Source organism: Streptomyces sp. NPDC002403 (assembly GCF_053593015.1).
This window is the reverse complement of sequence record NZ_JBSFBQ010000032.1, coordinates 1-56,304: the sequence shown is the minus strand read 5'-3', so window position 1 is coordinate 56,304 and position 56,304 is coordinate 1. Positions and strand designations below refer to the sequence as shown.

General features: G+C 71.9%; 53 protein-coding genes (1 of these 53 only partly in view). 33 read left to right on the top strand and 20 right to left on the bottom strand.

The genetic code is table 11. The annotated features are described in order from the left end of the window. Positions 1-964: the 5' portion of an ABC transporter ATP-binding protein gene (locus ACWCPY_RS28730; protein WP_451269750.1), read on the bottom strand. The gene continues 224 nt to the left of window position 1, outside the view; the window shows 964 of its 1,188 coding nt (coding positions 1-964); the start codon lies at positions 962-964; its stop codon lies beyond the left edge, outside the window. Positions 965-1,093: 129 nt separating this feature from the next. Here ACWCPY_RS28730 and ACWCPY_RS28725 point away from each other — a divergent pair, with 129 nt between their 5' ends. The 4 genes from ACWCPY_RS28725 (at position 1,094) to ACWCPY_RS28710 (ending at position 4,691) form a co-directional block, all read left to right on the top strand. Beyond that, a complete protein-coding gene (locus ACWCPY_RS28725) occupies positions 1,094-1,804 on the top strand; it encodes an ABC transporter permease (RefSeq protein ID WP_451269748.1) in 711 nt (236 codons plus the stop codon). 3 nt (positions 1,805-1,807) lie between these two features. Beyond that, positions 1,808-2,482 (top strand): ABC transporter permease, encoded by a 675-nt coding sequence (locus ACWCPY_RS28720; protein WP_451269746.1) that lies wholly within the window; start codon positions 1,808-1,810, stop codon positions 2,480-2,482. A 111-nt stretch (positions 2,483-2,593) separates the two neighbouring features. Further along, positions 2,594-3,580 (top strand): ABC transporter substrate-binding protein, encoded by a 987-nt coding sequence (locus ACWCPY_RS28715; RefSeq protein ID WP_451269744.1) that lies wholly within the window; start codon positions 2,594-2,596, stop codon positions 3,578-3,580. 94 nt (positions 3,581-3,674) lie between these two features. Beyond that, positions 3,675-4,691, top strand: coding sequence for a hypothetical protein (locus ACWCPY_RS28710; protein ID WP_451269742.1), 1,017 nt, complete (start codon positions 3,675-3,677; stop codon positions 4,689-4,691). A gap of 51 nt (positions 4,692-4,742) precedes the next feature. Here ACWCPY_RS28710 and ACWCPY_RS28705 read toward each other — a convergent pair whose 3' ends face one another. Together ACWCPY_RS28705 and ACWCPY_RS28700 are read right to left on the bottom strand one after the other, a co-directional pair. Beyond that, positions 4,743-5,885 (bottom strand): NADH-quinone oxidoreductase subunit D, encoded by a 1,143-nt coding sequence (locus tag ACWCPY_RS28705; protein ID WP_451269740.1) that lies wholly within the window; start codon positions 5,883-5,885, stop codon positions 4,743-4,745. A gap of 52 nt (positions 5,886-5,937) precedes the next feature. Continuing rightward, positions 5,938-6,912 carry an SAM-dependent methyltransferase gene (locus ACWCPY_RS28700; RefSeq protein ID WP_451269738.1) on the bottom strand — a complete coding sequence of 325 codons (975 nt, stop codon included), beginning with the start codon at positions 6,910-6,912 and terminating at the stop codon, positions 5,938-5,940. Positions 6,913-7,008: 96 nt separating this feature from the next. Here ACWCPY_RS28700 and ACWCPY_RS28695 point away from each other — a divergent pair, with 96 nt between their 5' ends. After that, the gene (locus ACWCPY_RS28695) at positions 7,009-8,211 is read left to right on the top strand and encodes a sensor histidine kinase (protein WP_451269736.1); all 1,203 of its coding nucleotides are present in this window, start codon (positions 7,009-7,011) and stop codon (positions 8,209-8,211) included. 43 nt (positions 8,212-8,254) lie between these two features. Continuing rightward, positions 8,255-8,932 (top strand): response regulator, encoded by a 678-nt coding sequence (locus ACWCPY_RS28690; protein WP_451269734.1) that lies wholly within the window; start codon positions 8,255-8,257, stop codon positions 8,930-8,932. Positions 8,933-8,986: 54 nt separating this feature from the next. Here ACWCPY_RS28690 and ACWCPY_RS28685 read toward each other — a convergent pair whose 3' ends face one another. Beyond that, a complete protein-coding gene (locus ACWCPY_RS28685; RefSeq protein WP_451269813.1) occupies positions 8,987-10,087 on the bottom strand; it encodes a DUF5937 family protein in 1,101 nt (366 codons plus the stop codon). Positions 10,088-10,192: 105 nt separating this feature from the next. Here ACWCPY_RS28685 and ACWCPY_RS28680 point away from each other — a divergent pair, with 105 nt between their 5' ends. Then, positions 10,193-10,501, top strand: a complete 309-nt coding sequence (locus ACWCPY_RS28680) for a hypothetical protein (protein WP_451269732.1) — start codon at positions 10,193-10,195, stop codon at positions 10,499-10,501. Here ACWCPY_RS28680 and ACWCPY_RS28675 read toward each other — a convergent pair. Beyond that, entirely contained in the window at positions 10,498-11,700 is a 1,203-nt protein-coding gene (locus tag ACWCPY_RS28675; RefSeq protein WP_451269730.1) for a threonine aldolase family protein, read from the bottom strand. The genes ACWCPY_RS28680 and ACWCPY_RS28675 overlap by 4 nt on opposite strands. A 189-nt stretch (positions 11,701-11,889) precedes the next feature. On the opposite strand from ACWCPY_RS28675, the gene ACWCPY_RS28670 reads away from it, so the two are divergent. From ACWCPY_RS28670 to ACWCPY_RS28625, 10 genes are all read left to right on the top strand, one after another. Further along, on the top strand, positions 11,890-12,828 hold the full coding sequence (locus tag ACWCPY_RS28670; protein WP_451269728.1) for a Rossmann-like and DUF2520 domain-containing protein: 939 nt from the start codon (positions 11,890-11,892) through the stop codon (positions 12,826-12,828). Continuing rightward, positions 12,825-13,871, top strand: a complete 1,047-nt coding sequence (gene panC / locus ACWCPY_RS28665; protein WP_451269726.1) for a pantoate--beta-alanine ligase — start codon at positions 12,825-12,827, stop codon at positions 13,869-13,871. Before ACWCPY_RS28670 ends, panC begins: the two co-directional genes overlap by 4 nt. Next, positions 13,868-15,610, top strand: coding sequence for an L-aspartate oxidase (locus ACWCPY_RS28660; protein WP_451269724.1), 1,743 nt, complete (start codon positions 13,868-13,870; stop codon positions 15,608-15,610). The genes panC and ACWCPY_RS28660 overlap by 4 nt, the downstream gene beginning before the upstream one ends. 2 nt (positions 15,611-15,612) lie before the next feature. Then, complete coding sequence (gene nadC / locus ACWCPY_RS28655) at positions 15,613-16,656, top strand: carboxylating nicotinate-nucleotide diphosphorylase (protein WP_451269722.1); 1,044 nt, start codon at positions 15,613-15,615, stop codon at positions 16,654-16,656. Further along, complete coding sequence (locus tag ACWCPY_RS28650; protein WP_329820410.1) at positions 16,656-17,453, top strand: type III pantothenate kinase; 798 nt, start codon at positions 16,656-16,658, stop codon at positions 17,451-17,453. The genes nadC and ACWCPY_RS28650 overlap by 1 nt, the downstream gene beginning before the upstream one ends. A 139-nt stretch (positions 17,454-17,592) precedes the next feature. Next, the gene (locus ACWCPY_RS28645) at positions 17,593-18,177 is read left to right on the top strand and encodes a hypothetical protein (protein WP_451269811.1); all 585 of its coding nucleotides are present in this window, start codon (positions 17,593-17,595) and stop codon (positions 18,175-18,177) included. A 136-nt stretch (positions 18,178-18,313) separates the two neighbouring features. Next, positions 18,314-18,493, top strand: coding sequence for a hypothetical protein (locus tag ACWCPY_RS28640; RefSeq protein ID WP_093547418.1), 180 nt, complete (start codon positions 18,314-18,316; stop codon positions 18,491-18,493). A gap of 124 nt (positions 18,494-18,617) precedes the next feature. Further along, a complete protein-coding gene (locus ACWCPY_RS28635; RefSeq protein ID WP_451269720.1) occupies positions 18,618-19,106 on the top strand; it encodes a BlaI/MecI/CopY family transcriptional regulator in 489 nt (162 codons plus the stop codon). 9 nt (positions 19,107-19,115) lie between these two features. Next, positions 19,116-19,673, top strand: coding sequence for an amino-acid N-acetyltransferase (locus tag ACWCPY_RS28630; protein WP_451269718.1), 558 nt, complete (start codon positions 19,116-19,118; stop codon positions 19,671-19,673). 157 nt (positions 19,674-19,830) lie between these two features. Beyond that, positions 19,831-20,166, top strand: a complete 336-nt coding sequence (locus ACWCPY_RS28625) for a histone-like nucleoid-structuring protein Lsr2 (RefSeq protein WP_072487060.1) — start codon at positions 19,831-19,833, stop codon at positions 20,164-20,166. On the opposite strand, the gene ACWCPY_RS28620 is transcribed toward ACWCPY_RS28625, so the two are convergent. After that, entirely contained in the window at positions 20,145-20,750 is a 606-nt protein-coding gene (locus tag ACWCPY_RS28620) for an SCO3374 family protein (protein WP_451269715.1), read from the bottom strand. The genes ACWCPY_RS28625 and ACWCPY_RS28620 overlap by 22 nt on opposite strands. Before the next feature lie 428 nt (positions 20,751-21,178). On the opposite strand from ACWCPY_RS28620, the gene ACWCPY_RS28615 reads away from it, so the two are divergent. Then, positions 21,179-23,707 carry an ATP-dependent Clp protease ATP-binding subunit gene (locus ACWCPY_RS28615; RefSeq protein WP_072487058.1) on the top strand — a complete coding sequence of 843 codons (2,529 nt, stop codon included), beginning with the start codon at positions 21,179-21,181 and terminating at the stop codon, positions 23,705-23,707. A 96-nt stretch (positions 23,708-23,803) separates the two neighbouring features. On the opposite strand, the gene ACWCPY_RS28610 is transcribed toward ACWCPY_RS28615, so the two are convergent. Together ACWCPY_RS28610 and ACWCPY_RS28605 are read right to left on the bottom strand one after the other, a co-directional pair. Continuing rightward, positions 23,804-26,998, bottom strand: a complete 3,195-nt coding sequence (locus ACWCPY_RS28610; RefSeq protein ID WP_451269712.1) for an NACHT domain-containing protein — start codon at positions 26,996-26,998, stop codon at positions 23,804-23,806. Next, positions 26,995-27,357 carry a trypco2 family protein gene (locus ACWCPY_RS28605; protein WP_451269710.1) on the bottom strand — a complete coding sequence of 121 codons (363 nt, stop codon included), beginning with the start codon at positions 27,355-27,357 and terminating at the stop codon, positions 26,995-26,997. The genes ACWCPY_RS28610 and ACWCPY_RS28605 overlap by 4 nt, the downstream gene beginning before the upstream one ends. Positions 27,358-27,814: 457 nt before the next feature. On the opposite strand from ACWCPY_RS28605, the gene ACWCPY_RS28600 reads away from it, so the two are divergent. Then, complete coding sequence (locus ACWCPY_RS28600) at positions 27,815-28,525, top strand: M23 family metallopeptidase (protein ID WP_451269708.1); 711 nt, start codon at positions 27,815-27,817, stop codon at positions 28,523-28,525. Positions 28,526-28,559: 34 nt separating this feature from the next. Here the strand turns inward: ACWCPY_RS28600 and ACWCPY_RS28595 are convergent, their stop codons facing one another. Beyond that, complete coding sequence (locus tag ACWCPY_RS28595; RefSeq protein ID WP_451269706.1) at positions 28,560-29,144, bottom strand: TetR/AcrR family transcriptional regulator; 585 nt, start codon at positions 29,142-29,144, stop codon at positions 28,560-28,562. 137 nt (positions 29,145-29,281) lie between these two features. Here ACWCPY_RS28595 and ACWCPY_RS28590 point away from each other — a divergent pair, with 137 nt between their 5' ends. After that, entirely contained in the window at positions 29,282-30,853 is a 1,572-nt protein-coding gene (locus ACWCPY_RS28590) for an MDR family MFS transporter (protein WP_451269704.1), read from the top strand. A 116-nt stretch (positions 30,854-30,969) separates the two neighbouring features. On the opposite strand, the gene cseC is transcribed toward ACWCPY_RS28590, so the two are convergent. From cseC to ACWCPY_RS28560, 6 genes are all read right to left on the bottom strand, one after another. Then, the gene (gene cseC / locus ACWCPY_RS28585) at positions 30,970-32,352 is read right to left on the bottom strand and encodes a two-component system sensor histidine kinase CseC (RefSeq protein ID WP_451269702.1); all 1,383 of its coding nucleotides are present in this window, start codon (positions 32,350-32,352) and stop codon (positions 30,970-30,972) included. Continuing rightward, entirely contained in the window at positions 32,349-33,053 is a 705-nt protein-coding gene (gene cseB, locus ACWCPY_RS28580; protein ID WP_451269700.1) for a two-component system response regulator CseB, read from the bottom strand. Before cseB ends, cseC begins: the two co-directional genes overlap by 4 nt. A 10-nt stretch (positions 33,054-33,063) precedes the next feature. After that, positions 33,064-33,801: a hypothetical protein gene (locus ACWCPY_RS28575; protein WP_451269698.1), complete on the bottom strand. Its 738-nt coding sequence runs from the start codon at positions 33,799-33,801 to the stop codon at positions 33,064-33,066. Further along, positions 33,789-34,403 carry a SigE family RNA polymerase sigma factor gene (locus ACWCPY_RS28570; protein WP_451269696.1) on the bottom strand — a complete coding sequence of 205 codons (615 nt, stop codon included), beginning with the start codon at positions 34,401-34,403 and terminating at the stop codon, positions 33,789-33,791. The genes ACWCPY_RS28575 and ACWCPY_RS28570 overlap by 13 nt, the downstream gene beginning before the upstream one ends. A 176-nt stretch (positions 34,404-34,579) precedes the next feature. After that, positions 34,580-35,482, bottom strand: a complete 903-nt coding sequence (locus ACWCPY_RS28565) for an A/G-specific adenine glycosylase (protein ID WP_451269694.1) — start codon at positions 35,480-35,482, stop codon at positions 34,580-34,582. Between the two features lie 155 nt (positions 35,483-35,637). Then, on the bottom strand, positions 35,638-36,285 hold the full coding sequence (locus ACWCPY_RS28560) for a phosphatase PAP2 family protein (protein ID WP_451269692.1): 648 nt from the start codon (positions 36,283-36,285) through the stop codon (positions 35,638-35,640). Between the two features lie 172 nt (positions 36,286-36,457). On the opposite strand from ACWCPY_RS28560, the gene ACWCPY_RS28555 reads away from it, so the two are divergent. After that, positions 36,458-37,264, top strand: coding sequence for a hypothetical protein (locus ACWCPY_RS28555; RefSeq protein WP_451269690.1), 807 nt, complete (start codon positions 36,458-36,460; stop codon positions 37,262-37,264). A gap of 99 nt (positions 37,265-37,363) precedes the next feature. Here ACWCPY_RS28555 and disA read toward each other — a convergent pair whose 3' ends face one another. Together disA and radA are read right to left on the bottom strand one after the other, a co-directional pair. Next, entirely contained in the window at positions 37,364-38,488 is a 1,125-nt protein-coding gene (gene disA, locus ACWCPY_RS28550; RefSeq protein ID WP_329820424.1) for a DNA integrity scanning diadenylate cyclase DisA, read from the bottom strand. An 80-nt stretch (positions 38,489-38,568) separates the two neighbouring features. Further along, entirely contained in the window at positions 38,569-39,981 is a 1,413-nt protein-coding gene (gene radA / locus ACWCPY_RS28545) for a DNA repair protein RadA (RefSeq protein WP_362451007.1), read from the bottom strand. Between the two features lie 241 nt (positions 39,982-40,222). Between radA and ACWCPY_RS28540 the strand changes: the two genes are divergently transcribed. Beyond that, positions 40,223-42,082: a BACON domain-containing protein gene (locus tag ACWCPY_RS28540; RefSeq protein ID WP_451269688.1), complete on the top strand. Its 1,860-nt coding sequence runs from the start codon at positions 40,223-40,225 to the stop codon at positions 42,080-42,082. A 31-nt stretch (positions 42,083-42,113) separates the two neighbouring features. On the opposite strand, the gene ACWCPY_RS28535 is transcribed toward ACWCPY_RS28540, so the two are convergent. After that, on the bottom strand, positions 42,114-42,965 hold the full coding sequence (locus ACWCPY_RS28535) for a hypothetical protein (RefSeq protein WP_451269686.1): 852 nt from the start codon (positions 42,963-42,965) through the stop codon (positions 42,114-42,116). 40 nt (positions 42,966-43,005) lie between these two features. On the opposite strand from ACWCPY_RS28535, the gene ACWCPY_RS28530 reads away from it, so the two are divergent. The 4 genes from ACWCPY_RS28530 to ilvD all read left to right on the top strand — a co-directional run bounded on the left by ACWCPY_RS28530 (position 43,006) and on the right by ilvD (position 47,549). Then, entirely contained in the window at positions 43,006-43,953 is a 948-nt protein-coding gene (locus ACWCPY_RS28530; protein ID WP_451269684.1) for a Ppx/GppA phosphatase family protein, read from the top strand. Between the two features lie 119 nt (positions 43,954-44,072). Next, positions 44,073-44,888: a sugar phosphate isomerase/epimerase family protein gene (locus ACWCPY_RS28525; protein ID WP_451269809.1), complete on the top strand. Its 816-nt coding sequence runs from the start codon at positions 44,073-44,075 to the stop codon at positions 44,886-44,888. Next, positions 44,885-45,574 carry a TetR/AcrR family transcriptional regulator gene (locus ACWCPY_RS28520; RefSeq protein ID WP_451269682.1) on the top strand — a complete coding sequence of 230 codons (690 nt, stop codon included), beginning with the start codon at positions 44,885-44,887 and terminating at the stop codon, positions 45,572-45,574. The genes ACWCPY_RS28525 and ACWCPY_RS28520 overlap by 4 nt, the downstream gene beginning before the upstream one ends. A 124-nt stretch (positions 45,575-45,698) precedes the next feature. Next, entirely contained in the window at positions 45,699-47,549 is a 1,851-nt protein-coding gene (gene ilvD / locus ACWCPY_RS28515) for a dihydroxy-acid dehydratase (RefSeq protein ID WP_451269680.1), read from the top strand. Between the two features lie 97 nt (positions 47,550-47,646). Here the strand turns inward: ilvD and ACWCPY_RS28510 are convergent, their stop codons facing one another. Continuing rightward, the gene (locus ACWCPY_RS28510) at positions 47,647-49,833 is read right to left on the bottom strand and encodes a protein kinase domain-containing protein (RefSeq protein ID WP_451269807.1); all 2,187 of its coding nucleotides are present in this window, start codon (positions 49,831-49,833) and stop codon (positions 47,647-47,649) included. A 132-nt stretch (positions 49,834-49,965) separates the two neighbouring features. Between ACWCPY_RS28510 and ACWCPY_RS28505 the strand changes: the two genes are divergently transcribed. From ACWCPY_RS28505 to proC, 6 genes are all read left to right on the top strand, one after another. After that, positions 49,966-50,307 carry an SH3 domain-containing protein gene (locus tag ACWCPY_RS28505; protein WP_451269678.1) on the top strand — a complete coding sequence of 114 codons (342 nt, stop codon included), beginning with the start codon at positions 49,966-49,968 and terminating at the stop codon, positions 50,305-50,307. Positions 50,308-50,386: 79 nt separating this feature from the next. Then, on the top strand, positions 50,387-50,926 hold the full coding sequence (locus tag ACWCPY_RS28500; protein ID WP_451269676.1) for a hypothetical protein: 540 nt from the start codon (positions 50,387-50,389) through the stop codon (positions 50,924-50,926). 95 nt (positions 50,927-51,021) lie between these two features. Then, on the top strand, positions 51,022-51,816 hold the full coding sequence (locus ACWCPY_RS28495) for a class I SAM-dependent methyltransferase (protein WP_451269674.1): 795 nt from the start codon (positions 51,022-51,024) through the stop codon (positions 51,814-51,816). 32 nt (positions 51,817-51,848) lie between these two features. Next, the gene (locus tag ACWCPY_RS28490; RefSeq protein WP_451269672.1) at positions 51,849-52,616 is read left to right on the top strand and encodes an ABC transporter ATP-binding protein; all 768 of its coding nucleotides are present in this window, start codon (positions 51,849-51,851) and stop codon (positions 52,614-52,616) included. Next, complete coding sequence (locus ACWCPY_RS28485) at positions 52,613-53,383, top strand: ABC transporter permease (protein ID WP_451269670.1); 771 nt, start codon at positions 52,613-52,615, stop codon at positions 53,381-53,383. The genes ACWCPY_RS28490 and ACWCPY_RS28485 overlap by 4 nt, the downstream gene beginning before the upstream one ends. 74 nt (positions 53,384-53,457) lie before the next feature. Next, the gene (proC, locus tag ACWCPY_RS28480; protein ID WP_451269668.1) at positions 53,458-54,267 is read left to right on the top strand and encodes a pyrroline-5-carboxylate reductase; all 810 of its coding nucleotides are present in this window, start codon (positions 53,458-53,460) and stop codon (positions 54,265-54,267) included. 1 nt (position 54,268) lies between these two features. Here proC and ACWCPY_RS28475 read toward each other — a convergent pair whose 3' ends face one another. Further along, entirely contained in the window at positions 54,269-54,853 is a 585-nt protein-coding gene (locus ACWCPY_RS28475) for a cysteine hydrolase family protein (RefSeq protein WP_451269666.1), read from the bottom strand. Between the two features lie 74 nt (positions 54,854-54,927). On the opposite strand from ACWCPY_RS28475, the gene ACWCPY_RS28470 reads away from it, so the two are divergent. Next, on the top strand, positions 54,928-55,917 hold the full coding sequence (locus ACWCPY_RS28470; protein WP_451269665.1) for a GlxA family transcriptional regulator: 990 nt from the start codon (positions 54,928-54,930) through the stop codon (positions 55,915-55,917). The last annotated feature ends 387 nt before the right edge of the window (positions 55,918-56,304 follow it).

Sequence of the window (56,304 nt, the reverse complement as noted above, 5' to 3'; positions counted from 1 at the left end):
CGGGCAGCCACGCCTCCATCCTGCGGGCGTGCGCGCGCACCGTGTCCCCGGCCCCGGCCCCGGTGGCGTCGGCGGGGATCCAGCCGTGCAGATTGTCCCGGCCGTCCAGGACGACGGCCCAGCGCGCGCCCTCGGCCCGCAGCCGTTCGGTCGCCCGTACCAGGGAGTCGTCGAGGTGGACGACCGGCGGCTGGTCGAGGTCGCCCTCCTCGATGGGGGTCACGGAGAGCCGCTTGAGGCCCCGGTCGGCGCCGACGAAGTCCGCGACATAGGGGGTGGCGGGCGCGCCGAGCACGGTGGCGGGGGAGTCGAACTGCTCGATGGTGCCCTGTCCGTAGACGGCGATCCGGTCGCCGAGCCGGACCGCTTCCTCGATGTCGTGCGTGACGAACAGGACGGTTTTACGGACCTGTTCCTGAAGTTTCAGGAATTCGTTCTGCAGCCGTTCCCGTACGACCGGGTCGACCGCGCCGAAAGGCTCGTCCATCAGCAGCACCGGCGGGTCCGCGGCCAGCGCCCTTGCCACGCCGACGCGTTGGCGCTGACCGCCGGAGAGCTGTTCCGGATAGCGGTCGCCATAAACGGAAGGGTCAAGTCCGACAAGGTCCAGGAGTTCGGCGGCGCGTTCCCGGCCCTTTCCCCGTTTCCAGCCCAGGAGATGGGGGACGGTCGCGGTGTTCTCCAGGATCGTGCGGTGCGGGAAGAGTCCCACCTGCTGGATCACATAACCGATACGGCGGCGCAGCCGGACGGGGTCGATGGCGGATATGTCGTCCCCGTCGACGAATATCCGGCCCTCGGTCGGTTCGATCAGCCGGTTCACCATCTTCATGGTGGTCGTCTTGCCGCACCCCGACGGTCCGACGAGCGTGACCAGTTCACCCTCGGCGACCTCGAAGGAAAGGCCGTCGACGGCGGTGGTGCCGTCCGCGTACCGCTTGGTGACGTGCTCGAATCGGATCATGGTTCCCCATTGTGGCGCGTGTTCTGTGAAGGACATGTTGCTGAAATACAACGGCTCCGGCGATTGTCAGTGGTCGAGGATAGGGTCACCAGACATACGTACGAAGCGGTGCACGGGAGGTGGGGACGGATGGCCGCGGGACAGAACTGCCTGGTGACGAACGACTGGATCTGCGGGGAGTATCTCCGTTCCCGCAGCCAGGAGTTGACCGATGCGACGGTCCAGCACATCTGGATCACCGCGGTCTCGGTGGTGATCGGGCTCCTGGTGGCTTTTCCGCTGGCACTGCTCGCGCGCCGCAGCCGCCGATTCGCCGGACCGGTGCTCGGTCTGACGACGGTGCTCTACACCGTGCCCTCGCTCGCCATGTTCTCGCTGCTGCTGCCGCTGTTCGGGCTCTCCGCCGCGCTGGTGGTCACCGGCCTGGTGCTGTATTCGCTGACCATTCTGGTGCGGAACATCCTGGCGGGCCTGGAAGCGGTGCCCCAGGAGGCGAAGGAGGCCGCGAAGGGGATGGGGTACGGACCGGCCCGGCTGCTGTGGGAGGTCGAGCTGCCTCTGGCCATGCCCGCGTTGATGGCCGGGGTGCGGATCGCCACGGTGTCGACGATCGCGCTGACGACGGTCGGGTCGATCATCGGCAGGGGCGGCCTCGGCAATCTCATAGGGGACGCGCTCCCCAGTTTCTTCAAGGCCCAGGTGCTCACCGCCTCGGTCCTGTGCGTACTGCTCGCGGTCGTCGCGGATCTGCTGCTGCTCGGTGTGCAGCGGCTGTTGACCCCCTGGACCCGCATACGCGCCGCGCACGCGGACGCGGACACCGTGGCAAAGGCGGTCTGACCCATGGGAGTTCTCGGCGAGGCATGGACCTGGCTCACCACCGGCGCCAACTGGTCGGGGGAGAGCGGGGCGGCCCACCGGCTCGCGGAGCACCTGTACGTCAGCGGCGTCGCGCTCGCCCTGGCGTGCGCGGTGGCGCTGCCGGTCGCGCTGTGCCTGGGGCACATCGGGAAGGGGGGCGCGCTGGCCGTCAACCTCTCCAATGTGGGGCGGGCGGTGCCGGTCTTCGCGGTGCTGGCCCTTTTCATGGTCTCGCCGCTGCGCAACGCCGGATACGTGCCGACGGTCATCGCGCTGGTGCTGTTCGCCGTGCCGCCGCTGCTGACCAACGCCTACGTCGGGATGACGGAGGTCGACCGGTCGGTGAGGGAGGCGGCGCGGGGCATGGGGATGTCCGGGCGGCAGCTCTTCCTCCGGGTCGAACTCCCGCTGGCCTACCCGATGATCATGACCGGGCTGCGCTCCGCCGCGGTCCAGGTGGTCGCCACGGCGACGATCGCCGCGATGGTCGGCCAGGGCGGCCTCGGCCGGATCATCACCGCCGGCTTCAACACGTACAACACACCGCAGGTGGTCGCGGGGGCGGTGCTGGTCGCCGTGCTCGCGCTGCTGGTGGAGGCGGTGCTGGTGGGCCTGGACCGGCTGCTGTCACCGCTGCGCCGCCGCCGGACGGCATGACGGCGGTGTGAGCGCCGCATGGAGCCCGGTCCGCGATTCCCCGATCGCATCACGTACAGACCTGTTGCTGTGAACTCGTACGGCCCCCGCGGCCGTGGACGGAGAACGACAATGAGCAAGACCTCGCGCATAGCCGGCGCGGTCATCGGCATGGTCGCGCTGGCCGGCTCGCTCGCCGCCTGCGGCGGCGACAGCCTGGAGAAGGACAAGGCGGGCCCGGCATCCTCCGGCGGTGCCGCCGGCTCCGGCAAGAAGGGCTCGCTGGTCGTCGGCGCGGCTTCCTTCACCGAGTCCAAGGTGCTCGCGGAGCTGTACGCGCAGATCCTGGGCGACGCCGGATACAGCACCTCGGTCACCACGGTGGCGAACCGGGAACTGTACGAGCCGTCCCTGGAGAAGGGCGAGATCGATGTCGTCCCCGAATACGCGGCGACGATCGCCGAATTCCTCAATGCCAAGGTGAACGGCTCGAAGAAGGCCGAGAAGGCGCCGGTCGCCTCCGGCGACACGGCGGCCACGGTCGCCGCGCTGGAGAAGCTCGCCACCCCACGCGGACTGAAGGTGCTCCCGGCCGGTGCGGCCGTCGACCAGAACGCCTTCGCGGTCACCAAGGAATTCGCCGGGAAGAACAAGCTCAAGACCCTTTCGGACCTCGGCAGGTCGAAGGCCGCGGTGAAGATCGCGGCGGGTGACGAGTGCGAGGTGCGGCCCTTCTGCGCACCCGGTCTGAAGAAGACGTACGGCATCAATGTCACCGGTATAGACCCCAAGGGAGTCGGTACGCCGCAGTCCAAGCAGGCGGTCAAGGACGGCAAGGACCAGTTGGTCCTCACCACCACCACGGACGCGGTGCTGGACAGCTACGGCCTGGTGTTCCTGGAGGACGACAAGAAGCTCCAGAACGCCGACAACGTACTGCCGGTCCTCAATGCGAAGGACGCCGGTTCCCAGGACATTGCCGACGCACTCGGCAAGCTCACCAAGGCGCTCACCACCGAGGACCTCGCGGAACTGAACCGCAAGGTCGACGCCGAGCGCGCAAAGCCCGCCGATGTGGCCAGGGACTATCTGCGCTCGAAGGGCCTGGTCGAGAAGTAGGAATCGGGGCGGAAAGGGGCCGTCAGGTAACCGGCAGGGAACAGATTGGCGGGCGGCCCCCCAAGTGCCCCGTACACACGGTAAATTTCAGGCCATGCCACGTGGACGTCATCGCCATTCGCCACCTCTGCACAGAATCCTTCCGTCGTCGGCAGTCGTCGGAGTCTCGGTTCTCTGTGCCTCGGGCGCCTGGCTGCTCGCCGAGCCCCTGGTCCTGCGCGGTCTGGTGACCGCCTCGGCGGCCGCCGCCGTGACCGGCGCGTATCTGATGCGCAGCTGGGACCGGGAGGCCGGCCGCCGGGTCGCGGAGCTGACACGGGCCCGCGCCGGTGACGAGTGGCGGGCCGAGGAGCGGATCGCCGAGCTGGAGGCCGACCTGGAGGAGTCGCGGGAGCTGCGCACCCGGCTGGAGACGAAGCTCCGCCGCAAGCGCGTGGAGCTCGCCAACCTCCGAGGGGAGCACGCCGCACTGCTGCGCCGGTACGCCACCGCCGAGACCGAGCGGGCCAGCGCGCTGGAGGGCCGCAGACAGCTCGCCATCGAGGCCGCCGCCGCGCCCCGGGAGCTGCCCGCCGCGCGCAGCACGCCGACACCGGCCGCCTATCTGCGGGCCGCCCAGGCGCTGGAGGACCTCTCGCGCAACGGGGCGCTCCAGGAGGCGCGCCGCACCGCCGAGCAGGCCAGGAAGCGCGATCTGGAGGAGCGGTCCCGGGAGGCGGACGAGCGGCAGGGCAGGCACGCCGCCGACGAGGACCGGACCGGCGCGCAGCATCTGCGCCCGCCGGCCGCCCTCCCCGCGCCCCGCCGGTCCGCCGAGCTGCCCCCGGCGCGCACCGCACCGGCCGCCACCGCCGTCGCCCCGTACGCGGCCTCCCGCCGCCATCCGGTGCCGCAGGGCAGCTTCGACTTCTTCGGTACGCAGAAGGCCGCGCGCGCCGCGATCGAGTCCGTGCAGGACGAGGACCTCGCCGACGTGGTGGGCGAGGAGGCGCTGGCCGCGCACCGTACGGGCACGGCCCCGGAGCGCGTCGTGGGCGAGGTCATCGACCTGACCGCGCACGACGAGACCGAGCAGCTGGACGTGGTGGAGCTGCGCAGCGCGATCTCGTAAAAGCAGCGCGATCTCGTAGAACAGGCGGCCGCCCCGGCTCCGGGGCGGCCGCTACTTGTCGATGTCGCCGACGACGAAGAAGAGCGAGCCCAGGATCGCCACCATGTCGGCGACCAGTGTGCCCGGCAGCAGTTCGGTGAGCGCCTGGATGTTGTTGTACGAGGCGGAGCGGAGCTTCAGCCGGTACGGGGTCTTCTCGCCCTTGGACACCAGGTAGTAGCCGTTGACGCCGAGCGGGTTCTCGGTCCAGGCGTAGGTGTGGCCCTCGGGGGCCTTCAGCACCTTGGGCAGCCGCTGGTTGATCGGGCCGGGGGCCAGGGCGGCCATCCGGTCCAGGCAGGCGTCCGCGAGGTCCAGGGCGTTGTGCGTCTGCTCCAGCAGGCACTCGAAGCGGGCCAGGCAGTCGCCCTCGGTGCGGGTGACCACCTTCAGGGTGTCCTGGAGCTCCCCGTACGCGAGATACGGCTCGTCGCGCCGCAGGTCGAAATCGACCCCCGAGGCGCGGGCGATCGGTCCTGAGACCCCGTAGCCGTGCACCGTCCCGGCGGACAGCACGCCGACACCGCGTGTCCGGCCCCGGAAGATCTCGTTGCCGAGCACCAGGTCGTCGTAGACGTCCATCCGGGACCGGACCGAGGCGACGGCGTCCCGGGCGCGGCCGAGCCATCCGGCCGGGAGGTCCTCCTTGAGGCCGCCGACGCGGTTGAACATGTAGTGCATCCGGCCGCCGGAGACCTCCTCCATCACCGTCTGGAGCTCCTCGCGCTCGCGGAAGGCGTAGAACACCGGGGTGATCCCGCCGAGTTCGAGCGGGTACGAGCCGAGGAACATCAGATGGTTGAGGACCCGGTTCAGCTCGGCGAGCAGGGTGCGGGTCCAGACCGCGCGCTCCGGGACCTCCATGCCGAGCATGCGCTCCACGGCCATCACGACGCCCAGCTCGTTGGAGAACGCCGAGAGCCAGTCGTGGCGGTTGGCGAGCATCACGATCTGCCGGTAGTCGCGGGCCTCGAACAGCTTCTCGGCACCCCGGTGCATGTAGCCGATGACCGGCTCGGCGTGCTGGATGCGCTCGCCGTCCAGGACGATGCGCAGTCGGAGCACGCCGTGGGTGGAGGGGTGCTGCGGGCCGATGTTGAGCACCATGTCGGTGCTCTCCGCCGCGCCGCCGATGCCGACCGTCGTCTCCGTCATGCGGCCAGTATCGCGCGGCCGGGCCGGGGCTCCGAGCCCAGGGCGCCCGTTCTCAGCCCCTGCGCTGCATCAGCCAGCCGAAATCGCCGAGACCGCCCCGGGCCGTCAGCTCCGCCGCCTCGCCCGCCGAGGCGAGCGCCCGTACGTAACCGGCCGGGTCGGCCGACGCCAGCGCCAGGGGTGGGCGTTCGCCGCCGACGCCGAGGCGGCGCAGCGCCTCGCGCTGGCTCAGGAGCTCGGGCGGCGCACCGCCACCGGACCCGGCCGCCGCACACGCGTCCAGCGCCACGTGCGAGGTGAGGTCGCAGCTGCCGTCCGGCACCGGCCGGACCTCGCGGCCGGCCCGGAAGCCGGTCAGGGTGCCGAAGGGGGGCCGTGCCTCGCGCGCATGGGCGTAGTCCACCGCCACCGCGAGCCCCTCGGCCAGCGTGGCCACCGCCCGCGCCCAGGCCTCGTCGCGGGGGCGGCCGATCTCCGCACGGCTGCCCGGTCCGGCCGACGGCCACCAGCGGCGCAGCCACTCGGCGTCCGCCCCGGCCACCGGCTCGCCGAGCCGTTCCGTACCGTCCCCGGGCCGGACCAGGACGTAGCGGGCGACACCGTCCGCGTCGGTCTCGGCGATCTCGGTCGGGACGTTGTCCAGCCACTCGTTGGCGAACAGCAGGCCGCGGGTCCCCTGCGGCGGTTCGGCGCACCACTCGATCCGGGGATCCAGCCCGGGCGGACGTCCGGCCAGCTCCACGGCGTACGCCCGTACGGCCGGACCGCCGGCGGACGGCAGCGCCGCCAGCACCCCCGTCAGCAGCTCGCCCCGCCCGGCGCCCAGGTCGACCAGGTCGACCGAGCCGGTGCCCAGCTCCCGTGCCGTCCCGACCAGCAGCCGGGCGACGGCGGAGGCGAACAGCGGGGAGGCGTGGACAGAGGTACGGAAGTGGCCCGCCGGCCCTTCGGGGCTCCGGTAGAACCCCCCGTCCCCGTACAAAGCGGTCTCCGCCGCCTCCTGCCACCCACGCCACTCGTCCATCACGTGCCCAAGTCTCCACCTTGGGGAGTACGGTCTCCGGAGCCGGATCGGCCCTTCGGCTGACCCGGGCGCCCCTCGCCTGTCCCTACGCTGGGTCACGTGCAGCGCCTCTACGACTTCCTCCGCAGACACCCGACGGGCGTCGACACCTTCTGGGCCGTCGTCCTCCTCGGGCTCTCCGGCCTGTCCACGGTGGGTATGGGGGGAAGCACGAGGGAGCGCATCGCCTCCGTCCCGATCATCCTCGGCCTCTGCGCGGTGGTCGCCCTGCGCCGGCGCGCGCCGGAGAAGATGCTGCTGCTCGCCATCGCGATGGGGGTGGCGCAGCTGGTCACCGGGGTGGGGCCCGGTGTCATGAACTTCGCGATGCTGGTGATCGTCTTCACCGTGGCCACCGTCGGGGAGCGCTGGGCGTCCCGGCTCGCGCTGGTCTGCAGCCTGGGCGCGGCGTCGCTGTCCAAGCTGCGCTGGCCGGGCGAGGGGCCGCGGACCGGCTGGGCCGAGGAAGTCTTCATCGTCGTCGTGCTGACCGTTCCGTTCGTGCTCGCCTGGGTGCTCGGCGACTCGATGCGGACCAGGCGCGCCTACTTCAGTCAGCTGGAGGAGCGCGCCGCCCGGCTGGAGCGGGAGCGCGAGGCGCAGTCGAAGGTGGCGGTGGCGGCCGAACGCGCCCGTATCGCCCGCGAACTCCACGACGTCGTCGCGCACAACGTGTCGGTGATGGTGGTGCAGGCGGACGGCGCGGCGTACGTGATGGACGCGGCCCCCGACCAGGCCAAGCAGGCCCTGGAGACCATCTCCAGCACCGGCAGGCAGGCCCTGGCCGAGATGCGGCGGCTGCTGGGGGTGCTGCGGACGGGCGACGCGCAGGAGAGCGGGGAGTACGTCCCGCAGCCCGATGTGGACCAGATCGAGGATCTGATCGAACAGGTCAGGCAGACCGGCCTGGCCGTCGACTTCAAGATCGAGGGAACCCCGCGCCCGCTGCCCAGCGGGGTCGAGCTGACCGCGTACCGCATCGTGCAGGAGGCCCTGACCAACACCCGCAAGCACGGCGGCCCGGACGCGGGGGCCAGCGTGCGTCTGGTCTACTTCGACGACGGGCTCGGGCTGCTGGTCGAGGACGACGGGCGGGGCGCGGCGCACGAACTGTACGAGGACGGCGGCGCCGACGGCGCGGGCCACGGGATGATCGGTATGCGCGAGCGGGTCGGCATGGTCGGCGGCACGCTGGACGCCGGGCCGCGGCCCGGCGGTGGCTTCCGGATCAGCGCGCTGCTGCCGCTCAAGCCGGCCCACTAGGCGTCGGAGCCGACGCCCCATCAGACAGGAGACAGGACCCCTCATGGCGATCCGCGTGATGCTCGTCGACGACCAGGTGCTGCTGCGCACCGGATTCCGGATGGTGCTCGCCGCCCAGCCGGACATGGAGGTCGTGGCCGAGGCCGGCGACGGCGCGGAGGCGATCGAGAACCTTCGCGCCACCGCCGTCGATGTGGTGCTGATGGACGTGCGGATGCCGAGGCTGGACGGTGTCGAGGCCACCCGGCGCATCTGCGCGCAGCCGGACGCGCCCAAGGTGCTCATCCTGACCACGTTCGACCTCGACGAGTACGCCTTCTCCGGGCTGAAGGCCGGGGCCAGCGGCTTCATGCTCAAGGACGTGCCGCCCGCCGAGCTGCTGGCCGCGATCCGCTCCGTGCACAGCGGTGACGCCGTCGTCGCCCCGTCCACCACCCGCAGGCTGCTCGACCGCTTCTCGCCGATGCTGCCGAGCGGCACCCAGGAGCCGCAGCACAAGGACATCGCCAAGCTCACCGAACGCGAGCGCGAGGTGATGCTGCTGGTCGCCCAGGGCATGTCGAACGGCGAGATCGCGGCGCGCCTGGTGCTCTCCGAGGCGACGGTGAAGACGCATGTGGGCCGCATCCTCACCAAGCTGAACCTGCGCGACCGGGTGCAGGTCGTGGTCCTCGCGTACGAGACGGGGCTGGTCCGGGCCGGTGGCGGCGGGGCGGTCTGACCGGCGGGACGGTCCGGCCGACGGGCCGTTCCCGGGGCCCGGGGCGCCTTCCGCTCAGCGCAGGATGCCTTCCAGGAAGTCGCTGCCGAGCCGCGCCACCGAGGTCAGGTCCAGCTGGTGCAGCACGTACCGGCCGCGCCGCCGGGTGGTGACCAGGCCCGCCTTCTTCAGCACCGAGAGGTGCCGGGAGACCTCGGGGGCCGTGATGCCGTGCGTGTCGGCGAGCTGGCCGGTCGTGTGCGGGGAGCGGGCGAGGTGGCGGCAGAGCCGCATCCTCATCGGGTGGGCCAGTGCCTCCATCCGCAGCTGGAGCAGTTCCACGGAGGCGGGGGAGGGCAGCTCGGGCTGGTGCACCGGGTAGTGGATCACCGGGCGCCAGCCCGGGGCGTGCAGCAGATTGAGGTGCGGCCAGCCGAAGGTGGACGGGATGAGGGTGAGCCCGGGGCCGACGGCGCTGGTGCGGCCCTCGCTGAGCTTGTCGGCGCTGATCCGGGTGACGGCCTCGTCGACGGTCAGCGCCGTGGAGACCGCGCCCATCGCCTCGCCGATCCCCTTGCGCCGCAGCAGGTCGGTCTTGTGCCGGGCGTCGGCGACCAGCTGGACCCGCACCCGGCACCAGGTGTCCGCGAAGAACGCCCGGTCGCAGTCCTCGAAGAGCCGCCGCACCCAGGCCCGCATCGGGGCGGGGTCCGCCAGCAGCTGCTGGGCGAACTCCACCTGCCGGGGGCCGCGCGCCGCCGCCATCTCCAGGGCGCGGGCGCGCGTCGTCGGGTCGTTGAGCGGGGAGGGCGCGCCCTGCCCGTACAGGCTGGTGCAGGTGAACTCCAGGGCGGCGGCGACGAACCGCTCGTCGTCCAGCCGGTCGAGGATGTCGAGGTCCTCGGCGAGGTTGGCGCCCGTCCGGCCGTCGCCGCCACGGATCCCGGCGAACGGCATGAAGACGTCCGAGAACGTGTGGCGCCACAGGAAGTCGGCCTCGTGCAGCCGGTCGGCGAGATCCGGGTCCAGGGCGCTGGAGGTCGCCGTCGCCCAGCCGTGCAGGCCCGGGTGGTGCCCCGGCTCGGAGAGGGCATGCAGGGCCAGCCCCAGCTCGGCGAGGGGGGAGGTCTCGAAGACGATGCGGTCGGGCGTCAGCCCGGCGATGTCGATGTGCACGCTCACCCCTCCATAGTGCGGGGTGGCCGCGGAGGGCATCGCGCCATTTGACGGGGGTCGTCAATCGGAGGGCCGGGCGGCCCGGGACCGGCCCACGCTGTGGCCATGGACGCCCTTCAGCAGCACATGATCGACAGCTGGCGCGCGGCCCAGCGGGGTGAGCTGCCGCCGCCGCTGCCGGGCCGGCACGACTGGGCCGTGGTGCGCGAGGCGCGTGACCGGGCCCGCTTCGACGCGGTGATCGCGGGCCGCCCGGCGCGCGGCCGCTGGCGGGCGGCCCTGCGTTCCCTGATCGCCCGGAGCCGCGGGACCGGCGGTTGCGGAACCGCCGGCCATTCCCCCGTCGGCCCGGCAGGATCCCTCCAGGGTCTTTCGTCCGGATCATGCCGGGCTGATCCGGACGAAAGACCCTAGGCCAGCCGCTCCACGAACTCCCGTACGGCGTTCCGTACATCCTCGGCGGTCCACTCCAGCCCCTCCCGCCCCACCGTCACCTCGGTGAACGACAGTCCGGGCGGCCCGGCGGCCGCGGGGTACCACTTGCGGAAGAGGGACACGCCCGTCTCCTCCGCCTGTCGCACCGCCGCCTCCGTCAGGACGTCCGCCCCGTAGGGCAGCCACACCTGGAACTGGTGCGTGTGCGGCGGCTCCGGATGCACCCGGGACCACGGGGCGCCGGCCGCCGGGAAGCCCTCGGCCAGCGCCCCCGCCACCACCTTCGCCTGCGCCACGTACGCCGCCAGCCGCGGCAGCTCCCGGTCGAGGCCGATCAGGGCGGCCAGCGCCGCGGGGAACTGCTGGAAGAGCTGCCCGCCGTACCGGTGGCGCCAGGTGCGGGCCTCCTCGATCAGCGAGGCGGGACCGGCCAGCGCGGCTCCGGAGATTCCGCCGAGGGTCTTGTAGAACGACACGTACACGCTGTCCGCGAGCGCCGCGATCTCCGGCAGCTCCCGCCCGAAGTGGGGAGCGCACTCCCACAGCCGTGCGCCGTCGATGTGCACCACCGCATCGCGTTCCCGCGCGGCCGCCACCACGTCCTCCAGCTCCTCCCACGCCGGCAGGACGAAACCGGCGTCGCGCAACGGCAGCTCCAGCATCAGCGTGCCGAAGGGCTCGTCGAAGTCGCGGATCTCCTGGGCCGTGGGCAGCCGGGGCTCGTGCGTCGGATGGACCGTACGCAGCCCGCTCACCGCCCCCAGCGCGCCGCGCTCGTGCACCTCGGGGTGGGCGAGGGGATGCAGCGCCACGGCCGGGTTGCCGGTCCGGCCGGCCCAGCACCGCAGCGCGACCTGCTGGGCCATCGTCCCGGTCGGGAAGAACGCCGCGGCCTCCGTGCCCAGCAGGCCCGCGATCCGCTCCTCCAGCTCGGCGACGACGCCGTCGCCGTAGATGTCCGCGGGGCGGTCGAGATCGGTGACGGCCCCGGCCCCGGCCGTCAGCGCGGCCAGCCGCTCACCGAGCGAGAGGTTCATGGCCGGGCGGATCAGGACCCGTTCGGCCGCGGCCCAGGCCTTGGTCCTGCGCGACCGCTGCGCGTCCTCCCGGGCCTCCTCCCGCACGTCCTCCTGCGCCTTTGGCCGTGGCTGCCCGCCCGTGTCTGCTGTGTCTGTCATGGGACGATCATCACGCAGCCCGCAGCAAGGGCCCACCCGATTTTCCGGGCGCTCCCGGCTCCGGGCCGCGCCTCCGCCCGGACTTTCCCACAGGCTGTGGACGGCCCGGATCCCGGACGAAACGCTGGCGTAGCATGCAGAGAAGTCGTCCGGTACCCCCTGCGGACTGGAACGGAAGGCCACCGCCGCGTGAATGCAAATGCCCCCCATGACCCCCTCGACGCGAGGGACCGCCCCGCCCGCCTCACGGTCGGCGTCGTGGGCGCGGGCCGCGTCGGCCCCGCTCTCGCCGCCTCCCTGCAGCTCGCCGGGCACCGGCCGGTCGCCGTGTCGGGCGTCTCCGACGCGTCCGTGCGCAGGGCGGCCGCCCTGCTGCCCGACGTACCGCTGGTGCCGCCCGCCGAGGTCCTCGCGCGCGCCGAGCTGGTGCTGCTGACCGTCCCCGACGACGCCCTGCCCGGCCTGGTCGAAGGCCTCGCCGAGACCGGCGCGGTGCGGCCGGGACAGCTGATCGTCCACACCTCGGGGCGGTACGGGACCGGCGTCCTGGACCCGGCGCTGCGGGCCGGCGCCCTGCCGCTCGCCCTGCACCCCGCGATGACGTTCACCGGCACCTCCGTCGACGTCCAGCGGCTGGCCGGCTGCTCCTTCGGCGTGACCGCCCCCGAGGAGCTGCGGCTCGCGGCCGAGGCACTGGTCATCGAGATGGGCGGCGAGCCCGAATGGATCGCGGAGGAGTCCCGTCCGCTCTACCACGCGGCCCTCGCCCTCGGCGCGAACCACCTGGTCACCCTGGTCGCCCAGTCGATGGAGCTGCTGCGCGCGGCCGGAGTCACCGCCCCCGACCGGATGCTCGGCCCGCTGCTCGGCGCCGCGCTCGACAACGCCCTGCGCTCCGGTGACGCCGCGCTGACCGGCCCCGTGGCCCGCGGCGACGCCGGTACGGTCGCCGCGCACATCGGCGAGCTGCGCAGGCACGCCCCGCAGACCGTGGCCGGATACGTCGCGATGGCCCGCGCCACCGCCGACCGGGCCCTCGCCCACGGCATGCTCAAGCCGGAGCTGGCCGAGGACCTGCTCGGGGTCCTGGCCGACGGCACGGGCACCGGATCACAGGAGCCCCGATGACCGACACGACCGGCACCCCCCGCCCCGCCGCGCCGCACGGGCCCGCGGCCCCCCTGCTCCGTACCGCGGCCGAGCTCGCCGCGTTCGCCCCCTTCGAGGGGCCGCGGGCCGTCGTCATGACCATGGGCGCGCTGCACGAGGGCCATGCCACCCTGATCCGCGCCGCCCGCGCGGCGGCGGGCCCCGACGGCCAGGTGGTCGTGACCGTGTTCGTCAACCCGCTCCAGTTCGGCGAGGCCGCAGACCTGGACCGCTACCCCCGCACGCTCGACGCCGATCTCGCCGTGGCGGGCGCCGCCGGGGCGGACGCGGTCTTCGCGCCGTCCGTCGACGAGGTTTACCCCGGCGGCGAGCCGCAGGTCCGGATCTCGGCGGGCCCGATGGGCGAGCGGCTCGAAGGCGCCTCGCGCCCCGGACACTTCGACGGCATGCTCACCGTCGTCGCCAAGCTCCTCCACCTGACCCGCCCCGACGCCGCGTTCTTCGGACAGAAGGACGCCCAGCAGCTGGCGCTGATCCGCCGGATGGTGCGCGATCTGAACTTCCCCGTGGAGATCGTCGGCGTGGAGACGGTCCGCGAGCCGGACGGCCTCGCGCTCTCCAGCCGCAACCGTTTCCTGGACGCGGAGGAACGGCACACCGCCCTCGCCCTGTCCCGGGCCCTGTTCGCCGCCCGCGACCGGCTCGCCGCCCAGCAGGCCCTGCACGCCCGCGCCCGGACCACCTCGGCCACCACCGGCCGGGCCGCCGCGCTCACCGCGCTCGGCGAGGCCCGCGCCGCCGCCGACACCCAGGCGGTGGCCCTGGCCCGCCCGGTCGACGGCCCCTCGGCGGTACGGGCGGCCGCGCTCCTGATCCTCGACGACGCGGCGGCCGCACAGCCCCCGCTCGCCCTGGACTACCTGGCGCTGGTGGACCCGGCCGACTTCACCGAGATCCCCGACGACCGCACCACCGGCGAGGCGGTCCTCGCCGTAGCCGCACGGGTCGGCAGGACCCGCCTCATCGACAACATCCCGCTGACCTTCGGAGCCAACACGTGACCGGAATACGGCTGACCGCCCCCGCCCCCGGCTGGTCCATCGACGCCGACGTCGTGGTGGTCGGCTCCGGCGTGGCCGGTCTCACCACCGCACTGCGCTGCGCCGCCGCGGGCCTCGCCACCGTCGTCGTCACCAAGGCCCGCCTGGACGACGGCTCCACGCGCTGGGCGCAGGGCGGAATCGCGGCCGCGCTCGGCGAGGGCGACACCCCCGAGCAGCACCTCGACGACACCCTGGTCGCGGGCGCCGGTCTGTGCGACGAGGCGGCGGTGCGGATGCTGGTCACCGAGGGCCCGGACGCGGTGCGCCGGCTGATCGGGACCGGCGCCCACTTCGACACCACGGCCGGCGGCGACATCGCGCTGACCCGCGAGGGCGGCCACCACCGCCGCCGCATCGCCCACGCGGGCGGCGACGCCACGGGCGCCGAGATCTCCCGCGCCCTGGTCGAGGCGGTCCGCGAGGCCGCCCTGCACACCGTGGAGAACGCGCTCGTACTGGACCTCCTCACCGACGCCGAAGGGCATACCGCGGGCGTCACGCTGCACGTCATGGGCGAGGGCCAGCACGACGGCGTCGGCGCCGTGCACGCCCCCGCGGTGGTCCTCGCCACCGGCGGCATGGGCCAGGTCTTCTCCGCCACCACCAACCCGGCGGTCTCCACCGGCGACGGCGTGGCGCTGGCGCTGCGGGCCGGCGCGGAGGTCTCCGACCTGGAGTTCGTCCAGTTCCACCCGACGGTCCTCTTCCTCGGCGCCGACTCCGAGGGCCAGCAGCCGCTGGTCTCGGAAGCGGTGCGGGGCGAGGGCGCCCATCTCGTCGACGCGTCCGGTACGCGCTTCATGCTCGGGCAGCACGAGCTGGCGGAGCTGGCCCCGCGCGACATCGTCGCCAAGGCCATCACCCGCCGGATGGAGCTGCTCGGCACCGAGCACATGTACCTCGACGCCCGCCACTTCGGCGCCGAGATGTGGGAGCAGCGCTTCCCCACGATCCTGGCGGCCTGCCGCGCCCACGGCATCGACCCGGTCACCGAACCGATTCCCGTCGCCCCCGCCGCGCACTACGCCTCCGGCGGCATCCGCACCGACCTGCGGGGACGCACCACGGTGCCGGGTCTGTACGCCTGCGGCGAGGTCGCCTGCACCGGTGTGCACGGCGCGAACCGGCTGGCGTCCAACTCCCTCCTGGAGGGCCTCGTCTTCGCCGAGCGCATCGCGGCGGACATCGTCGAGGACCGGCCCCGCGCGGGCGCCGCGGAGACCGGCGACGACCACGCGCCCTCCCCGCTGCTCGCCCCGGAGGCCCGGTCCACGATCCAGCGCATCATGACCCGGGGCGCCGGGGTTCTGCGCTCCGCCGGGAGCCTGGCCGTCGCCGCCGACGAGCTGGAGGCCCTCCACACCAGCGCCGCGCTGGCCGTGGAGGCGGACGAGCCCAAGGTCGCGGTGCCCGGCGTCGAGGCGTGGGAGGCCACCAACCTGCTGCTCGTCTCGCGCGTCCTGGTCGCCGCCGCCCGGCAGCGCGAGGAGACCCGCGGCTGCCACTGGCGCGAGGACCGGCCCGAGCGCGACGACGAGAACTGGCGGCGTCACCTCGTCGTGCGGCTCACCCCGGAGCGCCGCCCGGTCCTCCGTCGGACGGAGACCCAGGCATTCGGGCCCGTACGCCCGACGCAGGCACCAGACTGCGCAGCAGCACCCCCCACTCACCCCGCCGACGTCACCGAGGAGCCGTAACCGTGAGCACGCCCGAAGAGAATCCGCGCCCCACACCCGTGGACGTACCGCTGGTCCGGATCGGCGCGCCAGCACCGTCCGCGGGCGGCTGCGGGGACGGCTGCGGCTGCGGCGGGGACGAGCTCTACGAGCTCGACCCGCTGGAGTGCGGCCTCGACCCCGCCCTCGCCCAGCTCCTCGCCGACGCGGGCCTGGACCCGGTCCAGGTCGAGGATGTCGCGCACGTCGCGATCGAGGAGGACCTGGACGGCGGGGTGGACGTCACCACCGTCGCGACCGTCTCCGAGGACGCCGTGGCCACCGGCGACTTCACCGCCCGCGAGGCGGGCGTCGTGGCCGGTCTGCGCATCGCCGAGGCCGTCCTGTCCATCGTCTGCACCGAGGAGTTCGCGGTCGAGCGGCATGTCGAGGACGGCGACCGCGTCGCCCCCGGCCAGAAGCTGCTGACCGTCACCACCCGCACCCGTGACCTGCTCACCGGCGAGCGCAGCGCGCTCAACCTGCTGTGCAGGCTCTCCGGCATCGCGACCGCCACCCGCGCCTGGGCCGATGTCCTCGAAGGCACGAAGGCCAAGGTCCGCGACACCCGCAAGACCACCCCGGGCCTGCGCGCCATGGAGAAGTACGCGGTGCGCTGCGGCGGCGGCGTCAACCACCGGATGTCGCTGTCGGACGCGGCACTGGTCAAGGACAACCACGTCATCGCGGCGGGCGGCGTCGCCGAGGCCTTCAAGCGGGTCCGGGACGAGTTCCCGGACGTACCGATCGAGGTCGAGGTCGACACCCTCCAGCAGGTCCGCGAGGTGCTCGACGCGGGCGCCGACCTGATCCTGCTGGACAACTTCACCCCGCTGCAGACGGCCGAGGCGGTCGCCCTGACCGGCGGCCGCGCGGTCCTGGAGTCCTCCGGCCGGCTCTCCCTCGACACCGCGCGCGCCTACGCCGAGGCGGGCGTCGACTACCTGGCCGTCGGCGCGCTCACCCACTCCTCGCCGATCCTCGACATCGGCCTGGACTTCCGCGACACCGACGGGGCCGACGTCTGATGCTGCTCACCATCGACGTCGGCAACACGCACACCGTCCTCGGCCTGTTCGACGGCGAGGAGATCGTCGAGCACTGGCGGATCTCCACCGACGCCCGCCGCACCGCCGACGAGCTCGCCGTGCTGCTCCAGGGCCTGATGGGCATGCACCCGCTGCTCGGCATGGAGCTGGGCGACGGCATCGAGGGCATCGCGATCTGCTCCACGGTCCCGGCCGTCCTGCACGAGCTGCGCGAGGTGACCCGCCGCTACTACGGCGACGTCCCCGCCGTGCTCGTCGAGCCGGGCATCAAGACCGGGGTGCCGATCCTGATGGACAACCCGAAGGAGGTCGGCACGGACCGCATCATCAACGCGGCCGCCGCCGCCGAGCTCTACGGCGGTCCGGCGATCGTCGTCGACTTCGGCACGGCCACCACCTTCGACGCGGTCTCCGCCCGGGGCGAGTACACCGGCGGTGTCATCGCCCCCGGCATCGAGATCTCGGTCGAGGCACTCGGCGTCAAGGGCGCCCAGCTCCGCAAGATCGAGCTGGCCCGGCCGCGCAGCGTGATCGGCAAGAACACGGTCGAGGCGATGCAGTCGGGCATCATCTACGGCTTCGCCGGCCAGGTCGACGGCGTCGTCGCGCGGATGAAGAAGGAGCTGGCGGCGGACCCCGACGACGTCACCGTCATCGCGACGGGCGGCCTTGCGCCGATGGTGTTGGGCGAGTCCTCCGTCATCGACGAGCACGAGCCCTGGCTCACCCTCATCGGCCTGCGCCTGGTCTACGAGCGGAACGTGTCCCGGATGTAGCGGACAGGCGGTGTACCTGCGGGAACGGCCCACGGGGGAGCGGGCACGCCGCCGCGCCGCCGACGGCCAGTTAAGCCGATTTTGTCCATTTAGCACGTATTGTCGCGTCATGCCCACGCCTTACGGATCACGCGGCGGCATGGCGTTCAGCGCGGACGAGCTGCGGGTGCTCCGACGTGCTCTCGCCATCGCCCTTCACCCCATGCCCCTGCCGGACGAGGACGTCCAGGACTGTCTGCGGCTGGCCGACGCCGTGGACGAGGCGGTCGGCGAGGCGGGACGGCTGCGCACGTTCCTCCTCGCCGATCTCGTCCGCTACCGCAACGCCCTCCCCGGCTCCGTCAGCGGCTATCTGGAGCTGCTCCAGGACGCCCTGGCGGGCGGATACGACCCCGGCCCCGACGACCTCGCCGCGCTGCGCGCCCTGCGCCACAGGCCGCCGGCCGCGGCGCTCCTGGAGCGCTGTCAGGTGCTCGCGGAACGGTCGGTGCAGGCCCGCCTCGCCGGACGGGCCGTATCGGCGAAGGCCCCCGCGCCGCGCAGCCGGCTCCTCGCCCTGCCCGGCGGCCGGGCCGCCGAAGCCGAACCCGAACGGCCCAAGGTCCCGGCGGAGCCCGCCCGGCCCGGCCGGGTGCCCGGTCGTCCGGCGCCGAAGCCCTCGGAGGTCTTCCCGCCGCGCCGCCGCCCGGTCCCGCCGCCGCAGCAGCAGCGCGCCGCGGGTTAGGGCCTCTCGTCAGGACCACGCCGGGCTCGCGGGATCCGGACGAAAGACCTGGGGCCCGTCCGGCCCCGATCCGCCGGAAAGGTCCCGGTGGAGGGGCGGCGTGGAAGTCCGTACCGGCCTCGCTACTCTGGACGGCATGGACTACGTATCCGCGCTCGTGCCCCCCGTGGTGATGGCTGCCTTCTTCATCGGCCTCGTCGTGACGATCGTCAAGAGCCAGGGCGGTCCCAACAAGGCCAAGGAGGACGCGGCCGTGGACCTGGCGATCGGCCGCGCCGAGTCGGTCCAGCAGGCCCCGCGGACCGACGGCGCCTGACCCCGCCGTCCCGCAGCACGCGAAGGGCGCACGGCTCATCCCGAGCCGTGCGCCCTTTTGCCGCTTTGCCGCTTTGCCGCACGAATAACCAGTCATTCCAGACATCTGGCACTAAAGTGACATTGTGCCCCGTCAATTGGGAGATCTGGAAGACGCCGTGATGACACGGATCTGGCAATGGAACCGTCCGGTCACCGTGCGGGAAGTCCTTGAGGACCTTCAGCAGGAACGCTCCATCGCCTACACGACCGTCATGACGGTAATGGACAATCTCCATCAGAAGGGCTGGGTACGCAGGGAAGTCGACGGCCGCGCATATAGATATACGGCGGTCTCCACCCGCGCCGCCTACTCGGCCGCACTGATGAACGAAGCATGGTCGCGCAGTGACAACCCCGCGGCCGCACTTGTCGCCTTCTTCGGCATGATGTCCGCCGAGCAGCGCGAGGCCCTCCGGGACGCCATGCGGATCGTCCAGCCCGACCTGTCCGGAACCCCCGGGCCCCCGCCCGGCGAACCCGTCGGCGAACCCGTCGGCGAACCGGCCGATGCGGTCACCGGTGAACCGGCCGGAGATCCGGCCGATGGGGCGGCCCCGGAGGCCGGGCGATAGCGTCGGGGTATGTCCTCAGAGCTTCCGTACGCCGATTCCCGTACCGAACCCCCGGCCATAAACACGGCCATCACAGTCCGACGTGCCAGGACCAGCGATGTGGCGTCGGTCCGCCGTCTCCTCGACGGGTACGTACGTGAAGGCATCCTGCTCGACAAAGCGACCGTGACGCTTTACGAGGACATCCAGGAGTTCTGGATCGCGGAACGCGACGAGGACGCCCGGGTCATCGGCTGCGGCGCGCTGCACGTGATGTGGGAAGACCTCGCCGAAGTGCGTACTCTCGCCGTCGACCACAGCATCAGGGGTGCCGGAGTCGGCCATCAAGTGCTGGACAAGTTGCTGCAGACTGCACGCTGGCTGGGTGTGCGGCGGGTTTTCTGTCTCACCTTCGAAGTGGACTTCTTCGCGAAGCACGGCTTCGTGGAGATCGGAGAGACGCCGGTCGACGGAGATGTCTACAGTGAGCTGCTGCGTTCCTATGACGAGGGTGTAGCGGAGTTCCTGGGTCTCGAACGAGTGAAGCCGAACACCTTGGGCAACAGCCGGATGCTTCTGCATCTGTGACCGCCATCTGCGGCCGCCACAAGATGTCGGAACCCTATGTCCGAATCGCGCATGTTTCCCGTCTTCCCGTGATCCTGAACCTCTCCCGGGGGTTTGTGTTTTCCGGGGAAAAGCGGTTTCCTTTCCGCGTACTGCATTTTCGATGAAAGGGAATCCAGTGGCACAGAAGGTTCAGGTCCTTCTTGTCGATGACCTCGACGGCGGCGAGGCGGACGAGACGGTCACGTTCGCTCTCGATGGCAAGACGTACGAGATTGACCTCACGACGAGCAACGCGGACAAGCTCCGTGGTCTTCTTGAGCCGTACACCAAGGGTGGCCGGCGTACGGGTGGCCGTGCGGCGTCCGGCCGCGGCAAGGGCCGCGCCGTTACGGGTGGCAACAAGGACACTGCCGAGATCCGTAAGTGGGCCCGCGAGAACGGCCACAATGTGAATGACCGCGGCCGTGTTCCCGCGGAGATCCGCGAAGCTTACGAGAAGGCCAACGGCTGAGCTGTCGGACCGTCCGCCGACAGCCCCGTTCGGGCACGCATCAACCGGGCCCGGTGGCATTCCGTCGCCACCGCGTCCACCAGCCGTACGAGATCGGGAGCATCCCCACCCCTGCTCCCGAGGCCGGCGAGGGCCGGGAGTTCCGACCCTTCCTCGTGTCGTGGCCCGGGGGGCCGCAGCCATGCGGCGGCCCCCGGTCGGCCCGCCATCCGTCCGGGTGGCACCGGCGCGGTGATCCGGCCGCCCGCGCCGATGGCGGTCAGGGAGAGGGCGACGCCTCCCCACTCCAGCCAGTCGAGCAGCCCAGGCAGCTCTTCGGCGCTCCCCGCCGCGACCAGCAGGCTCATCCGCGCACCCGAGAGCGCCACGGGTCCGGTGCGGTCCAGCCGCCGCAGCGCCGCGTGACCGGCGGCCGCGGGGACCTGGAGCACGTCGAACCGCACTCCGGTCAGCAGGCGCACCGGCGCGGTGCCCGCCGTCGCCCAGCCGAGCTCGCGTTCGTACCACTGTGCCCACCTGGCACAGTCGCCGCTCTTGTACGCACCGGTGACCGACGGCACGGGAGGCGGGACGGTGATGGCCATGCCGGAAGAACGGCCCGGAGACCCCAGGGGTTACGCAGAGTCCGCGATCGGATGCGTCATGTGTCCGGGATGGGGGCGTAGGGACGCATTCGGGAGCGCGAATGTGTTCGCCCGTAGCGGAGGGAACCGGCGCGCGCCGCATGGACTGTCTGTAATTGCGGGTAAGACATCCCTAGTGGGGAGGGGCGACACGCAGGTTCGGGCATCTCACGTTCGCCATCGGCGTACTGGCGAAAGGGGTATCTGCCTGGCCTGCGGGAACATCGTCTCGCACCATCGGGTTGGAGAAGTTGTCGGCGTTCGGGGCAGGAGGCCAAGGACGGTGTCGGCAGTTGGAATGAGCGGTCCCCGCTTGCGGGACTAAGCTGCGGAAGGACAGGGAGGGGACCGACCCCTTACTGCCTGACCGCTCTGAGGAGCGATTAACGATGTTCGAGAGGTTCACCGACCGCGCGCGGCGGGTTGTCGTCCTGGCTCAGGAAGAAGCCCGGATGCTCAACCACAACTACATCGGCACCGAGCACATCCTCCTGGGCCTTATCCACGAGGGTGAGGGTGTCGCCGCTAAGGCCCTGGAGAGCCTCGGGATTTCGCTCGAGGCGGTCCGCCAGCAGGTGGAGGAGATCATCGGCCAGGGCCAGCAGGCCCCGTCCGGGCACATCCCCTTCACGCCCCGGGCCAAGAAGGTCCTGGAGCTCTCGCTCCGTGAGGCCCTCCAGCTCGGCCACAACTACATCGGCACCGAGCACATCCTGCTCGGCCTGATCCGCGAGGGCGAGGGCGTCGCCGCCCAGGTCCTCGTGAAGCTCGGCGCCGACCTGAACCGGGTGCGGCAGCAGGTCATCCAGCTGCTCTCCGGGTACTCGGGCAGCAAGGAGGCGGCGACCGCGGGCGGCCCCGCGGAAGGCACGCCCTCCACGTCCCTGGTGCTCGACCAGTTCGGCCGGAATCTCACCCAGGCCGCTCGCGAATCCAAGCTCGACCCGGTCATCGGGCGCGAGAAGGAGATCGAGCGGGTCATGCAGGTGCTGTCCCGCCGCACCAAGAACAACCCGGTGCTCATCGGCGAGCCCGGCGTCGGCAAGACGGCGGTCGTCGAGGGCCTGGCGCAGGCCATCGTCAAGGGCGAGGTGCCCGAGACCCTCAAGGACAAGCACCTCTACACCCTGGACCTCGGCGCGCTGGTCGCCGGCTCCCGCTACCGCGGTGACTTCGAGGAGCGCCTGAAGAAGGTCCTCAAGGAGATCCGCACCCGCGGCGACATCATCCTGTTCATCGACGAGCTCCACACCCTCGTGGGTGCGGGTGCCGCCGAGGGCGCGATCGACGCCGCCAGCATCCTCAAGCCGATGCTGGCCCGCGGCGAGCTGCAGACCATCGGTGCCACCACGCTCGACGAGTACCGCAAGCACCTGGAGAAGGACGCCGCGCTGGAGCGCCGCTTCCAGCCCATCCAGGTCGCGGAGCCCTCGCTGCCGCACACCATCGAGATCCTCAAGGGTCTGCGCGACCGCTACGAGGCCCACCACCGCGTCTCCATCACGGACGAGGCGCTGGTCCAGGCCGCGACGCTGGCCGACCGGTACATCTCGGACCGCTTCCTGCCGGACAAGGCGATCGACCTGATCGACGAGGCCGGATCCCGGATGCGCATCCGCCGGATGACCGCGCCGCCGGACCTCCGCGAGTTCGACGAGAAGATCGCGGGCGTCCGCCGCGACAAGGAGTCGGCCATCGACTCCCAGGACTTCGAGAAGGCGGCTTCCCTCCGCGACAAGGAGAAGCAGCTCCTCGCCGCGAAGACCAAGCGCGAGAAGGAGTGGAAGGCCGGCGACATGGACGTCGTGGCCGAGGTCGACGGCGAGCTGATCGCCGAGGTCCTGGCCACCGCCACCGGCATCCCGGTCTTCAAGCTGACGGAGGAGGAGTCCTCCCGTCTGCTGCGCATGGAGGACGAGCTCCACAAGCGCGTCATCGGGCAGAAGGACGCCATCAAGGCCCTCTCGCAGGCGATCCGCCGTACGCGAGCCGGTCTGAAGGACCCGAAGCGCCCCGGTGGCTCGTTCATCTTCGCCGGCCCGTCCGGTGTCGGTAAGACGGAGCTCTCCAAGACGCTCGCCGAATTCCTCTTCGGCGACGAGGACGCGCTGATTTCCCTCGACATGTCGGAGTTCAGCGAGAAGCACACGGTTTCCCGCCTCTTCGGTTCTCCCCCCGGCTACGTGGGTTACGAAGAGGGCGGCCAGCTCACCGAGAAGGTGCGCCGCAAGCCGTTCTCCGTCGTCCTCTTCGACGAGGTCGAGAAGGCCCACCCCGATATCTTCAATTCCCTGCTCCAGATTCTGGAGGACGGTCGCCTGACCGACTCCCAGGGTCGGGTCGTGGACTTCAAGAACACGGTCATCATCATGACGACCAACCTCGGGACCCGGGACATCTCCAAGGGCTTCAACCTGGGCTTCGCCGCCCAGGGCGACGTCAAGACCGGCTACGAGCGGATGAAGAACAAGGTCAACGAGGAGCTCAAGCAGCACTTCCGGCCCGAGTTCCTCAACCGTGTCGACGACACGGTCGTCTTCCACCAGCTCAGCCAGGAAGACATCATCCAGATCGTCGACCTGATGATCGCCAAGGTGGACGAGCGGCTGAAGGACCGCGACATGGGCATCGAGCTCAGCGCGGACGCCAAGACGCTGCTCGCCAAGAAGGGCTACGACCCCGTGATGGGCGCCCGGCCGCTGCGCCGGACGATCCAGCGCGAGATCGAGGACATCCTCTCCGAGAAGATCCTCTTCGGTGAGCTGCGCCCCGGTCACATCGTGGTCGTCGGCACCGAGGGCGAGGGTGAGGAGAAGACCTTCACCTTCCGCGGCGAGGAGAAGTCGGCGCTGCCCGACGTCCCTCCGATCGAGCAGGCGGCAGGCGGCGCGGGCCCGAACATGTCCAAGGACGTGTGAGGACGCCCCCGAGCGCCTGAGCAGAAGTAGAAGGGGCTGCCCCGGAACCGTGCGAAACGGTCCGGGGCAGCCCCTTTTTCCGGTGTGTGGAGGGAGTCAGGGGGAGGGGGCGCCATCCACGATCGTCGTGGAGCCGGCCACCCTCACCTCACAACCGGATCGCGTACGGAGCGGCGAAACATCGATGCGGTCGACATGTCTGGGCGGAAGGAGCGTCAACGACCTCAGAGCGGGGAAGATCCGGTGGATCCATTCCAACCCGAGCACGTCGGTTTCGAGGTAGAGGTTCAGACCGGCGAGGGAGAGCACGGGCTGTTCGTCGGCGAACTCCGTCGCGGACGACAGGTTCAGGGTGAGGTGGGCCACCCCCGGAGCCTGCCGGAGAGCGGCGAGCAGCGGCCGGGCCGGGGTGCGCGTGCCCAGTTCCAGCCGGCGCAGGTTCGTCCAGCCGTCGAGCGAGTCGATCTCCAGCGAAGCCGCCCGCTCGATGTGCAGCGAGTTCGGCTCGGGGTGGGCGGGCAGCTGCGAAAGCCGTTCGACGGTCAGGCGGTCGAGCCACAGGGAGCGCAGTTCCCTCGAAGCCGTGGCGGCCAGTGCGGTGCCGGGGAGACAGCTCATGTCCAGCACGAGATGCTTCAGCGCGGGGAGTCCGGTGAGCGGGCCGAGGTCCCGTACGCCAGGACAGTCGCTCAGCGACAAGGATTTGAGCTGGGTGGCGCAGTCCGTCAGGAACGAGAGGTCGGTCAGACAGGAGTTCTGGCGGAAGGACAGTCCGGTCCATGGGCCGTCGCGCAGAGCGGAGCGGAGTTCGGCGGCGGTGAGGTCCCCGGAGATCTCCAGGCCCTTGGCGGACGGCAGGTCGCGCAGTGCCGCCAGCTTCTCCGGGGTGTTGATCCGTAGATCGTCGTATGTCAGGTCGAAGAGGGCAAGGACCTGCCGGGCGTATGCCCGCACCGGGTACCTGTCCCAGTGCCTCGTGAACGCGTAGCTGTGTTCCGGGTGGGCGAGTGCCCAGCGGCGGGCGTGCGGCAGGCCTTCGGACCGGCCGATCTCGTTGATCAGGTCGACGAACAGGCGGGATCCGTCCCCGTCGGCCATGTGGGCCGGGTCGGGCAGATGGTCCAGAGCGGCCGGGCCGAGGCGGGCCAGCAGCAGTACGTCCTCGTAGCCCCCCGGCGGGAAGAGCTCGGCGACGGCCGTGCGGACCCGGTCCCGTGTCGTCCCGTCCAGCCAGGTCGCGTGCTGGGCGCAGAGGGCGGCCAGGACCACGATCTCGTCCCGGGTGACGGTGTCGGCCGGGCCGGGGGTGAAGTCGAGCAGGCCGTTGACCAGTACGGGGTGGTCCCGGCGGTCGCAGTGGCCGGCCGACAGCAGGATGACGTCGTACCACTGCTGGGAGCCCGCTCGGCCCAGCAGTTCGTTCAGCTGGTCGCCCTCGACGAACTCCTTCGCGGCGAGGAAGTCCTGGAAGGTGCGGTGGGCGAACTGGTAGACGTCGTCGGCGCGCTCCTGGAGGACTCCGCTGCGGTTCAGCAGATGGGTCAGGATCTCCTCGGCCGAGCCCTGGCCGCGCAGCCGCTCCATGCCGGGCAGGGCGCGCTCCAGCTGGCGCAGGGCCGCTGAGCGGTGCAGTTCCGACTGGCCGCCGCGGACCAGCCAGATCGCGATCCGCTGGAGGAACTGAGCCTGCTCCGCCACGCTCATCGTGATGCCCTCGGGGGCCTCGATCCGGCGCTGCCTGTCGCGGTCGCCGAGGAGCATCGTGAGGGCCGAGTCGTACAGGCTCCAGCGGGTCTCCGGCAGGATGCCCTGGCGGCGGCGGTGCAGGGCGCAGATCACCGCGCAGAGCAGCGGTGTGCGGGCCAGATCACGCAGGGCCGGGTTCTGGGCGAACTGCTGGACCAGGTCCCGTTCCAGCGCGCCGAGCGTCTCGTGGTCGTCGTCGTCCAGCCGGGCGGCCCGGTGCCAGGCGGCGACGAAGGCCTCGATGTCCTCGTCCCGCATCGGCAGCAGCCGCAGCTCCTCGAAGTCCTGGGACGTCAGCCAGCCCGGCTCGACGGCCAGCGGGCGCACCGTGGCCACGCAGCGGATGTCCGGGTAGCGGGCCAGGAGGCGGGACAGCCATTCGTGGGCCTGCTCGCGATCGTCCCGGGGGACCTCGTCCAGCCCGTCGACCAGCAGCAGCGCCCGGCCGGACTCCAGCACCCGGCCGACCCAGCCCTCGGGGGCCGCGTCGATCACCAGCCGCGCCGCGTCGGGCAACTGTGCGGGGGCGGGGAACGTGCCGCCCTCGGCGCGCAGGGTGCGCAGCGGCACGACGAACGGGACCAGGCCGTTGAGCGGGGCCAGCTGCGGTCCCAGCGTGCCGGCCGAGGCGTGTGCGGCGAGCCACCACAGCAGCGTGGTCTTGCCGGCGCCCGCGTCTCCGCGCAGCAGTACCCGGGGGCGGTCGGGGAGCAGGGTGTCGATCCGCTGCGGTGGTGGAGCCGCTGTGCCGGCGTTCTGCTGGGCCTCCAGGCTCAGGTAGGCGGTGTCCAGATCCCATTCGGAGTCGCGCCGGCCCAGCTCGTCGAGGCCGAAGATCTTCGTACGGCGGTACGCGGCTCCGAGCGCCGCCGCGTACTCCTCCTCGTACCGCGCGTCCTTGGGGAAGCGGCCGTGGACCCGCTCGTGGCGCAGTGGCGTGCCGGTCTGCCGGTAGACGAGCTCGAACGGACGGGAGGCGACGAGCGGGGCGATCGGTACGCACTCCACGCGCCGGCCGCCGCGCTGCCGGGGGATCTGCCGGGCGATGCCGATGAGGACGTTCCCGGCGAAGACCGGGCCGCCGGACATGCCGCGCAGTGACGGGGGCTCCGAGTCGCTTCCCGCGGGCGGCGGGCCGTCCAGTTCGCAGACCAGCAGTCCGCGCAGGTGTCCGGCCATCGGCAGGGCGGTGGCCGTGTACTGGTCGGCCTCCAGATGCCGCTCGGGGCCGTATCGCTGGATGTCGGGGAAGCCGGTGATCTCGCATCCGGGGACCGCGTGCTCGGCATGGAGGATGCCGAGCCGCACCGGAGGGACCGGGAGCACCGGGTCGGCGGTCAGCAGGAGGGCGGCGTCGAGGTCGTGGTCGATCCAGGCGACCGTCGCCGTCGCGTGGTCCGCCCGCTCGGGATGGGCGACGCCGGCCCGGCTGCCGCCCCTGACCACATGGGCGCAGGTCAGTACGAGCCGGTCGGTGAGCAGGGTGCCGCTGCCCTGGGTGGATCCGCCGCCGAGGACGACGACCGTGCGCGGCGCCGTGCTCACGGCTGTGCCGCCCCGCCGCCGAAGTGCGCGGTGCTGCCCTGGTCCCCGTGGCCGATCTGCCAGGGCCCGCCGGTCGTGGCGTCGCGCGGTTTCAGGGTGAAGGCGACCTTGTGGGTGCGGCCGGTCGAGCGGGAGGCGTCGGCGCCCGCCTCGACCACCCAGGCCTTGACCTTGCCGCCGCCCTTGATCTCCTTGCGGAGTTCGAGGGTGAACTCCATCTGGATGTCGCCGACCTCGAAGGCCACGGGGCGACCGGTGGCGCGGCCCGCGGCTTCGACGAGCTGGTTACGGATCGACTCGACGGCATCGGCGAGCTCGATGCCGTCCAGGCCGCCGGTGTCTGTGGTGTCGCCGGCCATGACATGCCCCCTGGAGTCGGTCTGGTCGTCGTGTCAGCCTAGTCAGCGCTCAGGCCGAAGGTCCCGAAACGGACAGCCTTCGGGCCCACCGGCGGTGACAAGGCGCACAGCCCGTTCCGGGCCTACTAGGGGTGGTAGGAGAGGGGATGGTGATCGCTGCGGGGGCCTTCGGCCCTGCGGTGGAGGGGGCTTTCGGGGGCGGAGGGGACGGAGCCCGAATCGCCAGGATCTGTCCGTTTCGGCCGGTTCGGAACTGGGGTTGAACCTGTCCTGAATCAGAGTTTCGGCGGACTCGGGCGTGGCTCGTCCCCGACCCGCGGCGGTGAATTCCCGGAGCCCCGGATACGGCTTTTGTTCGTAGGTGGGGTGTTTGAGCAATGGTCGGAGTGCGGGTTACCAAGGAATGGCCAGCCCGGCCGGAGCGCCGGGTCCAGTCATCTCCGGAGGTTCTCCGCTTATGTCGAAGCGCGTTTCGTTCCAGCACTCCCGCCGCCCGTCCCTGTCCCGTGTCCGTGGAGCCGTCCTGGCAGCCGGCCTGGGGACGTCGATGGTTCTCGGTGTGGGCGCTGCGTTCGCGGCCGGCTCGGCGGGTGCCCCGGATTCCGCGAACCTGGTCAACAGCGGTGCGGCCGAATCGGTCGCCCAGCAGGCGGCCGCGCAGGGCAAGGCCGCCGAGAAGGCCGCCGCCAAGAAGGCGGCGGTGGCCAAGAAGGCGGCCGCGGCGAAGAAGGCCGCGCTGAAGAAGGCCCAGGGCTGGGAGGCCCCGGTGAGCCGCTACGAGCTGAGCGCGAGCTTCGGCAACGACGGCAGCCGCTGGGCGCACAAGCACTCCGGCCAGGACTTCGCCGTGCCGGTCGGCACCAAGGTCGAGGCCGCGCACACCGGCGTCGTCGTGAAGGCCGGTCCCAACGGCGGCGGCGACGGTCCCGCGTACGGCAACGCCGTCGTGATCAAGCACGCCAACGGCACGTACTCGCAGTACGCCCACCTGTCGAAGATCGATGTGCGGATCGGTGAGACCGTGAAGACGGGCGAGAGGATCGCGCTCTCCGGCAACACCGGCAACTCCAGCGGCCCGCACCTGCACTTCGAGATCCGGCACACCGCCGACTACGGCTCCGCGGTCAACCCGGTCGGCTTCCTGCACAAGAAGGGCGTGCGCGTCTGATCCGACCGGGACGGTCACGGCCGGGACGGCTCCGCTACTCCGCGGACTCCCGGCCGTGGGCCCGGGTGACCAGTTCGAAGGCGACTTCGAGGACGGCCTTGCGCTTCTCCTCGGGGTCGCCTTCGTGGTCCTTGAGGGCGAACATGCCCGCGTGCGTCGCGAAGAGCGCGGTGGAGCAGCGCACATGGTCGGCCAGCGAGGCGCCGGGTTCCTGGAGCAGGTCGACCAGGGCGACGACGCGCTCCTTGATGGTCACCCCGATGCTCAGATCCCGTACGGCCGCCTGGTTCTCCTGCATGAAGCGGAACAGTGGGGCGGCGGCGGTCAGGGCCTCGCTGTAGCGGCTGAGGATCTCCTTCTTCGTCTCCAGGGTGCGCGGCTGCTCCTTGCCCCAGGCCAGCAGCTCCTCGACCGGACGGTTGAGGTCGTCGAAGATGCTGACCAGGATGTCTTCCTTGGTCTTGAAGTGGTAGTACAGCGCGGCCTTGGTGACATCCAGTCGCTCGGAGATCTCGCGGAGCGAGGTCTTCTCGTAGCCCTGCTCGGCGAAGAGCTCCAGAGCGACGTCCTGGATGCGCTGGCGCGTGTTGCCACGGCGCTGCTGCGGCGTGCTCCTCATGAGCTCTCCTTTGCTGGAAACTTACTTGACGCCCGGCTAGTTGGGGGTCTACTTTCCCCAGTGTAGTTACTAGCCGGGCGGCAAGTAAGGGCCTGGTTGCACAGGGCACCGACAGGGGATCAGGGGAGTGGGGACAAATGTCCGATCTGAAGAAGGCGGGCGGCGGGGCGGCGGCCGTCGCCGACCGGCCGGCCGGGATACCCGGGGCGCCGCAGCGCAGCGTCAGGGTGGTGATGCTGGCCCTGATGATCACCATGCTGCTCGCCATGCTGGACAACCTGATCGTCGGCACGGCCATGCCGACCATCGTCGGTGACCTCGGCGGTCTGGAGCACCTGTCCTGGGTCGTCACCGCGTACACCCTGGCCACCGCCGCCTCCACCCCCATCTGGGGCAAGCTCGGCGACATGTACGGGCGCAAGGGCATCTTCCTCACGTCCATCGTGATCTTCCTGATCGGCTCGGTGCTGAGCGGAATGGCCCAGGACATGGGCCAGCTGATCGGCTTCCGGGCGGTCCAGGGACTCGGCGCGGGCGGCCTGATGGTCGGCGTCATGGCGATCATCGGCGACCTCGTCCCGCCCCGCGAGCGCGGCAAGTACCAGGGCATGATGGCCGGTGTCATGGCCATCGCCATGATCGGCGGACCGCTGGTCGGTGGCACCATCACCGACCACCTCGGCTGGCGCTGGAGCTTCTACATCAACCTGCCGCTGGGCGCGGTCGCCCTCGCCATGGTCACCATCGTGCTGCACCTGCCCAAGCGGAAGGGGACCCAGGCCAAGGTCGACTACCTCGGCGCGGGGCTGCTGACCCTCGGCATCACCGCGATCGTGCTGGTGACCACCTGGGGCGGTACGGAGTACGACTGGAACTCCGCCGTGATCATGGAGCTCATCGCGATCGGCGTGGCCTCGCTCGCCGGCTTCGTCTTCGTCGAGACGAAGGCGCCGGAACCGATCATCCCGCTGCACATCTTCCGCAACCGCAACTTCACCCTGATGTCCGTCGTCGGCTTCATGTCGGGCTTCGTGATGTTCGGCGCGGTGCTGTTCCTGCCGCTGTACCAGCAGTCGGTCCAGGGGGCCTCGGCGACCAACTCGGGTCTGCTGCTCCTGCCGATGCTGCTGTCGATGATGGTGGTCTCGCTGGTCGCCGGACGGGTCACCACCAGCACCGGCAAGTACAAGATCTTCCCCGTGGTGGGCTCCGTGCTGATGGTGGCCGGCCTCTTCCTGCTCTCGCGGATGGACGTCGACACCACGCGGTTCACCTCCGGCGTCTACATGGCGGTGCTCGGCGCGGGCATGGGCTTCCTGATGCAGATCACGATGCTCGTCGCCCAGAACAGCGTGGAGATGAAGGACATGGGCGTCGCCTCCTCCGCGACGACCCTCTTCCGTACGCTCGGCAGCTCCTTCGGCGTCGCGATCATGGGCGCGCTGTTCACCGGACGGGTGCAGGACGAGATGGTCGCCCGCGGCGGCGGGGCGGCCACCGCGAAGTCCGCCCAGCTGGACGCGGCGAGCCTGGCGAAGCTGCCGGAGGCGGCCCGCGAGGCCTACCAGTTCGCGGTGTCGTCCGGCACGCACATCGCGTTCCTCGTCGGCGCCTCGGTCGGTCTGATCGCCCTGGCCGCCTCGGTCTTCGTCAAGGAGGTACCGCTGCGCGGAGCGGGCCCGGTCACCAAGCAGGCCGAGGCCGTCTGATCCGGAGCGGGTACGAAGGAGGCTCCCGGGGCATGCCCCGGGAGCCTCCCGTCGTATCGGACCCCTCTCGGAGCCTCCTGCCGTATCCGGCCCCGTGGTCTCCTGCCGCGTCCGGCTCAGGCTTCGGTCCGCCCGCGGCCGGCCTTCGCTCCCTGTGGCTCGTCGCCGTCCGGGCCACGCTGCTCGGACACCTGGAGCATCGGGAAGCTGCCGGTGTTCGTCGGCGCGTGCTCGGGCAGCCACAGCACCGCGATCGCCCCGCCCGCGCCCTCCGCGGCCCCTTCCGGCGCCGCGTTGCGGAAGGTCAGCCGGGCCCCGAGGACCCGCGCCTGACCGGCCGCGATCGTCAGCCCGAGACCGTGCCCGTGTCCGGACCGGTCACTGCTTCCGGTACGGAACCGGCTCGGCCCCTCGCGCAGCAGCGCCGCCGGGAACCCGGAGCCGTGATCGCGGATCCGGACCACCCGGCCCTCGACCGTGACCTCCACCGGGGTCGCCCCGTGCTTGGCGGCGTTGCCCAGCAGATTGCCGAGGATGCGCTCCAGGCGCCGCGGATCGGTGTTGACCCAGGACTCGTGCACCACCCGCACCCGTACATCCGGGTCCAGCAGCGCGATCCGCCGGCTGACGAACTCGCCCAGCGCGACCTCCTGGAGCTCGGCCCGCTCCGACGCGCTGTCCAGCCGGGCCACCTCCAGCACGTCCTCGACGAGCGTGCGCATCGCCTGCGCCCGGTCCCGTACCAGCTCGGTGGGGCGGCCGGGCGGCAGCAGCTCGGCCGCCGTCAGCAGACCGGTCACCGGTGTACGCAGCTCGTGCGCGATGTCCGCGGTGACCCGGCGCTCCGCCTCGATCCGCGCGTTCAACGCGTCCGTCAGCGCGTCCACCGCACCGGCCAGCTCATCGGTCTCGTCCTGGACGACACCGCCGACGGCCTCCCTGACCCGTACCTCCGTATTGCCCTGCGCGACCCGGCCCGCCGCGGCCGCCGCCTTGCGCAGCCGGCGCGACAGCTGCCCGCCGATCAGCACCCCCAGCGCACAGCCGCCGAAGACCACCGAGACCGAGCCGATGATCAGCGCCCGGTCGAGATCGCGCATGATCGTGGAGTTGCGGCCCGCGAACCGGGTGTGCAGCGAGAGCACGTCGCCGTGGCCGACCGGCACGGCCGCCCACACATCGGGCACCCCCTTGCTGGTCACCTCGACATGGGTGGCGCGCCGGTTCCTGGCGGTCTCCGCGCGCAGGCTGCGCGGCATGGTCGGGTCGTTGAGCTTGGCACCGAACCGGGGGTCGGCCTTCTTCGTCTTCGTCGCCTCGTACAGCAGCTGCGCGTACGTCAGCCGCTCCAACTGGACCTCGCGGGCGTTCTCCAGCATCGAGACCCGGGCCGCGTTGTGGACGACGAAGCTGAGCGCGACCGCGGTCAGCGCGCCGACCGCCGCGATCGCGATGCTGATCTTCCAGCGGACTCCGGTCCGCAGGGCCGGCCGCTTCATGGCCTGAGTTTGTAGCCGAAGCCGCGGACCGTCTCGATCCGGTCCTGGCCGATCTTGGTGCGCAGCCGCTGCACATGGACATCCACGACCCGGGTGTCACCGCCCCATCCGTAGTCCCAGACCCGTTCCAGGAGCTTGTCGCGGGAGAGCACCGTGCCGGGCGCCGCGGAGAACTCCAGCAGCAGCCGCATCTCGGTCGGGGTCAGCGCCACCTGCTCGCCGCCGCGGTGGACCGCCATGCCCTCGGTGTCGACCTCCAGATCACCGAAGACCAGCACCCCGCCGACGGGCTGCGGCTCCGGCTCCCCGTTGCCCGGCTGCCCACCCGAGGCATGGCCGAAACGGCGCAGCACGGCACGGATCCGGGCGACCAGGACCGCCCCGTCGAAGGGCTTGGTGACGTAGTCGTCCGCGCCGGCCTCCAGGCCGAGCACCACGTCGATCGAGTCCGCGCGGGCCGACAGCATGATCACGGGCACCGTCGACTCGTCACGGATACGACGGCAGAGGCTGACCCCGTCGAGCCCCGGCACCATCACGTCGAGCAGGGCGATGTCGGGGCGGTCGGCCCGGAAGGCGTCGAGGCCCGACATGCCGTCGGGCATGGCGGTGACCGCGAAGCCGGCGCGCTCCAGCGCCAGCTGGGTGGCCTCGCGGATGACGTCGTCGTCCTCGACGAACAGGACGTGGGTCTCGGCCATCAGACTGCTCTCAGTTCCCCGCCGGGTCGGCGGCCCCCGGAAGGTCCGCTCCGCCGCTGCCGACGGCTCGGTTGAAGTCGTTGTGCACCCGGTCGTGCTCGTTGAACCGGCTGCCCGCCCAGCGGTAGGTGATCACTTCCTCGCCGGAGGGGTACGAGACCGAGTCCTTCTTCTCGTACACCTGGGTCGTCACCACCAGATCACCGCGGTCGATGGTGCCGTAGACCGCGGGCTGCTCGATGGCGAACACGTTCTCGTAACGGCCGTTGGTCCGCGGGCGGTACACATACGTGCCGACGCCCACCGAGTCGCCGCAGGTCATCACGTTCACCACGACATCGGGCGAGGGACCGCCGGTCATGGTGCCGTAGGAGGTGTCCACCGGGTACGCGGAGCCGGTGCAGGGCTTCAGATCCGTTCTGACCCGCTCGCTGACCTTGGGGTCGTGCTTGAGGAGCGTCACGGGATCTATCCGCGCGGCGGGCTTCGCGGAGGAGGACGGCTCGGTGCCGGGCGTGACCTGGGCCACGGGCTGCGTGCCGGCCGGGCCCTCGTCCCGGGTGCCGGTACCGCCGGTCGAGCAGCCGGCGGTGAGCAGCCCGAAGGCGGCGAGGCCGACCAGGGTCGTGGCGCTCGCCGCCCAGCCGGTCAGGAACCGGCCACGTCCGACGGTGGCCGCACGGCCACCGTCGTCTCTCTCACCGCCACGGTCCCCGTCGTCACCGTCGCTGGCTGTCAGGCCGCGCAACGCTCCCGCCCCCGTTCGTCCATATGCCTGCCCGCCCGCGCCCGAGCGGCTGCCGGAGCGCGGCCCGCCACCGGGTGCTGCTCCTCGCGGAGCCGGGCCTCGCTGCTCGCCGCCTCACGGCTCTCCAGCTCCTGGCGCAGCCGTGCCAGCGCACGGTGCAGCGTGCTCTTCACCGTACCGGCCGACATGCCGAGCGCCGCAGCCGTCTCCTCCGTACTCATCTGCTCCCAGTGTCGCAGCACGACGACGCTGCGCTGCTTGGGAGCCAGTACGCCCAGCACGTCCATCAGCAGGGCGCGGTCGGCGCGCTGCTCGGTGCCGTCCTCGACGCTCGCGTCGGGCAGCTGCTCGGTGGGGACCTCGTCCAGCTTGCGGGCCCGCCACCACTCGGTACGGGTGTTGATCATGACGCGGCGGAGATAGGCGTCGGCCAGGGACTTGTCGGCGATGCCGTCCCAGCGGCCGTACGTACGGGCCAGCGCGGTCTGGAGCAGGTCCTGCGCGTCCACGGGGTCCGGGACGAGCCGCCGCGCGCTGCGCAGCAGCGCGTCGTGCCGAGTGCGTACGTAGTCCTCGAATTCGAGCACCTCGCCGTGCGCCATTCCAACCGCCTCCGTCCCCGTGGATCCCCGTGGTTCCGCCGTCAGCCATCGTTCGGTCGGGCTGACGGAGAAGACGCTACGGAGCTGTTGTCACGGGGTTGTGCGGAGCAGCCATACGCCGACGCACGGCTGTCCATCGGTTGTGTAACAGCGGGGGAGAGGTGGCGGTACGGAGCTCAACTCAGCGGCAGCCGGTACTGCCCGCCGTCCAGCGGTTCGACCAGGCCGTCGGCGACCAGGCCGTCCAGCGCACGGGCGCGCTGCACCGGCTCGTCCCACACCGCGTCCAGCGCCGACTGCGGCACCGGTGTCATCGCCTCGCGCAACACGGCGAGCAGCCGGCCGCGCACCTGCCGGTCGGTACCGGCATAGGTCTGGCCGCGCCGCGGGGGCCCCTGGTGGGCGGGCTTCCCGGCCAGCCGCCAGGCGCACTGCCCGGCGATCGGGCAGCGGTCGCAGTCCTCGTTCTTCGCGGTGCAGACGAGGGCTCCGAGCTCCATCGTCGCGGCGGCCCAGCGGGCCGCCCGCTCGTCCTCCTCGGGGAGCAGCGCGCGGGCCAGCTTGCGTTCGGCGGCGGTGGTCGCGTTCGGCGGGTACTGGATCCCGGTCGCGGCGCGGGCGAACACCCGGCGGACGTTCGTGTCGAGCACGGCATGCCGCTGCCCGTACGCGAACGAGGCCACGGCCGCCGCGGTGTACTCGCCGATCCCGGGCAGGGCGAGCAGCTGGGCGTGCTCGCTCGGTACGTCGCCGCCGTGCCGTTCCGTTATGGCCTGCGCGGCCCCGTGCAGGCGGAGCGCCCGGCGGGGGTAGCCGAGCCGGCCCCAGGCGCGGACCGCCTCGCCGGGCGGTTCGGCGGCCAGGTCGGCGGGGCGGGGCCAGCGGGCGAGCCACTGCTCGTACACCGGAAGGACCCGGCTCACGGGGGTCTGCTGCAGCATGAACTCGCTCACCATCACACCCCAGGCGCCCGCTTCGGGGCGGCGCCAGGGCAGATCGCGGGCGTGCTGTTCGAACCACCCGATGACGGGAGAGTGGAGGGAGGCGGGGGGCGTCTGTGTCGCAGTCATGGCAGTCATCGCACCGTCGATCCTGGCACGGAAGGGCAGACGATGGTTCCGTGCACGGTGGTGTCGCCCCCGCTGAGGGCCCTTGGGGTGATAATGCCACCCGTCCGCGCCCCGGCGGTCCGGCAACCGGCCCAAGGGGGCCGGCCCCCGGCTCCCGGGGGCCGTCAGTGCCGCTTGGCCCGTCGGTGGGAGCGTCCGGCCGGGGGCGCGCCCGGCCCCGAGGCCCAGGCGGCCACCGGCGCCCCGCTGCCGCGCACGGTTCGGGCGAGCGACTGTGCCGGGCGGCGCAGCACGGCGACCACCAGGGCCGAGACCGCGGCGCCGAGCAGCAGCCCGACCGCCACGTCATGCGGATAGTGCACGCCGACGAAGACCCGGGAGAAGGCCATCAGCAGCGCCAGCGGCACCGTGAGCCAGGCCAGCCGGGGCCGGGCGATGGCCAGGGCGACGGCCGCCGCGCCGGCGATCGCGGAGTGGTTGCTGGGGAAGGACCAGTCACCGGTCGGCGGGCAGGTCACCAGCGAGGCCGCCGCTCCGGCGACCGACCTGCACGGGCGCTCCTCGTTCACCATCGACTTGAGCACCTCGCTGGCCACATAGCCGAAGGCCGTCGCGACAGGTGCGAGCACCGCCAGCGCCAGGGCGCGGTCGTCCTGACTCCGGGCCCGCCACCAGCCGGTGATGAACAGGACACCGAAGACCAGGAGCCCGAGCTCCGTCCATATCTCGGCCAGATGTTGCACCCATGACGGCATGTCATGTGCGAAGTCGGTGATGTCCCGGTAGAGCGGGGCCGTAACTGAACTATCCATGTGACAGAGGGTAGTCAATGAAACCGGGAGTTCATCCGGGCGATGCCCGGAGGTCAACTCGGCGGCGATACGGGGCCGGAACGGGCCGTCCGGGATGATGATCCGTAAAACTTGTGGCCCGGAGCGGCGGGTGGGGCGGGAGTCGGCGCCGATCTCTCGTAGAGTTTGAGCCGTGGGATCTTTGCGTAATCCGATCGGTCCGCTTCCCTCCACCATCTACTGGCGCCGGAGGGCCGTAGCGGCGACGCTCGTCGCGCTGCTCGCGCTGCTGATCGTATGGATCGTCACCTCGGGCGGGGACAAGAAGACCAAGGACGACTCCCGGCCCGCCGGGTCCGGCCCCGTACGCGAGATCACCCCGGGCCCCGGAGGTTCGGGCCCGGCCATCAGCCAACAGCCCGGCGGACGCGACGAGTCGGGCGACTCGGGCGGGGACGGCGACGGCACGGGCGCGGGCTCCGACGGCGGAGCGGGCGACGGCGGTACGGACGCCGACGGCGGAGCGGGCACCGGAGCCGGTGGCGCGAACGGCAGCGGCTGGACGGCCGGCCAGCAGGTCCCGGCCTCCTCCCCGCTCCCCGACTGCACCCCCGCGGCACTGCGCCTGAACCTGAGCACCGAGCTCAGCTACAGCCCCGGCGAGAAGCCGAAGTTCAAGCTGGTCGTCAAGAACACCTCGGCCACCGCCTGCAAGGCCGACCTCGGGCCGAAGAGCGCGGTGCTCACCATCACCGAGGCCGGCGGTGACGACAACCAGGTGTGGTCCTCCAAGGACTGCCCGCGCGACGCGGCCGGCCTGCTGCTGAAGGTCCCGGCGGGCGAGACCGTCGTGCACACCGTGGAGTGGGACCGGAAGAAGAGCTCCCCGCAGTGCGCGACGCCGCCCGCGGGGACGGCGGGGCCCGGAACGTATCTGGTCGAGGCGAAGGCGCCGGGCGAGCCGGTGCAGCGCGCCTCGTTCGTCCTCGCGAAGGACTGAGCGCGCGGGCGCGGGTCCGGGCAGCGGGCGTCGGGGCGGGCCCGGGACATGCGACGGGGCCCGGTCTCCCGGGCCCCGGTCATGCTGCTCGTACCGGCTCTACACGTACCGTTCGAGGATCGACGACTCGGCCAGCCGTGACAGGCCCTCGCGCACGCTGCGGGCGCGCGCCTCGCCGACGCCGTCCACCGTCTGGAGGTCGTCCACGCTGGCGGCGAGCAGCTTCTGCAGACCGCCGAAGTGCTCCACCAGCCGGTCGATGATCGCCCCGGGCAGCCGCGGCACCTTCGCCAGCAGCCGGAAGCCGCGCGGCGAGACCGCCGAGTCGAGCGTCTCGGGCGAGCCGCTGTAGCCCAGGGCCCGCGCCACGACCGGGAGTTCGAGCAGCTCGGTGTGGGAGAGCGCGTCGAGCTCGGTCAGCGCCTCGCCGACCGTACGGGACCGCTTCGCGGTCGGCTCCGGCACATAGTCGCGCACGACCAGCTCGCGCTCCGGCTCGACGCCCGCGATCAACTCGTCGAGCTGGAGCGAGAGAAGCCGTCCGTCGGTGCCGAGCTCGACCACGTACTCCGCGATCTCGGTCGCGATCCGCCGGACCATCTCCAGCCGCTGGGCGACGGCCGTGACGTCCCGGACCGTCACCAGGTCCTCGATCTCCAGCGCGGAGAGCGTGCCCGCGACCTCGTCGAGCCGGAGCTTGTACCGCTCCAGGGTGGCGAGGGCCTGATTGGCGCGGGAGAGGATCGCGGCGGACTCCTCCAGGACCCGGCGCTCCCCGTCCACGTAGAGCGCGATCAGGCGCATCGACTGCGAGACCGAGACGACCGGGAAATTGCACTGCTTGGAGACCCGGTCCGCCGTGCGGTGGCGGGTGCCGGTCTCCTCGGTGGGGATGGAGGCGTCCGGCACCAGCTGTACGCCGGCGCGCAGGATCTTGGTCATGTCCTTGTCGAGGATCAGTGCGCCGTCGAGCTTGGCCAGCTCGCGCAGGCGCGTCGCGGTGAACTCCACGTCCAGCACGAATCCGCCGGTGCACATCGACTCGACGGTCTTGTCCATGCCGAGCACGATGAGCCCGCCGGTGTTGCCGCGGAGGATGCGCTCCAGGCCGTCCCGCAGCGCCATTCCGGGCGCCACGGCGCTCAGCGAGGCGCGCATGAGCGCCTCATTACCGGTGCCTTGGCCGGACTTTCCGGGCGATGCTGCCCGGTCGTTGGCTGCCACTGCACTCCTCCGGTCACAGGTTTGCGGTGCCCTTACGTCCCTCGTACCGTTCGTACGGACGGGCGAGACCAGGGCAAAGTCTACCGGCGTGCGCTCTCCTCCTGGGGGGCCTGTGCGCGAGACCGGCGCGGGAGGACTCTCAGCGCATCGCCCATGTTGGCGACTTCTGTGACCTTCATACCGGCCGGGACCTTGCCCGGGTCGGTCGGGACCAGCGCGTGCGTGAAGCCCAGGCGGTGCGCCTCGGCCAGCCTGCGCTGGACCCCCGTGACCCTTCTGACCTCGCCCGCGAGGCCCACCTCGCCGATCGCCACCAGGTTCTTGGGCAGGGGGGTGTCGCTCGCGGCACTGGCCAGGGCCAGCGCGACCGCGAGGTCCGCGGCCGGCTCGGAGAGCTTCACGCCGCCGACCGTCGCGCTGTAGATGTCCCGCTTGCCCAGCGAGCTGATCCGGCCGCGCTGCTCCAGGACCGCGAGCATCATCGACACCCGGGACGTCTCCAGGCCGGAGGTGGTGCGCCGGGGCGAAGGGATCTGGGAATCGACCGTCAGCGCCTGGACTTCGGCGACGAGCGGCCGCTTGCCCTCCAGGGTGACGGTCAGGCAGGTGCCGGGAACGGGCTCGTCGCGCCGGGTGAGGAAGAGGCCGGAGGGGTCGGCGAGGCCGGTGATGCCCTCGTCGTGCAGTTCGAAGCAGCCGACCTCGTCGGTCGCGCCGTATCTGTTCTTGACGCCCCGTACGAGCCGCAGGCGGGCGTGGCGGTCGCCCTCGAAGGACAGCACCACGTCGACGAGGTGCTCCAGCAGCCGCGGCCCGGCGATCGCCCCCTCCTTGGTGACATGGCCGACCAGGAGCGTGGACATGCCGCGCTCCTTGGAGGCCCGGATGAGGGCCCCGGCGACCTCCCGGACCTGTGCCATGCCGCCCGGCGCCCCGTCGATCTCGGGCGAGGCGACGGTCTGCACGGAGTCGAGGATGAGGAGCGAGGGCTTGACGGCGTCCAGATGGCCGAGGACCGCGGACAGGTCGGTCTCGGCGGCGAGGTAGAGGTGGTCGTTGATCGCCCTGATCCGGTCGGCGCGCAGCCGCACCTGGCTCGCGGACTCCTCGGCGGTGACGTAGAGCGTGCGGTGGTCGTCGCTCGCCGCCTTGGCGGCGACGTCCAGCAGCAGCGTCGACTTGCCGACGCCCGGCTCGCCCGCGAGGAGCACGACCGCGCCCGGGACGAGACCGCCGCCGAGCACCCGGTCCAGCTCACCGACGCCGGTCGACCGGGCGGTGGCCTGCCGGCTGTCGACCTGGCCGATGGGGAGCGCGGCGGCACTGACCCGGCCGGCCGCGGTGGTCCGCACGGCGGGGGCGCCGCCGAACTCCTCGACCGTCCCCCACGCCTGGCATTCGGGGCAGCGGCCGAGCCACTTGGCGGTCGTCCAGCCGCACTCGGTGCAGCGGTAGGACGGCCGGTCCTTCGCGGTTTTCGTACGGGCAGCCATGACGCAACCGTATAGGTGGGGTACGACAACGCCGCCGGGCCCGGTCCGGCGGCGTTGGGCGCGCATCCTCCGAGGTTTGCTGCGCACCCGGCGGAACGGTGGGTGCTCGCGGGGCGAAATGGTGGGTGCTTGCGGAGGAATAGAGAATTCCTGTCCCCTTTTGAGGGATACGTTCACCCGTAAGGATTAAAAGTGCTGAAGAGGCGCTAAATGTGTGCCCTCTGCTGCCTACGGTCGCAAGGTGACGAGCAGCGGTCTGGAGCCCCCCACGCACACCACCGGCGCACACCGGGCGCGGAGCAGTGCGCCCCGTCTCCCGACGCACTCTTCGCCGCGTCGGCCGCCCGCCCGTTACGAACCCCATCTCGACGGCCTGTTCACCTACTGCCTCTCCGTGCTCTGCGACCACGACGCCGCCACCGAGGCGCTCGGCGGTGTCCTCGCGATCGCGGAACGGCAGGGCGGCCGGTGCCCGACGGGCCAGGAGGAACGTAAATCCTGGCTGTACGCGCTGGCCAGATGGATGTGTCTGCGCAAGCTCGCCGAGCAGAAACAGGGCCGCCAGGCGCACCGGCACAAGACCGGGAAGCAGCCGCGGAGGCTCTCGGTGAAGCAGGAGACGAAGCGGGCGGGCGGGCCTCCGGGCAAGCAGCCGGGTGCAGCGGCCACCCAGGGGGCGCGCACGGGGCGGCGTACGCCCCCGGCCGTCGCCGCGAAGGCCCCCGCCACCGCCGCGTCCACGCCTGGCGGTGCCCCCACGGGCCCCGCCCGTGCCCCCGAGACCGAGGCCGCCGCCGAGGCGCACCGCCGTGAACTCGCCCAGCTCGCCTGGCCCGAGGCCGCCGGCACCACCCCCGAGCAGCGCGAAGCGCTCGAACTCGCCGTGCGCCACCGTCTCCCCCCACGCGCCGTCGCCTCCGTCCTGGGCCTCGAACCCGCGGCCGCCCGGGAGCTCCTGGCCGCCGCGGCCTGCGAGGTGGAACGCACCCGCGCCGCCCTCGCCGTCGTCGAGACCGGCAACTGCTCCACCGTCGCCCGGCTCACCGGCGAGCACCGCGTCCTGCTCTCCGCCGCCCTGCGCCGCGAACTCGTCCGCCACGTCGACGACTGCCCCCGCTGCCGCCGGGCCGCCGAACGGGCCGGTGCCGAGGGCCCGTGGCCCGGTGCCGCGGTCACCCCGGCCGCCGCGCTGCCGGTCGTCGAGGCGCCCCGGCCCTCGGCGTACGTCGCGATGGTCCACGCCCAGCGCAACCGCTCCGGCGGCCCGCGCTTCGACCGGGCGGGCTTCCCCATGGACCCGAAGGACCACGCCGCGCGCCGCGACCGGCTGCGGGCCAGGGTCGTCACGACGACGGTGGTGGCGACGGTCGTCGCCGCCCCGGTGATCGCGCTGTGGACCGCCTACCGCGGCGCGTCGCCGACCGGCGAGGGACACGGGGGCTCATCGGTCACCGCCACCGAGAGCGATGCCCGGCACGGCTCCGACGGCACCTCGGACGGTCACTACGAGAACGCGGGCAACGCCCGCCCCCAGCCCGGCGCCCGCTTCGTGGACGGCAGCGCCCCGGACGTCTCGGCGGAGGTGATCAGCTCGGGACCGGGCCGGGGCGGCGCCGGCGGGCTCACCGTCGAGGCCCGCTCCTCCGGTGGCACGACCCTGATCCGGCTGACCGCGTCGGGCGGCGCGCCCGTCGCCTGGTCGGCCCGCTCGGACGCGTCCTGGGTGGGGCTGAGCCGCTACTCGGGCACGCTCGCCGCGGGCGAGAGCGTCACCGTCCACGTCCTGGTGGACCACCGGCAGGGACCGGCCGGCCCGTGGAGCGCGCGCATCGCCCTCGCCCCGTCGGGTTCGGCGGTGGTGATCCGGGGGCACGGGGCGACGCCGCCCGTGCCCGGCGGCCCGGGACACCCGGCGGAACCCTCCGCCACCCCCGGCCCTTCGGAGCCGGCCACGTCCTCGCCGGACCCCACACCGTCCACCGGCCCGACACCGGGCGAGCCCACGCCGACGGACCCCGGACCGACCGGCCACCCGTCACCGGACCCGTCCGACTCCACGACCCCCACCGACCCGGGGCCGGGCACGACGCCGGCGGGCTGAAGCGGGCCGGCCGGGGCTCACCCCTGTGCCGTCACGCCGGATCGACCGGGTCCGCGGGGTGCGGTGCCATCGGCAGCAGCGAGGACAGCCGCTGCTCACAGAGCTCGACGAGCCGCTCGTACGCCTCCTTGCCCATCATCTCGGTGAGCTCGGGCCGGTACGAGACGTAGACGGGCTCCCCGGCCCCGTGCGCCGAGGTCGCCGAGGTGCACCACCAGTGCAGATCGTGACCGCCGGGGCCCCAGCCCCTGCGGTCGTACTCGCCGATCGACACCTGGAGCACCCGTGTGTCGTCGGGCCGGTCGATCCAGTCGTACGTACGCCGGATCGGCAGCTGCCAGCAGACGTCCGGCTTGGTCTCCAGGGGCTCCCGGCCCTCCCGCAGCGCCAGGATGTGCAGGGAGCACCCCGCGCCCGCCGCGAATCCGGGCCGGTTCTGGAAGATGCACGAACCCTTCCAGCGCCGTGTCTGGCGTTCCCCGTCGTCGTCGACCTCGACCCAGCCCGTCCCGGTGCCGACATCGTGGAACTGCCACAGCTCGGGGGTCAGCCGCTCGACATGGTCCGCCACCCGCTTCTCGTCGTCCTCGTCCGAGAAATGCGCGCCCAGGGTGCAGCACCCGTCGTCCGCGCGGCCCGCCTGGATGCCCTGGCAGCCGCTGCCGAAGATGCAGGTCCACCTGGAGGTCAGCCAGGTCAGGTCGCAGCGGAAGATCTGCTCGTCGTCCGCGGGGTCCGGGAACTCGACCCAGGCGCGCGCGAAGTCGATCCCCGTCTCGTCTTCGGACCGGTCCGGTCCGTTCACTTCCTGTTGCTGCATCTCCTGCTTCGTTCTCTGCTTCTTCGTGTTTTTGCCCGGCTTCGCCTTTTTCGTCTTTGGCACGCGCCAAGAGTAAGGCTGAGGTCCCGGTAGCGTTCCTGCCATGAGACTCGGAGTCCTCGACGTCGGTTCGAACACGGTGCACCTGCTGGTGGTGGACGCGCACCCCGGAGCGCGCCCGCTGCCCGCGCATTCGCACAAGGCGGAGCTGCGCCTGGCCGAACTGCTCGACGAGGACGGGGCGATCGGCCCCGACGGTGTGGACCGGCTCGTGGCGACGATCACCGTCGCGCTCCAGGCCGCCGAGGACAAGGGGTGCGAGGACGTCCTGCCGTTCGCCACGTCCGCGGTGCGGGAGGCGAGCAACGCCGATCAGGTGCTGGCCCGGGTGCGGGACGAGACGGGCATCGACCTCGCCGTCCTGAGCGGCGCGGAGGAGGCCCGGCTCACCTTCCTCGCCGCCCGCCGCTGGTTCGGCTGGTCGGCGGGGCGGCTGCTGGTCCTGGACATCGGGGGCGGCTCGCTGGAGATCGCGTACGGGATGGACGAGGAGCCGGACGCCGCGGTGTCGCTGCCGCTCGGGGCGGGCCGGCTCACCGCAGGCTGGCTGCCGGGCGACCCGCCGGACCCGGCGGAGGTGAAGGCGCTGCGCCGCCATGTCCGGGCGAGGATCGCCCGCAGCGTCGGCGAGTTCACCCGTCTCGGGCGCCCGGACCACGTCGTGGCCACGTCCAAGACCTTCAAGCAGCTCGCCAGGATCGCGGGCGCCGCGCGCTCCACCGACGGCCTCTACGTGCAGCGCGGCCTCACCCGCAAGGCGCTGGAGGAGTGGGTGCCGAAGCTGGCGACGATGACCACCGAGCAGCGCGGCGGTCTGCCCGGCGTCTCCGAGGGCCGGGCCCAGCAGCTGCTCGCCGGGGCGCTGGTCGCGGAGGGGGCGATGGACCTGTTCGGGGTCGACGAGCTGGAGATCTGCCCCTGGGCGCTGCGCGAGGGCGTCATCCTGCGCCGCCTGGACCACCTGCCGGCGGAGCGGGCCTCGCTGGGCTGAGCGCGGGACCGCGGAGCGCCACCGGGCGGCCGGCGGCCCGTCATGGCCCTGCTCACTTTCGGCCGGGACCCCTCGGTGCGGCGTACCACTGCCCGTACGCTGTCCCAGTGGCAGAACCAGTGGTGCGCATCCCGGATGCGAAGGTCGCCCTGTCGACGGCTTCGGTCTACCCGGAGTCGACGGCGACGGCCTTCGAGATCGCCGCGCGCCTCGGCTACGACGGCGTCGAGGTCATGGTGTGGACCGACCCCGTCAGCCAGGACATCGAGGCACTGCGCCGGCTCTCCGACTACCACCGGGTGCCGATCCTGGCCGTCCACGCGCCCTGTCTGCTGATCACGCAGCGGGTCTGGTCCACCGATCCGTGGGTGAAGCTCCAGCGGGCCCGCGCCGCGGCGGAGAAGCTCGGGGCGACGACCGTGGTCGTCCACCCGCCGTTCCGTTGGCAGCGCAATTACGCCCGCGACTTCGTCACCGGGATCTGGCGCATGGCGGACGAGACCGATGTGCGGTTCGCCGTCGAGAACATGTACCCCTGGCGCTACCGGGACCGCGAGATGCTCGCGTACGCCCCCGACTGGGACGTCACCCACGACGACTACCGCCATTTCACCGTGGACCTCTCGCACACCGCGACGGCCCGCACCGACGGCATGGCGATGGTCGGGCGGATGGGCGACCGGCTCGCCCACATCCACCTCGCCGACGGCAAGGGCTCCAACAAGGACGAGCACCTGGTGCCCGGCCGCGGCGACCAGCCCTGTGCCGAACTGCTGGAGCACCTGGCCCGCACCGGCTTCGACGGCCATGTCGTCATCGAGGTCAACACCCGCCGTGCCATGTCGACCGCCGAACGCGAGGCCGACCTGGCGGAGGCGCTGGCCTTCACCCGGCTCCACCTGGCGTCGTCCCCGACCCGGGCACCCCGCCCATGACGGACGACCCCACGGGCCCCGGCGATCCCGCAGGTCCCACGGGTCCATCAGATCCCGCAGACCCCCGCGACCCCACGGGCTCCGTCGGCCCCAAGCGCCGCGGCCGCCCCTCCCGTACCGCCGCCCCCACCGGCCCCGACGCGCGCACCCGCATCCTGGAGGCGGCCCGCACCGAATTCGCGGAGCGCGGCTACGACAAGACCTCGGTCCGGGGCATCGCCAGGGCGGCGGGCGTCGACTCCGCCCTGGTCCACCACTACTTCGGCACGAAGGACGAGGTCTTCGCGGCCGCGATCGAGCTCTCCTTCGAGCCGGCCCTGGTGATCCCGGCCGTCCTCGGCGACGGCACGGACGGCCTGGGGGAGCGGCTGGCCCGCTACTTCATCGGCGTATGGGAGAACCCGGCGTCCAGGGCACCTCTGCTCGCGGTCATGCGGTCCGCCCTGACGCACGAGGCGGCGGCGAAGGTCCTCAGGGGCTTCGTCCTGCGCCGGCTCCTGGAGCGCGTCGCGGAGGCACTCGACGTACCGGACGCCACGTTCCGCGCGGAACTGGCGGCTTCGCACATGCTCGGGATCGCGATGCTCCGCTATGTGATCCGGGCGGAACCGCTGGCTTCGGCCGACCCCGAGAAGATCATCGAGATGGTCGCACCGACACTTCAGCGCTACCTCACGGAATCCTGAGGCCTCACCGGCACCCCGCCCACCCACCGAGCAATTCATCCCGCATTTCGGACACTGTGTCCAGATCTTGGAGCCGGAGGCGTACGCTCGGAGGCAGTCTTTAACGTCGAAGGAGCGAGAGACGATGCCCCAGCTGAGGTCCCGCACTGTCACTCACGGCCGCAACATGGCGGGCGCCCGCGCCCTCATGCGGGCCTCGGGCGTAGCGAGCGAGGACATCGGCAAGCCGATCATCGCGGTCGCCAACTCCTTCACCGAGTTCGTCCCCGGCCACACCCACCTGGCCCCGGTCGGCCGGATCGTCTCCGACGCCATCAAGGCCGCGGGCGCCGTGCCCCGCGAGTTCAACACCATCGCCGTCGACGACGGCATCGCGATGGGCCACGCCGGGATGCTCTACAGCCTCCCGTCCCGCGACCTGATCGCCGACTCCGTCGAGTACATGGTCGAGGCGCACTGCGCCGACGCGCTGATCTGCATCTCCAACTGCGACAAGATCACCCCCGGCATGCTGATGGCCGCGATGCGCCTCAACATCCCGACGGTCTTCGTCTCCGGCGGCCCGATGGAGGCCGGCAGGGCCACCCTCGTCGACGGCACGGTCCGCAAGCTCGACCTGATCAACGCGATCAGCGACGCCGTCGACGAGAACATCTCGGACGAGGACATCCTCCGCATCGAGGAGAACGCCTGCCCCACCTGCGGCAGCTGTTCCGGCATGTTCACCGCCAACTCGATGAACTGCCTGACCGAGGTCCTCGGCCTCTCCCTCCCCGGCAACGGCTCCGTCCTCGCCACGCACACCGCCCGCAAGGCGCTGTACGAGGAGGCCGGCCGCACGGTCGTCGAGATCACCCGGCGCTACTACGAGCAGGACGACGCGTCGGTCCTGCCCCGCTCCATCGGCACCCGCGCCGCGTTCGACAACGCCATGGCGCTCGACATCGCGATGGGCGGCTCCACCAACACGATCCTGCACCTGCTGGCCGCCGCCCAGGAGGCCGAGCTGGCGTACGACCTCGACGACATCAACGAGGTCTCGCGCCGCGTCCCCTGCCTCTCGAAGGTCGCGCCCAACGTGGCCCCCGGCGGCACGTACTACATGGAGGACGTCCACCGGGCCGGCGGCATCCCGGCCATCCTCGGCGAGCTGCACCGCGGCGGCCTGCTCGACGAGGATGTGCACTCGGTCCACTCCGACTCCCTCGCCGAGTGGCTGAAGAACTGGGACGTCCGCGGCGGCTCCCCGTCCCCGGAGGCCGTCGAACTGTGGCACGCGGCTCCCGGCTGCGTCCGTTCCGCCACCGCCTTCTCGCAGTCCGAGCGCTGGGACACCCTCGACCTGGACGCGGCGGGCGGCTGCATCCGCGACCTGGCGCACGCCTACTCCAAGGACGGCGGCCTCGCGGTCCTCAAGGGGAACCTCGCCGTGGACGGCTGTGTCGTGAAGACGGCGGGCGTCGACGAGTCGATCTGGACCTTCGAGGGCCCCGCGGTCGTCTGCGAGTCGCAGGAGGAGGCCGTCGACAAGATCCTCCGCAAGGAGATCAAGGAGGGCGACGTCGTCGTCATCCGTTACGAGGGCCCGCGCGGCGGTCCCGGCATGCAGGAGATGCTCTACCCGACCTCCTTCCTCAAGGGCCGGGGCCTCGGCAAGAGCTGCGCCCTGGTGACCGACGGCCGCTTCTCCGGCGGTACGTCGGGCCTGTCCATCGGCCACGCGTCGCCGGAGGCCGCGTCGGGCGGCGCGATCGCGCTGGTCGAGGACGGCGACCGGATCAGGATCGACATCCCGAACCGTTCGATCGAGCTCCTCGTCCCCGAGGCCGAACTGGCCACCCGCCGAGAGGCGCTGAACGGCGTCTACGCCCCGAAGGACCGCGAGCGCAAGGTCTCGGCGGCGCTGCGCGCCTACGCGGCGATGGCGACGAGCGCGGACCGGGGCGCGGTGCGCGACGTGTCCAAGCTGGGCTGAGACGCGTCCGGGCCGGGCCGCTGCACGTCGGAGCCGAGCCGGGACATGCACAGGCCGGGCCGACCGGTCCGCCGGCCGACGAGGACCCCGCCCGCTCTCACCAGCGGGCGGGGTCCTGTCCGTCCACGGCGAACACCGAACCGTCGGGCGCGGTCCCGAAGACGGTCCGGCCGGCGGCCACGGGCGCGGGCAGCGCCGAGGAGTACGTGAGCCTCCCGTTCCGCAGCCGCGGGCCCGTCTGCCCCAGCAGCTTCCCGTGCGCGGTGTCCACGGCCATCAGCCGCCCGTCCGCCGCCGAGAAGTACAGCCGGTTCCCGGCGCCGAGGACGGGGGCGGAGGTACGCCCGGCGGCGGTCTCCAGCTGCCAGCGGACCGTTTCGCCGCCCTCGGCCGGGCGGGTGTCGACGGCGACCAGCCTCCCGCCGTGCGCCAGCAGATAGGCCGTGTCCCCGCCCAGCACGACCTCCGGTTCGTTCATCCGGAACGGCAGCGTCATCCGTACGACGTTCCGCTCCTTCGGCTCGTAGCGGACCAGCCCGACGGTCTGGGTGTCCCCGTTCATGGCCGTCATGACGAGCGCACCGCCCGAGGTCCCCACCGGAGTCAGCATCCCGTCCAGCCGCCGCTGCCACGCCGTGCGCCCCGTCGTGGCGCGGACGGCCGTGACCAGGGTGGTGGACCCGTAGGCGGAGTGCTCGAACGCGTAGGCCAGCCCGGAGCCGGCGTCGTACAGCGCGTAGTCCGGGCGCCGGTGCCCGGCGAGCGAATGCCGCCACAGGGAGACACCGGTCGCGGAGTCGAGCGCCTCGGTGGTCCCGTCCTCGGCGACCAGCAGCAGCGCGTCACCCGCGTCGAAGGGGGTGCCCAGATACGGGGAGAGGTCCGCTTCCCAGACCTGCTCGCCCCTGGCGGGGTCGTACGCCCGGAGCTTCCCGCCCGGCACCGCCGTGTGCACCAGACCGCCGGAGACCGACACCACGCCGACCGAGGGGCTGTCCTTCGCTGCGTGCCGGGACCACAGCACCCGGCCGTCCGAGGGATCCAGCCGGGTGACACCGATGCCGTCCGCCGCGCAGTACAGACCCGCGGCCAGGCCGGACGCCTGCTGCCCGGCGCCGTCCGCCGGGGAACAGACCGGTGTCGCCTTGCCGGTGGTCCGCAAGGCCGTCCGCCACGGGGCGAACTCCTCCACCGGACCCTTCGCCCCGCCCGTACCGCCCGACTCGCCGGCCCCGCCTCCCGTGCCGACGGCCCACACCCCGCCGGCCCCCATGACCAGCGCCGCCGCGGTGGCCGCCAGCCACCGCCGCTTGCCGCCGCCCGGGGCCGCCTTCCGGCCCCGCGCCGCCGCGCCCACGTGTGTGTCCGCGTCGGAAGAGGCGTCGGCCCCGGTTTCCGCGACGGCCGCCGAGCCGCTGACCGGCCGCCGCTGCGACGGTATGAACGCGGCGGCGTCGTACGACGGCGGGCGCAGCGTCGTCATGATCTCGTCCGGGGTGGGCCGCCCGGCCGGGTCCTTCGTGAGGCACTGCCCGATCAGCGGAGCCAGGTCCGAGGGCACGCCCGCCAGATCGGCCTCGTCGTGCACCACCTGGTAGGCCACGATGTACGGGCTGTCCGAGTCGAAGGGCCCCCGGCCGGTCGCCGCGTGGACCAGCACGGCCCCCAGGGCGAACACATCGGCGGCGGGCCCGACCTCGCGCGGCCGCTGGAACTGCTCGGGCGCCATGTACGGCGGCGAGCCGATCAGCTTGCCGGTCTCGGTGCGCAGATCGCTGTCGTACGGCCGGGAGATCCCGAAGTCGATGACCTTGGGCCCGGAGTCGGAGAGCAGCACGTTGCTCGGCTTGAGGTCCCGGTGGATCACCCCGGCGCGGTGGATGTCGCGCAGCGCCTCGGCCAGCCCCGCCGTCAGCCTGCGCAGTGCGGCGGGGGACATCGGCCCGTTCCGCTTCACCTGGTCGGCGAGCGTGGGGCCGGGTACGTACAGGGTGGCCATCCACGGCCGTCCGGCATCGGGGTCGGCGTCGACGACCGATGCGGTGAAGGCGCCGCTGACCCGCCGGGCCGCCCCGACCTCCTGCCGGAAACGCGCCCTGAACTCGGGGTCCGAGGCGTACTGCTGGTGCACCACCTTGACCGCGAGCTGCAGCCCGGAGGCGGAGCGCGCCAGGTGCACGACGCCCATGCCGCCCGCGCCGAGACGTGCCTCAAGACGGTACTGCCCGGCGTACTCCGGATGCTCCGCTTCCGGATTGGCTCCGGTACCTCGCAGCGGCGGCATCGCCCACCCCCGTGTGTTCGTCCGCAAGCGCGACGCACGGAGCCTAGTCGATGGTGCGTGCGATCCGGATGGGGCTTGTAGCCTGCGCGTCGTACACGTCGTACACACCATCTCTCGACGGGGGAGGGCCTCATGGCCATGGACGAGCACACCGACGGCGCGACCGCCGCGGCCGACGCGATCGACGTCACCGAGGGCGTGGAGACGCTCGCCGGGACCGACGACGTCACCCGGTACCCGATCGCGCCCGGCTACCGCGTCAACGTCCGCACGGGACCGGGCACCAAGTACGGGATCGTCAGGACACTGCCGTACGGAATGAAGGTCCCGGTCTACTGCCAGAAGCCGGGGGAGCGGGTCACCGGCCCGTACGGCACCTCCAACCTCTGGGACAACATCGCCAACGGCCAGTTCGTGTCGGACGCCTACGTCCACACGGGCAGCGACGGCTACATCGCGCCGCGCTGCGACTGACCGGGACTGCGGCCGGGATCGTGAAGAGGATCGCTACCGGCGCGTCCGGACCCGCGACCGCCCGGGGATAATCGACTTCGTGAGCGAGAACAGCGAAGCCCCCGGCGCCGGTGCCACGCCCGGTTCCACCACGCCCGGCCCGCGGCCCGAGCCCCTGCGCTTCTTCGGTACGACCTGGGTCGACCACAGCGGGGGCTACGGGCTGCGCCGGGCCGGGGCCGCGGTCGGCTCCCTGGCCGCCGCGGTCGCCGCCTGCTTCGTGCTCCGCTTCGCCTACCAGGGGCTGCAGATCGCCGATGTCGGCACCTTCGTCGGCATCCTGGTCGTCCTGATGTTCGCCATCTGCAGCGCCATCGCCTTCCGCAAGACCTGGGAGGGGTTCAGCCGACGCCCCACCGATCCGGCGCGCGAGGCCAATCTGCGCGGCCTCAAGACGATCGGCTTCGTCGGCTCGCTGATCGCGTACTTCCTCCGTACGTTCCGGGAAGCACCGGGCGAGCAGCTGCACCGCACGGAGTACGAGACGGCCCTGGCCCGCTACGAGAAGCGCCGCTCGGCCCGCACCGGGAACCCGGCGGCCCGCAAGAACACCAAGGGCAAGCGCCCCAAGCGCAAGTAGGACGGCCCCGGGCGGGAGCCACGCGCACACCGGCGCGCGCACGCGCAGGGCGGAATCACCGGCGCGGGCCCCGGCGCACGCGCCACGATGAGCCCATGCCTCCCGCCGATTCCACCGGTCCCGACGCACCCGCCCCCGCGCCCCGCGCGCTCTCCTTCGACCACGCCGCCGCCCAGTACGCCGCGGCCCGCCCCGGTTACCCGCCCGCACTCCTCGACGCCGTCGAGGAACTGGCCCGCCGCCCCCTCCGAGGCGCCCGCGCCGTCGATGTCGGCGCCGGCACGGGCATCGCCACCCGCCTCCTCCACGAGCGCGGCGCCCGGGTCGTCGCCGTGGAACCGGGAGCCGGCATGGCGGCGGAACTCCACCGCTCGCTCCCGCACCTGCCCGTCGTACGCGGCGACGGCAACCACCTCCCCCTCGCCACCGCATCGGCCGACCTGATCACGTACGCCCAGGCCTGGCACTGGACGGACCCGGCGCTCGCCGCCCCCGAGGCGCTGCGCGTCCTGCGTCCCGGCGGCGCACTCGCCCTCTGGTGGAACGTCGCCGACCACTCCGTCCCCTGGATCGCCGAGCAGGACGCCCGGCTCCGCCGCTTCTTCGGCACCGGCGACTCCGCCCACGGCTCGCCCGTCCGCCCCCGCGACCTGCCGTCCGGGCTCGGCTTCACGCACCGCCAGGTGGACTGGACCCGACGGGTGTCCGTCGACACCCACCTCGCCAACCTCGGCAGCCACTCCGCCTTCCTCGTCCTCGGCGAGGAAGGCACACGACGCTTCCTCGCCGAGGAGCGCGACCGGCTCGCGGAACTCTTCCCGCACGGCACGGTCGAGGAGCGCTACACGGTCGACCTGAACGTGGCGGTGAGCCCCGGCCACGCCTCTTGACGGGCGGACACCCCGGGATCAATATTCATCGCATGATGAATTCCAGGGGTGCCGCCGTCGAGGCCCATGGCCTCACGGTCGTACGAGGCGACCGCACCGTCCTGCACGGCCTCGACTTCACCGTCGAACCCGGCAGGATCACCGGCCTCCTGGGCCCCTCGGGCTGCGGCAAATCCACCCTGATGCGTGCCGTCGTGGGCACCCAGGCCAAGGTCACCGGCACCCTCGACGTGCTCGGCAACCCCGCGGGCCACCCCACCCTCCGGCCGCGCATCGGGTACGTCACCCAGGACCCGTCCGTCTACACCGACCTGACCGTCCGGCAGAACCTCGACTACTTCGCGGCGATCCTCCGGCCGGGCCGCCGGCAGCGCGACGCCCGCCGGGACGCCGTCACCCGCGCCATCACCGAGGTCGACCTGACCGGCCGGGCCGATGCCCTCGCCGGAGCCCTCTCCGGCGGCGAGCTCGCCCGCACCTCCCTCGCCGTGGCCCTGCTCGGCACCCCGGAACTCCTGGTCCTCGACGAACCCACCGTCGGCCTGGACCCCGTGCTCCGCCGCGACCTGTGGAACCTCTTCCACCGCCTCGCCGCCGACCGCGGCACCACGCTCCTCGTCTCCTCCCACGTCATGGACGAGGCCGAGCGCTGCCACCGCCTGCTCCTCATGCGCGAGGGCGAGATCCTCGCCGACGGCACCCCCGGGGCGCTGCGCTCCGCCGCCCGCGCGGACACCGTCGAACAGGCCTTCCTCCACCTGGTCGACCAGGCCGCCACCCGTCAGGAGCCCTCCCGATGAGCCCGCACCCGTCCCCGGCACCCGCATTCCTGAGCCCGGCCCGCACCCTCTCCACCGCAGCCCGGGTCCTGCGCCAGCTCGGCCACGACGCCCGCACCGTCGCTCTGCTGCTCCTGGTCCCGGTCGTACTGATCACCCTGCTGCGGTACGTGTTCGACGGCAGCCCCCGCGTCTTCGACGCCATCGGCGCCTCGCTCCTCGGCATCTTCCCGCTGATCACGATGTTCCTGGTGACCTCGATCGCCACCCTGCGCGAACGCACCTCGGGCACGCTCGAACGCCTCCTCGCGATGCCGCTCGGCAAGGGCGACCTGATCGCCGGATACGCCCTCGCGTTCGGAGCCGTGGCGATCGTCCAGTCCCTCCTGGCCACCGCGGTATCGGTCTGGGCACTGGGCCTGGACGTCATCGGCTCCCCGTGGCTGCTGCTCCTGGTCGCGCTGCTCGACGCCCTGCTCGGCACGGCGCTGGGCCTGTTCGTCTCCGCCTTCGCCGCATCCGAGTTCCAGGCCGTCCAGTTCATGCCCGCCGTGATCTTCCCGCAGCTCCTGCTCTGCGGACTGTTCGTCGCCCGCGACCACATGGCCCCCGCCCTCGAAGCACTCTCGAACGTGCTGCCCATGTCGTACGCCGTCGACGGCATGAACCAGGTCCTGCACCACACCGACATCACCGACGACTTCGTCCGCGACGTCCTGATCGTGGCGGGCTGCGCCCTCCTGGTCCTGGCCCTCGGAGCCGCCACCCTCCGCCGCCGCACCGCCTGACGGGCCGGTGCGAGGATGGCGCACACGAGCACCGAGCACCGAGAACCGTCAGCACCGCCCGGAGGGTGAACCACATGACCCAGACAGTCGCAGTCCTCGGCACCGGCAAGATCGGCGAGGCCCTGCTCAGCGGCATGATCCGGGCGGGCTGGCGCCCGGCCAACCTGCTGGTCACCACCCGCCGCTCCGAGCGCGCCGAGGAACTCCGCAACCGCTACGGCGTCGACTCCGTCAGCAACGCCGAGGCCGCCCGGCGCGCCGACATCCTCATCCTCGCGGTCAAGCCCCAGGACATGGGTCGGCTCCTCGACGAGCTCGGCCGGCACGTCACCCCCGACCACCTGGTCATCAGCGCGGCCGCGGGCATCACGACCGCCTCCATCGAGGACCGCCTCGCCACGAACACCCCGGTCGTACGGGTCATGCCGAACACCCCCGTCCTCGTCGACGAGGGCATGTCCGTCATCTCGGCCGGCAGTCACGCCACCACCGACCACCTCGCCGCCGCCGAGGCGATCTTCGGCGGCGTCGGCAAGACCCTCCGGGTCCCCGAGTCCCAGCAGGACGCGGCAACCGCCCTGTCCGGCTCGGGCCCCGCGTACTTCTACTTCCTCGTCGAGGCGATGACCGACGCCGGCATCCTGCTCGGCCTGCCCCGCGCCCAGGCCCACGACCTGATCGTCCAGGCCGCCATCGGCGCCGCCGTGATGCTCCGCGACAGCGGCGAACACCCCGTCAAACTGCGCGAGGCCGTCACCAGCCCGGCCGGCACCACCATCAGCGCCATCCGCGAGCTGGAGAACCACGGCGTACGAGCCGCCCTCATCGCCGCTCTCGAAGCCGCCCGCGACCGCAGCCGCGAACTCGCCTCCGGCAACGGCTGACCTACTCCGCGGCAGCGATCAGCTCGGCGCTGCCGACCACCTTCGCGAACCCACCGCCGTGCAACGACACGGCGGTGGCCCGCGCCAGCTCGTCCGCGCTCTGCTTCCACCCCCACGGCCCGGTCAGGTCGAAGGTGTGCGTCGCATCCAGCGCGACGAACACCTCGTACCCGAGGTTCCCGCCCATCCGCGCCGTCGTCTCGACGCACATGTTGGTCTGGATCCCGGCCACCACGAACTGCCGGATCCCGCTCCGCTCCAGCCACTCCCCGAGGTCGGGCGTCCCGTAGAAGGCGGAGTTCACGCTCTTCGTCAGCAGCAGCTCGGGCCCACTGCCCTTCCCGCGCCGCTCCTCCACGTACCCCTTGAAGTCGTTCCCCGACTGCCCCGTCCGCAACGGCGAACCGGGCTTGGGCGAGTCGTGCCGTACGAACACCACCGGCCGCCCGCCCGCCTGCCAGGCATCGATCAGCCCCGCGATGTTCCGGTCCGCCTCCGGGTTGTTCCGCGGCCCCCAGTACGCCTCCTCCTCGAAGCCGTTCTGTACGTCAATCACGATCAGCGCTGCGTTCTCTGCGATCTCCATGCGAAAGATCCTGCCGCCCGGCGCCCCCACGTCCCAGAGGTCAAAAAGCCATCGATCGATGCTTTACTGCCACGATGGCGACCACCTCCGATCCCACCCGCATCGCGCTCGTCTGCTTCCCCGGCGTCCGCGCCTTCGACGTCTCGGTCATCACCGAGGTCTGGGGCGTCGACCGCACCGGCCGCGGCGTCCCGCCCTTCGACCTGCGCCGCACCGCCGCCGGACCGACCCCCATCGCCCTGCGCGGCGGCCTCTCCCTCACCCCCGACCGCACCCTCGCCTGGCTCGCCCGCGCCGACCTGATCGTCGTCCCCGGCCTCGACGACTACGTGACCCCGGCCCCCGCACCCGTCCTCGAAGCCCTCCGCCGTGCCCACGCCCGAGCCACCCCGATCGCCTCCCTGTGCGGCGGTGCCTTCACGCTCGCCCAGGCCGGCCTGCTGGACGGCCGCCGGGCAGTCACCCACTGGAACCTCACCGACCTCCTGAGCACCCGCCACCCCAAGGTGAAGGTCACCCAGGACGCCCTCTTCCTCCACGACGACAACATCTGGACGTCAGCGGGCACCGCGGCCGGCATCGACCTCTGCCTCCACCTCGTACGCACCACCCATGGAGCCGAGACCGCGGCGACGATCGCCCGCTCGATGGTCACCGCCCCGTTCCGCACCGGCACCCAGGCCCAGTTCATCGAGCACCCCACCCCCCGCGCCGACCGCGACGCGGACACCCTCGCCGCGGTACGCGCCCACGCGCTGGCCCATCTGGCCGAACCCCACACGGTCGCCGGCCTCGCCGCCCGCGCCGGAATGTCCCCCCGCTCCTTCGCCCGCCACTTCCAGGCCACCACCGGTACGACCCCGCTGCGCTGGCTGATCAACCAACGCATCGCCGCAGCCCAGAAGCTCCTGGAGCGCACCGACCTCCCCCTCCCCGAGGTGGCCCGCCGCACCGGCTTCGGCAGCGAGGTCACCATGCGCCAGCACTTCGCCACCCACCTCTCCACCAGCCCCCGCGACTACCGCCTGGCCTTCCACCAGGGCCCGGCCCAGGCCCGAGGTTGACACGCCCTGCCCGGATCCGTAATGTGCTCCGAGTTGTCCGACGTGAGCGCCGACTCCGGTCGGTCCCCGGACAGCCATTCCGCAGTAACCACATCTGATCAGTGACATCTGTCGCCGGACCACCTGTGTGTATTTGCGAAATGAGGAATCCGCGTTCGAAGGAGCGCGACCCCGATTAGCGTCGGGGCCCGGGATTCCGCTAAAGTCTCACTCGTCGGAACGGCCCAACGGCCGGGAAGACAAACCCCGCTGACTGGGAATCAGGCCCGAAAGGATCTGATAGAGTCGGACTCGCCGGAAAGGGAAACGCGAAAGCGAAGAACTGGAAAGCGCAGTAAGAATTCTCCTGCTCCGCAGGGGGCCCGCTTCGACCGGGAATCGGACACG

What these genes read in the sequence shown, in the direction of transcription:
- ACWCPY_RS28725 (WP_451269748.1), top strand. Translation starts at nt 1,094, where the DNA reads ATGGCCGCGGGACAGAACTGCCTGGTGACGAACGACTGGATCTGCGGG.
- ACWCPY_RS28720 (WP_451269746.1), top strand. Translation starts at nt 1,808, where the DNA reads ATGGGAGTTCTCGGCGAGGCATGGACCTGGCTCACCACCGGCGCCAAC.
- ACWCPY_RS28715 (WP_451269744.1), top strand. Translation starts at nt 2,594, where the DNA reads ATGAGCAAGACCTCGCGCATAGCCGGCGCGGTCATCGGCATGGTCGCG.
- ACWCPY_RS28710 (WP_451269742.1), top strand. Translation starts at nt 3,675, where the DNA reads ATGCCACGTGGACGTCATCGCCATTCGCCACCTCTGCACAGAATCCTT.
- ACWCPY_RS28705 (WP_451269740.1), bottom strand. Translation starts at nt 5,885, where the DNA reads ATGACGGAGACGACGGTCGGCATCGGCGGCGCGGCGGAGAGCACCGAC.
- ACWCPY_RS28690 (WP_451269734.1), top strand. Translation starts at nt 8,255, where the DNA reads ATGGCGATCCGCGTGATGCTCGTCGACGACCAGGTGCTGCTGCGCACC.
- ACWCPY_RS28680 (WP_451269732.1), top strand. Translation starts at nt 10,193, where the DNA reads ATGGACGCCCTTCAGCAGCACATGATCGACAGCTGGCGCGCGGCCCAG.
- ACWCPY_RS28675 (WP_451269730.1), bottom strand. Translation starts at nt 11,700, where the DNA reads ATGACAGACACAGCAGACACGGGCGGGCAGCCACGGCCAAAGGCGCAG.
- panC (WP_451269726.1), top strand. Translation starts at nt 12,825, where the DNA reads ATGACCGACACGACCGGCACCCCCCGCCCCGCCGCGCCGCACGGGCCC.
- ACWCPY_RS28650 (WP_329820410.1), top strand. Translation starts at nt 16,656, where the DNA reads ATGCTGCTCACCATCGACGTCGGCAACACGCACACCGTCCTCGGCCTG.
- ACWCPY_RS28645 (WP_451269811.1), top strand. Translation starts at nt 17,593, where the DNA reads ATGGCGTTCAGCGCGGACGAGCTGCGGGTGCTCCGACGTGCTCTCGCC.
- ACWCPY_RS28640 (WP_093547418.1), top strand. Translation starts at nt 18,314, where the DNA reads ATGGACTACGTATCCGCGCTCGTGCCCCCCGTGGTGATGGCTGCCTTC.
- ACWCPY_RS28630 (WP_451269718.1), top strand. Translation starts at nt 19,116, where the DNA reads ATGTCCTCAGAGCTTCCGTACGCCGATTCCCGTACCGAACCCCCGGCC.
- ACWCPY_RS28620 (WP_451269715.1), bottom strand. Translation starts at nt 20,750, where the DNA reads ATGGCCATCACCGTCCCGCCTCCCGTGCCGTCGGTCACCGGTGCGTAC.
- ACWCPY_RS28615 (WP_072487058.1), top strand. Translation starts at nt 21,179, where the DNA reads ATGTTCGAGAGGTTCACCGACCGCGCGCGGCGGGTTGTCGTCCTGGCT.
- ACWCPY_RS28605 (WP_451269710.1), bottom strand. Translation starts at nt 27,357, where the DNA reads ATGGCCGGCGACACCACAGACACCGGCGGCCTGGACGGCATCGAGCTC.
- ACWCPY_RS28600 (WP_451269708.1), top strand. Translation starts at nt 27,815, where the DNA reads ATGTCGAAGCGCGTTTCGTTCCAGCACTCCCGCCGCCCGTCCCTGTCC.
- ACWCPY_RS28595 (WP_451269706.1), bottom strand. Translation starts at nt 29,144, where the DNA reads ATGAGGAGCACGCCGCAGCAGCGCCGTGGCAACACGCGCCAGCGCATC.
- ACWCPY_RS28590 (WP_451269704.1), top strand. Translation starts at nt 29,282, where the DNA reads ATGTCCGATCTGAAGAAGGCGGGCGGCGGGGCGGCGGCCGTCGCCGAC.
- cseC (WP_451269702.1), bottom strand. Translation starts at nt 32,352, where the DNA reads ATGAAGCGGCCGGCCCTGCGGACCGGAGTCCGCTGGAAGATCAGCATC.
- cseB (WP_451269700.1), bottom strand. Translation starts at nt 33,053, where the DNA reads ATGGCCGAGACCCACGTCCTGTTCGTCGAGGACGACGACGTCATCCGC.
- ACWCPY_RS28570 (WP_451269696.1), bottom strand. Translation starts at nt 34,403, where the DNA reads ATGGCGCACGGCGAGGTGCTCGAATTCGAGGACTACGTACGCACTCGG.
- ACWCPY_RS28565 (WP_451269694.1), bottom strand. Translation starts at nt 35,482, where the DNA reads ATGACTGCCATGACTGCGACACAGACGCCCCCCGCCTCCCTCCACTCT.
- ACWCPY_RS28560 (WP_451269692.1), bottom strand. Translation starts at nt 36,285, where the DNA reads ATGGATAGTTCAGTTACGGCCCCGCTCTACCGGGACATCACCGACTTC.
- radA (WP_362451007.1), bottom strand. Translation starts at nt 39,981, where the DNA reads ATGGCTGCCCGTACGAAAACCGCGAAGGACCGGCCGTCCTACCGCTGC.
- ACWCPY_RS28530 (WP_451269684.1), top strand. Translation starts at nt 43,006, where the DNA reads ATGAGACTCGGAGTCCTCGACGTCGGTTCGAACACGGTGCACCTGCTG.
- ACWCPY_RS28520 (WP_451269682.1), top strand. Translation starts at nt 44,885, where the DNA reads ATGACGGACGACCCCACGGGCCCCGGCGATCCCGCAGGTCCCACGGGT.
- ilvD (WP_451269680.1), top strand. Translation starts at nt 45,699, where the DNA reads ATGCCCCAGCTGAGGTCCCGCACTGTCACTCACGGCCGCAACATGGCG.
- ACWCPY_RS28510 (WP_451269807.1), bottom strand. Translation starts at nt 49,833, where the DNA reads ATGCCGCCGCTGCGAGGTACCGGAGCCAATCCGGAAGCGGAGCATCCG.
- ACWCPY_RS28505 (WP_451269678.1), top strand. Translation starts at nt 49,966, where the DNA reads ATGGCCATGGACGAGCACACCGACGGCGCGACCGCCGCGGCCGACGCG.
- ACWCPY_RS28495 (WP_451269674.1), top strand. Translation starts at nt 51,022, where the DNA reads ATGCCTCCCGCCGATTCCACCGGTCCCGACGCACCCGCCCCCGCGCCC.
- ACWCPY_RS28490 (WP_451269672.1), top strand. Translation starts at nt 51,849, where the DNA reads ATGATGAATTCCAGGGGTGCCGCCGTCGAGGCCCATGGCCTCACGGTC.
- ACWCPY_RS28485 (WP_451269670.1), top strand. Translation starts at nt 52,613, where the DNA reads ATGAGCCCGCACCCGTCCCCGGCACCCGCATTCCTGAGCCCGGCCCGC.
- proC (WP_451269668.1), top strand. Translation starts at nt 53,458, where the DNA reads ATGACCCAGACAGTCGCAGTCCTCGGCACCGGCAAGATCGGCGAGGCC.
- ACWCPY_RS28475 (WP_451269666.1), bottom strand. Translation starts at nt 54,853, where the DNA reads ATGGAGATCGCAGAGAACGCAGCGCTGATCGTGATTGACGTACAGAAC.
- ACWCPY_RS28470 (WP_451269665.1), top strand. Translation starts at nt 54,928, where the DNA reads ATGGCGACCACCTCCGATCCCACCCGCATCGCGCTCGTCTGCTTCCCC.